At 41.5% G+C, this 57,671-nt stretch carries 48 protein-coding genes, 1 tRNA gene and 1 pseudogene (2 of these 50 cut by a window edge); 28 read left to right on the forward strand and 22 right to left on the reverse strand.

Translation table 11 applies throughout. The annotated features are described in order from the left end of the window. Positions 1–346 carry the end of a glycerate kinase gene (locus MED217_RS17305; protein WP_009781860.1) on the forward strand. 782 nt of this gene lie to the left of the window's left edge, so 346 of the gene's 1,128 nt are visible here — the last part of the coding sequence; its start codon lies beyond the left edge, outside the window; the stop codon is at positions 344–346. Positions 347–348: 2 nt separating this feature from the next. Further along, positions 349–1,686, forward strand: a complete 1,338-nt coding sequence (locus MED217_RS17310; protein ID WP_009781861.1) for a GntP family permease — start codon at positions 349–351, stop codon at positions 1,684–1,686. A gap of 77 nt (positions 1,687–1,763) precedes the next feature. Here MED217_RS17310 and MED217_RS17315 read toward each other — a convergent pair. Both MED217_RS17315 and rseP read right to left on the reverse strand, forming a co-directional pair. Next, positions 1,764–1,837, reverse strand: a tRNA-Asn gene (locus tag MED217_RS17315). Between the two features lie 178 nt (positions 1,838–2,015). Continuing rightward, complete coding sequence (gene rseP / locus MED217_RS17320; RefSeq protein ID WP_009781862.1) at positions 2,016–3,332, reverse strand: RIP metalloprotease RseP; 1,317 nt, start codon at positions 3,330–3,332, stop codon at positions 2,016–2,018. A 268-nt stretch (positions 3,333–3,600) separates the two neighbouring features. Between rseP and MED217_RS17325 the strand changes: the two genes are divergently transcribed. From MED217_RS17325 to MED217_RS19155, 4 genes are all read left to right on the forward strand, one after another. Continuing rightward, positions 3,601–4,281, forward strand: a complete 681-nt coding sequence (locus MED217_RS17325) for an SCO family protein (protein WP_009781863.1) — start codon at positions 3,601–3,603, stop codon at positions 4,279–4,281. Positions 4,282–4,373: 92 nt separating this feature from the next. After that, positions 4,374–4,610, forward strand: coding sequence for a FeoA family protein (locus MED217_RS17330; RefSeq protein ID WP_040533023.1), 237 nt, complete (start codon positions 4,374–4,376; stop codon positions 4,608–4,610). Next, on the forward strand, positions 4,603–6,705 hold the full coding sequence (gene feoB, locus MED217_RS17335; protein ID WP_009781865.1) for a ferrous iron transport protein B: 2,103 nt from the start codon (positions 4,603–4,605) through the stop codon (positions 6,703–6,705). Before MED217_RS17330 ends, feoB begins: the two co-directional genes overlap by 8 nt. 5 nt (positions 6,706–6,710) lie before the next feature. Further along, entirely contained in the window at positions 6,711–6,851 is a 141-nt protein-coding gene (locus tag MED217_RS19155; protein WP_195891569.1) for a FeoB-associated Cys-rich membrane protein, read from the forward strand. Position 6,852: 1 nt separating this feature from the next. Here the strand turns inward: MED217_RS19155 and MED217_RS17340 are convergent, their stop codons facing one another. Genes MED217_RS17340 through MED217_RS17350 form a run of 3 tightly spaced genes read right to left on the reverse strand, consistent with a single transcriptional unit; the run spans position 6,853 to position 8,840 of the window. Then, positions 6,853–7,284, reverse strand: coding sequence for a hypothetical protein (locus tag MED217_RS17340; RefSeq protein WP_009781866.1), 432 nt, complete (start codon positions 7,282–7,284; stop codon positions 6,853–6,855). 48 nt (positions 7,285–7,332) lie between these two features. Continuing rightward, positions 7,333–8,154, reverse strand: coding sequence for a ZIP family metal transporter (locus tag MED217_RS17345; RefSeq protein WP_009781867.1), 822 nt, complete (start codon positions 8,152–8,154; stop codon positions 7,333–7,335). A 35-nt stretch (positions 8,155–8,189) separates the two neighbouring features. Next, positions 8,190–8,840 (reverse strand): metal-dependent transcriptional regulator, encoded by a 651-nt coding sequence (locus tag MED217_RS17350; RefSeq protein ID WP_009781868.1) that lies wholly within the window; start codon positions 8,838–8,840, stop codon positions 8,190–8,192. An 89-nt stretch (positions 8,841–8,929) separates the two neighbouring features. Between MED217_RS17350 and MED217_RS17355 the strand changes: the two genes are divergently transcribed. From MED217_RS17355 to MED217_RS17365, 3 genes are read left to right on the forward strand one after another with little or no spacing between them, the layout of a single operon-like run. Next, positions 8,930–11,284: a TonB-dependent receptor gene (locus MED217_RS17355; RefSeq protein WP_009781869.1), complete on the forward strand. Its 2,355-nt coding sequence runs from the start codon at positions 8,930–8,932 to the stop codon at positions 11,282–11,284. 52 nt (positions 11,285–11,336) lie between these two features. Then, the gene (locus MED217_RS17360; RefSeq protein WP_009781870.1) at positions 11,337–11,807 is read left to right on the forward strand and encodes a thioredoxin family protein; all 471 of its coding nucleotides are present in this window, start codon (positions 11,337–11,339) and stop codon (positions 11,805–11,807) included. A gap of 42 nt (positions 11,808–11,849) precedes the next feature. After that, complete coding sequence (locus tag MED217_RS17365; RefSeq protein WP_009781871.1) at positions 11,850–13,004, forward strand: lycopene cyclase family protein; 1,155 nt, start codon at positions 11,850–11,852, stop codon at positions 13,002–13,004. Here the strand turns inward: MED217_RS17365 and MED217_RS17370 are convergent. The 6 genes from MED217_RS17370 to MED217_RS17395 all read right to left on the reverse strand — a co-directional run bounded on the left by MED217_RS17370 (position 13,001) and on the right by MED217_RS17395 (position 25,563). Continuing rightward, positions 13,001–14,356: a glycoside hydrolase family 43 protein gene (locus MED217_RS17370; RefSeq protein ID WP_009781872.1), complete on the reverse strand. Its 1,356-nt coding sequence runs from the start codon at positions 14,354–14,356 to the stop codon at positions 13,001–13,003. The genes MED217_RS17365 and MED217_RS17370 overlap by 4 nt on opposite strands. A gap of 101 nt (positions 14,357–14,457) precedes the next feature. Next, entirely contained in the window at positions 14,458–15,603 is a 1,146-nt protein-coding gene (locus tag MED217_RS17375) for an efflux RND transporter periplasmic adaptor subunit (protein WP_009781873.1), read from the reverse strand. Between the two features lie 10 nt (positions 15,604–15,613). Beyond that, positions 15,614–19,945, reverse strand: coding sequence for a CusA/CzcA family heavy metal efflux RND transporter (locus MED217_RS17380; RefSeq protein WP_040533027.1), 4,332 nt, complete (start codon positions 19,943–19,945; stop codon positions 15,614–15,616). 95 nt (positions 19,946–20,040) lie between these two features. Beyond that, the gene (locus MED217_RS17385; RefSeq protein ID WP_009781875.1) at positions 20,041–20,442 is read right to left on the reverse strand and encodes a hypothetical protein; all 402 of its coding nucleotides are present in this window, start codon (positions 20,440–20,442) and stop codon (positions 20,041–20,043) included. A gap of 100 nt (positions 20,443–20,542) precedes the next feature. Continuing rightward, the gene (locus tag MED217_RS17390) at positions 20,543–24,604 is read right to left on the reverse strand and encodes a T9SS type B sorting domain-containing protein (RefSeq protein WP_009781876.1); all 4,062 of its coding nucleotides are present in this window, start codon (positions 24,602–24,604) and stop codon (positions 20,543–20,545) included. Between the two features lie 209 nt (positions 24,605–24,813). Then, a complete protein-coding gene (locus MED217_RS17395) occupies positions 24,814–25,563 on the reverse strand; it encodes a TerB family tellurite resistance protein (protein WP_009781877.1) in 750 nt (249 codons plus the stop codon). 525 nt (positions 25,564–26,088) lie between these two features. Here MED217_RS17395 and MED217_RS17400 point away from each other — a divergent pair. The 5 genes from MED217_RS17400 to MED217_RS17420 all read left to right on the forward strand — a co-directional run bounded on the left by MED217_RS17400 (position 26,089) and on the right by MED217_RS17420 (position 29,844). Continuing rightward, on the forward strand, positions 26,089–26,499 hold the full coding sequence (locus MED217_RS17400; protein ID WP_009781878.1) for a BrxA/BrxB family bacilliredoxin: 411 nt from the start codon (positions 26,089–26,091) through the stop codon (positions 26,497–26,499). Positions 26,500–26,626: 127 nt separating this feature from the next. Then, positions 26,627–28,417, forward strand: a complete 1,791-nt coding sequence (locus MED217_RS17405) for a chloride channel protein (protein WP_009781879.1) — start codon at positions 26,627–26,629, stop codon at positions 28,415–28,417. Positions 28,418–28,421: 4 nt separating this feature from the next. Further along, positions 28,422–28,694 (forward strand): hypothetical protein, encoded by a 273-nt coding sequence (locus MED217_RS17410; RefSeq protein WP_009781880.1) that lies wholly within the window; start codon positions 28,422–28,424, stop codon positions 28,692–28,694. 90 nt (positions 28,695–28,784) lie between these two features. Continuing rightward, a complete protein-coding gene (locus MED217_RS17415) occupies positions 28,785–28,976 on the forward strand; it encodes a cold-shock protein (RefSeq protein ID WP_009781881.1) in 192 nt (63 codons plus the stop codon). 100 nt (positions 28,977–29,076) lie between these two features. Beyond that, positions 29,077–29,844 (forward strand): amidohydrolase, encoded by a 768-nt coding sequence (locus tag MED217_RS17420; RefSeq protein ID WP_009781882.1) that lies wholly within the window; start codon positions 29,077–29,079, stop codon positions 29,842–29,844. Between the two features lie 12 nt (positions 29,845–29,856). Here the strand turns inward: MED217_RS17420 and MED217_RS17425 are convergent, their stop codons facing one another. Further along, positions 29,857–31,476 (reverse strand): Ig-like domain-containing domain, encoded by a 1,620-nt coding sequence (locus tag MED217_RS17425; protein WP_009781883.1) that lies wholly within the window; start codon positions 31,474–31,476, stop codon positions 29,857–29,859. A gap of 105 nt (positions 31,477–31,581) precedes the next feature. Beyond that, a complete protein-coding gene (locus MED217_RS17430; protein ID WP_009781884.1) occupies positions 31,582–32,259 on the reverse strand; it encodes a ComF family protein in 678 nt (225 codons plus the stop codon). A gap of 53 nt (positions 32,260–32,312) precedes the next feature. On the opposite strand from MED217_RS17430, the gene MED217_RS17435 reads away from it, so the two are divergent. The 3 genes from MED217_RS17435 (at position 32,313) to MED217_RS17445 (ending at position 37,967) form a co-directional block, all read left to right on the forward strand. Then, positions 32,313–33,194 (forward strand): hypothetical protein, encoded by an 882-nt coding sequence (locus MED217_RS17435; RefSeq protein ID WP_009781885.1) that lies wholly within the window; start codon positions 32,313–32,315, stop codon positions 33,192–33,194. A 118-nt stretch (positions 33,195–33,312) separates the two neighbouring features. Next, on the forward strand, positions 33,313–34,848 hold the full coding sequence (locus MED217_RS17440; RefSeq protein WP_009781886.1) for a glycine--tRNA ligase: 1,536 nt from the start codon (positions 33,313–33,315) through the stop codon (positions 34,846–34,848). 101 nt (positions 34,849–34,949) lie between these two features. Further along, positions 34,950–37,967, forward strand: a complete 3,018-nt coding sequence (locus MED217_RS17445; RefSeq protein WP_009781887.1) for a GEVED domain-containing protein — start codon at positions 34,950–34,952, stop codon at positions 37,965–37,967. 17 nt (positions 37,968–37,984) lie between these two features. On the opposite strand, the gene MED217_RS17450 is transcribed toward MED217_RS17445, so the two are convergent. Further along, complete coding sequence (locus MED217_RS17450; protein WP_040533798.1) at positions 37,985–41,401, reverse strand: hypothetical protein; 3,417 nt, start codon at positions 41,399–41,401, stop codon at positions 37,985–37,987. A gap of 119 nt (positions 41,402–41,520) precedes the next feature. On the opposite strand from MED217_RS17450, the gene MED217_RS17455 reads away from it, so the two are divergent. The 7 genes and pseudogenes from MED217_RS17455 to MED217_RS17485 all read left to right on the forward strand — a co-directional run bounded on the left by MED217_RS17455 (position 41,521) and on the right by MED217_RS17485 (position 47,782). Beyond that, positions 41,521–42,288, forward strand: a complete 768-nt coding sequence (locus MED217_RS17455) for an exodeoxyribonuclease III (protein ID WP_009781889.1) — start codon at positions 41,521–41,523, stop codon at positions 42,286–42,288. 124 nt (positions 42,289–42,412) lie between these two features. Next, complete coding sequence (locus MED217_RS17460; RefSeq protein WP_009781890.1) at positions 42,413–43,219, forward strand: OmpA family protein; 807 nt, start codon at positions 42,413–42,415, stop codon at positions 43,217–43,219. 182 nt (positions 43,220–43,401) lie between these two features. After that, entirely contained in the window at positions 43,402–44,367 is a 966-nt protein-coding gene (locus MED217_RS17465) for an IS110 family RNA-guided transposase (RefSeq protein ID WP_009780787.1), read from the forward strand. Positions 44,368–44,395: 28 nt separating this feature from the next. Then, positions 44,396–44,575 (forward strand): annotated as a pseudogene (locus MED217_RS19290) (cell envelope biogenesis protein OmpA); the annotation flags it as partial. A 194-nt stretch (positions 44,576–44,769) separates the two neighbouring features. Then, positions 44,770–45,246 (forward strand): QcrA and Rieske domain-containing protein, encoded by a 477-nt coding sequence (locus MED217_RS17470; RefSeq protein ID WP_009781891.1) that lies wholly within the window; start codon positions 44,770–44,772, stop codon positions 45,244–45,246. A gap of 44 nt (positions 45,247–45,290) precedes the next feature. After that, complete coding sequence (locus tag MED217_RS17475) at positions 45,291–46,325, forward strand: NADP(H)-dependent aldo-keto reductase (RefSeq protein ID WP_040533030.1); 1,035 nt, start codon at positions 45,291–45,293, stop codon at positions 46,323–46,325. 219 nt (positions 46,326–46,544) lie between these two features. Next, positions 46,545–47,782 (forward strand): IS3 family transposase gene (locus MED217_RS17485; RefSeq protein WP_230199236.1). Its coding sequence is split into 2 segments (ribosomal slippage): positions 46,545–46,887 and positions 46,887–47,782, totalling 1,239 coding nucleotides; the frame shifts between segments, so codons are not numbered across the junction. A 42-nt stretch (positions 47,783–47,824) separates the two neighbouring features. Here MED217_RS17485 and MED217_RS17490 read toward each other — a convergent pair. The 6 genes from MED217_RS17490 to MED217_RS17515 form a co-directional block, all read right to left on the reverse strand. Further along, positions 47,825–48,526, reverse strand: a complete 702-nt coding sequence (locus MED217_RS17490; protein ID WP_230199286.1) for a BamJ family beta-barrel-assembly machinery protein — start codon at positions 48,524–48,526, stop codon at positions 47,825–47,827. Positions 48,527–48,561: 35 nt separating this feature from the next. After that, positions 48,562–48,852 carry a chaperone modulator CbpM gene (locus MED217_RS17495; RefSeq protein WP_009781894.1) on the reverse strand — a complete coding sequence of 97 codons (291 nt, stop codon included), beginning with the start codon at positions 48,850–48,852 and terminating at the stop codon, positions 48,562–48,564. Continuing rightward, positions 48,852–49,772, reverse strand: a complete 921-nt coding sequence (locus MED217_RS17500; RefSeq protein WP_009781895.1) for a DnaJ C-terminal domain-containing protein — start codon at positions 49,770–49,772, stop codon at positions 48,852–48,854. Before MED217_RS17500 ends, MED217_RS17495 begins: the two co-directional genes overlap by 1 nt. 130 nt (positions 49,773–49,902) lie before the next feature. After that, complete coding sequence (locus MED217_RS17505; RefSeq protein WP_009781896.1) at positions 49,903–50,595, reverse strand: ZIP family metal transporter; 693 nt, start codon at positions 50,593–50,595, stop codon at positions 49,903–49,905. 7 nt (positions 50,596–50,602) lie between these two features. Further along, on the reverse strand, positions 50,603–51,328 hold the full coding sequence (locus MED217_RS17510) for a BamJ family beta-barrel-assembly machinery protein (protein ID WP_009781897.1): 726 nt from the start codon (positions 51,326–51,328) through the stop codon (positions 50,603–50,605). A gap of 80 nt (positions 51,329–51,408) precedes the next feature. Continuing rightward, the gene (locus tag MED217_RS17515; RefSeq protein ID WP_009781898.1) at positions 51,409–52,773 is read right to left on the reverse strand and encodes an acyl-CoA dehydrogenase family protein; all 1,365 of its coding nucleotides are present in this window, start codon (positions 52,771–52,773) and stop codon (positions 51,409–51,411) included. Positions 52,774–52,942: 169 nt separating this feature from the next. On the opposite strand from MED217_RS17515, the gene MED217_RS17520 reads away from it, so the two are divergent. Genes MED217_RS17520 through arsB form a run of 4 tightly spaced genes read left to right on the forward strand, consistent with a single transcriptional unit; the run spans position 52,943 to position 55,484 of the window. Further along, positions 52,943–53,275, forward strand: a complete 333-nt coding sequence (locus MED217_RS17520; protein WP_040533804.1) for an ArsR/SmtB family transcription factor — start codon at positions 52,943–52,945, stop codon at positions 53,273–53,275. A gap of 49 nt (positions 53,276–53,324) precedes the next feature. Then, positions 53,325–53,792, forward strand: coding sequence for a DUF6428 family protein (locus tag MED217_RS17525; protein ID WP_009781900.1), 468 nt, complete (start codon positions 53,325–53,327; stop codon positions 53,790–53,792). Positions 53,793–53,812: 20 nt separating this feature from the next. After that, complete coding sequence (locus MED217_RS17530; RefSeq protein ID WP_009781901.1) at positions 53,813–54,436, forward strand: arsenate-mycothiol transferase ArsC; 624 nt, start codon at positions 53,813–53,815, stop codon at positions 54,434–54,436. Position 54,437: 1 nt separating this feature from the next. Next, positions 54,438–55,484, forward strand: coding sequence for an ACR3 family arsenite efflux transporter (gene arsB, locus MED217_RS17535; RefSeq protein WP_009781902.1), 1,047 nt, complete (start codon positions 54,438–54,440; stop codon positions 55,482–55,484). Between the two features lie 22 nt (positions 55,485–55,506). Here arsB and MED217_RS17540 read toward each other — a convergent pair whose 3' ends face one another. Beyond that, a complete protein-coding gene (locus MED217_RS17540; protein WP_009781903.1) occupies positions 55,507–56,637 on the reverse strand; it encodes a M23 family metallopeptidase in 1,131 nt (376 codons plus the stop codon). Between the two features lie 36 nt (positions 56,638–56,673). Further along, on the reverse strand, positions 56,674–57,671 hold the 3' portion of the coding sequence (locus MED217_RS17545) for a PA0069 family radical SAM protein (RefSeq protein WP_040533807.1). The gene runs 79 nt beyond the window's last position; only the last 998 of its 1,077 coding nucleotides appear in the window; its start codon lies off the right edge, out of view; it ends in the stop codon at positions 56,674–56,676.

Genomic DNA, 57,671 nt, shown 5'->3' on the forward strand with positions numbered 1-57,671 from the left:
CTTCAACAGCAAACTTGAACCCGGCTTTGAATTACTCAGCAAATTGGCAAACTTAGAAGAACGCGTAAAACAAGCCGATTTGATCATCACAGGAGAAGGAAAAACCGATAACCAAAGTCAGTACGGTAAAGTGCCCTTCAAACTCGCAGAATTGGCTCGTAAGCACAATAAACCGCTTTACCTCTTTGCCGGAAGCGTTCAGGCAGATCAAAATGTTTTAACTGCCGCCGGAATCACTAAAGCCATTGCCATTAAAACAGAAACGATGGCTTTGGAATACGCAAAGACCAATGCTTTTGAGTTGCTTAAAAATGCGGTTGCACACCATTTAAAAACACAACTATAACTATGGGCCTCGATCTACTCTATATTTTACTTGTTGTTATTTGGATCATCGTGGGCACAAGCTACCTGCGCTGGCATCCCTTTTTCGTATTGCTTATTAGCGCCTTAGGCCTGGCCTTTCTTCTTCAGATCCCATTAGAAGAAATCCCGGAAACGATAAGCACGGGTTTTGGCGCAATGTTTAAAAATATAGGACTGCTGATTCTTTTTGGCGCGTGGATTGGCGTGGCGCTAGAAACTACCAATGCCACAACTGCCATTGCTAAAGGCATCATTAAAAAACTCACCATTTTACCCTTACCTTTTGTCATAAGTGCTTTGGGCTATCTCGTTTCGATCCCGGTTTTTTGTGATGCCGCTTTTGTTATTTTAGCTCCGTTAACCAAAAAACTAGCGCTCAACAATACCGCCAGACGTAACGCCTTAACAGTTGCGCTTTCCACCGGATTGTTTTCGGCTCACGTATTGGTGCCACCAACTCCGGGACCTTTGGCAGCTGCGGGCAATCTTCAGCTCGAAAATTTATACCTGTTGCTTTTAGCAGGCGGAATTTTTGGTCTTGTACTGATGCTTATCGGTGCCTTTTTCTCGTATTATTTCTTCAGAAAAAGCAATCAGCACGATGCATTTGATCGCAACAATTTGGAAACCTATTTTGATCAAAACACCGATCTTCCTTCATTTTCAGCAGCCATTTGGCCTTTGGCACTTCCTATTGTACTAATGGCAGCAGCTTCAATCATCCCTCTGTTTTTTGAAGGTTCCAATCTATTCATCGATATACTTCTATTTCTGGGAGATCCTGCCATTGCCCTTCTAGCCGGTGTATTAGTTGCCTTCAGCATCTGTAAAAAACAACAACGAGATATTTCTGAAATTATTAAAAAAGGAATGGAGCAAGCTGCTCCTATTCTCTTGATTACAGCGATGGGTGGCGCTTTGGGAACCGTTATTCAAACCGCAAATCTTACCGAAGGGATCAATTTAGAATCTTTTAGTAATGGATTGGGCTTGGCGATTCCTTTTATATTGGCCGCTTTACTCAAATCGGCTCAAGGTTCTTCTACCGTCGCGATCATCACCATAAGCTCTATAATGCTGCCGTTGCTTCCTGCATTAGGTTTTGATTCTGAACTGGGCAAAGTATGGGTAATTCTAGCCATCGGAGCAGGATCTCTCACCGTATCGCACGCTAATGATTCGTATTTCTGGATCGTAAGTCAACTGGGAGAAATGCCGGTAAAAGAAGCCTACCGCAAACACACCTTAGGCACCTTGCTTCAAGGAGTCGTGGGGTTTGTTATTCTGTTTTGTACGTATAGCGTGTATTCGGCCTTTTAATGGATAAGATTGTGGTACTAAACAAACCATCTACAAACAAAAAAGCCTCAACTACAAGTAGTTAAGGCTTAATTTTGCTCCCCCTCTTGGGCTCGAACCAAGGACCCTTTGATTAACAGTCAAATGCTCTAACCAACTGAGCTAAGGAGGAATTTAATCTTTCAATTTTTAAAGTCACACAGGGTATCGCAATACTTCTGTTTTTGTTGTGCCTTAAAGAACGCTTCGCTTATTTGCTGAAAGCGGATGCAAATATACACAACTATTTAAACCCACAAAACTAATTTTAAAAAATATTTGATAGATTTTTTATCGTCGTATTTTTTGGCTTAGCTACCGGTAATCCAGCGGTAAATGTCATTTCCGTTAGCGTATAATACTAAGGCAATTAGCAAGAAGAACCCTATCATCTGTGCATACTCTAGAAATTTATCGCTCGGCTTTCTTCCGGTGATAATCTCATACAATAAGAACATCACGTGCCCACCATCTAAAGCAGGAATTGGTAGAATATTCATAAACGCGAGTATGATCGAAATAAAAGCCGTGGTTTCCCAAAATGATAACCAGTTCCAGGTATCTGGAAACAATCCCGCGATCGCACCAAAACCACCTACTTGAGACGCACCCTTTTTAGTAAACACATATTTAAACTGTGCCACGTAGTCGTGCAACTTCCAATACCCGTGATTGATTCCCTTAGCAATACTTTCTCCAAAAGAATATTTAACCACTTTTGATTTGTAATTGGCTTTAGGATACACCCCAAAATTTCCGTCATCATCTAAGGTTACGGTAGTGTTTGCCAGTTGCCCATCACGAGAATAGGTCACGGCATACTCGGTAACGCCCTCTTCTTTACGCGCTTTAAAATCGGTCCAGGAAACGATCGATTTATCATTGATTTGCGTAAGTACGTCTCCTTTTTTTAGTCCGGCTTTTGCGGCAGCAGATTCTGCAACCACACTATCCAACACCGGTTTAATAAGTGGCGCCAGGGCATCGGTCTCTCCAGACTGAAACATTTTGGTCCCGATATCTTCCGGAATAGTGATCGTTTCTTCGCTTCCGTCAGTGTGCGCTACAGTAATTGTATTCACATCGCGCAACATCATATCGCGATTGATCGCCAGATTATTTTCGTAAGGCGCTCCATTAACCGCCAGAATCTGATCTCCGTCTCTAAAACCGTATTCTTTAAATCCTTCAGAAACCTCAATTCCGTCAGGCATTTGCTCAGGCCCTACCACCGGATTACCGTAATAGGCAATGATCATTATGTAGATAAAAAAACCAAGAATGATATTTACGGTTACCCCACCAATCATCACAATAAGACGCTGCCAGGCCGGTTTTGAGCGGAATTCCCACTCCTTAGGCTCTTGTGCCATCGCTTCCTTATCCATACTCTCATCGATCATCCCGGCGATCTTCACATAACCTCCAAGCGGAAGCCAACCTATCCCATAAACGGTCTCGCCTATTTTCTTTTTGAAAAGCGAAAACTTAACATCAAAAAAGAGGAAGAATTTTTCTACGCGTATTTTAAAAAGACGGGCAGGAATAAAATGCCCAAACTCGTGAAGTACTATTAATAGTGAAAGGCTCAAAAACAACTGAGCTCCTTTTACAAAAAATGGATCCATAAAAAATTTATCTAACTAGTGGCAACTAACCACCGCCTTATTAGTAGCAAAAACAACTTTCAACAGGAGCTTATCATCAGTAATTCTACCTAAGGGTAGTTTAACTTATGATGATCGCACCACGATTAAAAAGTGCACAAAAGTAACCTTTTACTTCCGCATTCAAAACTTTGCGTCACACCGCTTTGGTTAAATCGCAAAGATTAAAGGCTTCCGGCTTTGTTACCGAGGTTTCAGACCGTAATTTTGCAGTCATAAAACACGCGTTATGCTTCAGTTTTTTGCTAAATACAAAAAGTTTGCCATCGTGATGGCGATTCTTTCCGCAGTTATACTTTACACCTTTTACACCTTAATGCAACCGGCGCCCAGTCTTCCGATCTATCAACCAACTATGGTAGATAATACGCTTGTAGACAGCACGGTTCAGTTTGTAAAAAAATACCATAAAATAGCCGATTTTGAATTGGTAAATCAAAATGGAGAAACCATCACTCAGGATGATTATCCCGGGATTTATGTAGCCGATTTTTTCTTTACCACCTGCCAGACCATTTGCCCGATTATGACCGAGCATATGGTTCAAATTCAGGAAAAGTTGAAAGATGATCCTTCGGTTAAATTGCTCTCGCATACGGTGATCCCTGCAACCGACACTGTTGCTCAGCTTAAACGTTATGCTTTAGAAAAGGGCGTGAATGACTCCAAATGGAATCTTGTAACCGGTCCTAAAAAAGAGATTTATGACCTTGCCAGAAAGAGCTACCTCGCTGTAAAAACTCAGGGCGATGGCGGTAAATATGATATGATTCATACCGAAAATTTTATGCTCATCGATTCTAAAAAACGCATTCGCGGCTATTATGACGGTACCAATCCTGAAGCTATTGAAGATCTTTTAGAAGATATTGCTATTCTAAAAGCGATTGAAGGTGACGAAAACTCTTAAACCTTCGGTTTTAAGGCAGTTTGTAGCTAAAATCTTTTCGCATCTGTTGGTTTTCGTTTACTTTTGCCTTGTTTAAATTCAATCTAAATAAATTGACTACTTCCTTAGATCTTTTGAAGCGCGGCGAGAAAGCCATTATTGTAGAGTTTACCTTAAACATGGTTCCTCTAAAGCTTTTAGAAATGGGTTGCCTTCCCGGCAACGAAGTAGAACTGGTACAAATCGCGCCTTTTAAAGACCCGATGTACCTCAATATTAACGGCAGCCATCTTGCCATACGTAAAGAGACTGCGAGTCATATCACTGTAGAAAAGCTCACTCATGAGTAAACAGCTCAATGTAGCCCTTATAGGAAATCCTAACACCGGTAAAACTTCGGTTTTTAACCAGTTGACCGGTCTTAAACAACAGGTAGGAAACTACCCGGGAATTACTGTTGAAAAGAAAGAAGGTATTTGCAAACTGCCACGCGGAGTTAAAGCGCACATTCTTGACCTTCCGGGAACCTACAGCCTTAATGCAAGTTCGCTTGACGAGAATGTGGTCATTGAACTGCTTCTCAATAAAAACGACAAAGACTATCCTGATGTTGCTGTTGTAGTTTCTGATGTAGAAAATCTTAAACGGAATCTACTCCTCTTTACCCAGATCAAAGATTTACACATCCCCACGATTCTGGTTATCAATATGGCCGATCGTATGGAGCGTAAAGCCATAAGTCTTGATATTGAAAAACTTGAGGAGCGCCTAGAAACCAAAATTGCGCTGGTAAGTTCGCGTAAGAATACCGGTTTTGATAAGCTGAAAGAACTCATTGGCAATTACAAAAATCTTTCTGTAGAACCTTGTGTAAACGCTTCGGTGATCGCTCCGGAATATTTTGACCGTTTGCGCAAAGCTTTCCCAAAGCAAGATTTGTATAAACTGTGGTTGGTGATCACCCAAGATGTGAATTTTGGTAAACTCGACAGAAATGAGATGCAAAGCATCAGCACATTTCAAACCGAAAGTAAATCAAATCTTAAGCGGCTTCAGCAAAAAGAAACCATCGTACGCTATCAATTTATCAACGGTGTTTTAAAAGAAACCTTAAGCATAGATCATCTGGCGGCCAAAGATTTACGCAGCCGCTTAGATCGTGTGCTTACGCATAAGGTGTGGGGTTACCTCATTTTCTTTGCCATCTTACTCCTTATTTTTCAGGCGATTTACGACTGGTCTTCTTATCCTATGGATTTGATCGATGAAGGTTTTGCCGCGATGGGTGAATGGGTGCGCAACACGATGCCTCCAGGTGCTTTTACCAATTTGATCTCTGAAGGAATCATCCCGGGTCTTGGCGGTATTGTGATCTTTATTCCGCAGATTGCCTTTTTATTTTTATTCATTTCGTTACTCGAAGAAAGCGGTTATATGAGTCGTGTGGTCTTTTTGATGGACCGTATTATGCGTCGTTTTGGTCTTAGCGGAAAAAGCGTTGTGCCTCTCGTTTCGGGAACTGCCTGCGCCATTCCTGCGATTATGGCCACCCGAAATATTGAGAACTGGAAAGAACGTCTTATCACGATTTTGGTTACGCCATTTACGACCTGTAGCGCGCGTTTACCGGTATATCTTATTATCATTTCGCTTGTGATCCCTGACGAGCGTGTGTTGTACATCTTCAATCTGCAAAGTTTAGTGTTGATGCTCTTGTACCTCATCGGTTTTGGAACTGCCATTCTTTCGGCTTGGATTTTAGACCGAATTTTAAAAATAAAGAGCCGTACTTTTTTTGTTATTGAAATGCCCAATTATAAGTTGCCGTTATTCAAAAACGTAGCCTATAATGTCATCGAAAAAACAAAATCATTTGTCGTTGGTGCCGGAAAAATAATTCTAGCGATCTCTATCGTACTGTGGGTTTTAGCCTCTAACGGGCCGGGCGACGCTTTTTCTAATGCTGAAGAAAACAGCATCGCGCGAATGGAAGCCGGCGAGTTTCCTGAAAGCGAACTAGACAAACATATTGCTTCAGAAAAGCTCGAGTATAGTTACATAGGTTATATGGGTAAAGCCATCGAGCCGGTTGTGCAACCTTTAGGTTACGACTGGAAGATTGGTATAGCTATTGTGAGTTCTTTTGCGGCACGTGAGGTATTTGTGGGAACGCTCGCAACCATTTACAGTGTGGGAAGCGATGAAGAGGAAACCATTAAAAACCGAATGGCAGGTGAGGTCAATCCTATTCTTGGCGGACCTTTATTCAATCTTGCCAGCGGGATTTCCCTGCTGCTGTTTTATGCCTTTGCCATGCAGTGTATGAGTACACTCGCGATTGTTAAACGCGAAACCAACACCTGGAAGTGGCCGATACTACAACTTGTAGTTATGAGTGGTTTTGCTTACGTTGTAGCACTAGTTGCTTATCAACTTATAATTTAAAAGTTATGATACAGAATATTTTAGTCGTATTGATCTTTCTTTTTGCCGTAGGATATCTGGTAACCAAATACATCTGGAAGCCGGCCTTTCTAGGCGGAAAATCTAATGATAAATCCTGCGGAAGCGATAACTGCGGTTGTCATTAAGTTAAAAAAGACTCCAAACCACATTAAGCACATAATCTTCCTGCTTGATTTTTGGCTGAGATACGTCGGGATAAGGTGAAACAGAATGCCCCATCAATTCTTGAGCTGAAGAATTAAAAAGCGTTTTTGCCGGACTGTTCAAATTCACTTTTCGGGTTTCAATAGGTTTTCCATCTTTAAAGATCGAAGCTTCTACCACTACTTCGCCTGCCCAAACACAGGTTGTATTTTTTGGGCACCGTGAGTCGATCACTTTTGTAAGTTCGATTTCAACATCACCAAAAGTAACCCGTTCCCCAAACGGAACTTTCACTACTATTTGCGGTACTTTAACCGGTTCTTCAGCAAAAATGCTGTCTTGTTTTTTGATGCTAATTTGGGCAGAGACGGTAAAGCTTATGAGGCTGATTAAAATAAATACGACGGTTTTCATAAATAATGCGTTTACTATAAAGACGTATTTATTTCAATCTGTTGCAAATTATCCTAACCCTACATCAAGCGTCATCATCAAGATAAAGCCACCTATGAAGCCCATCGTTGCAATATCGGTATGATTTCCTTGTTGGGTTTCGGGAACTACTTCTTCGACCACTACAAAGATCATCGCCCCTGCTGCAAAAGCAAGCGCATAAGGTAAAATAGGCTGAAACGTCATCACCGCATAGGCGCCTACGACCGCTGCAATAGGCTCTACAATTGCCGAAAGCTGCCCATAATTAAAACTTTTCCACCTGCTGAATCCTTGTCGGCGTAAGGGCATCGCCACCGCAAAACCTTCGGGAAAATTTTGTAAACCTATACCTATTGCCAGAGCCACGGCACCTCCAATAGTTGCGCCGTCAAATCCTGCCGCCACACCTCCAAACAAAACACCCACAGCTAAACCTTCTGGGATGTTATGCAGCGTGATCGCCAGCGTAAGCAGTACCGATTTGTGCCAAGGACTCCTAATTCCTTCCTTATCTTCCTCTTTAAAATTGACATGTAAATGCGGCAAAACCTTGTCAAGACCAAATAAAAATGCAGCTCCTAAAGCAAAGCCCACCGCTGCAGGAATCACTTTAACAAACCCATCACCCGGACTCATTTCAATACCGGGCGCAAGCAAACTCCAGAAACTTGCCGCGACCATCACACCGCCGGCAAATCCCAACATAGCATCAAATAATGCCCTGTTCATTCCTTTAAAAAAGAACACGAGCGCAGCTCCTAAAGCAGTCACACCCCAGGTAAAGAGTGTCGCGTAAAACGCTCCTAAAACCGGGTCCAAAGTTTCAAAATAGTTGATTATATCATTCATAGGATTTACAATTCTAAATAGTGAAGTTGGTTAATTTAAATGCGCACATAAATATGTTCTGTAGCGATTTGGGAAAGTAAGAGTTCGCGATCATCTATGCGCACGGTCATACTTTTATCAAACTCTTGAATGTTAACGATCTCAAGAACACTGCCCAGACGTATATTTTGCTGATCTAAAAACTGAAGAAACGAGGAGGAAGTATCGTTTACGCCAATACACGTACCTGTATCCCCCGGTTGCAATTGCGACACGCGTTTCTTCTCTAGCTTTGCAATGTTACCTGCTTCATCAGGAATGGGATCTCCGTGCGGGTCGTGCTTGGGATAACCTAAAAATTTATCCAATTCCCGAATCAGTTTATCCGATTTGATATGCTCCAACTGCTCGGCGACATCGTGAATCTCGTCCCAACTGAAATCGAGTTTATTAGCCAAAAAAGTTTCCCACAAACGATGTTTACGAATCACTTTTAATGCGGAAACCGCTCCGGAATCTTTTAAAATAACACCTTGATACGGCTGATAATGTACTAACCCCTTCTCATCCAGCTTTTTGATCATTTCAGTTGCTGAAGCCGGTTTTGTGTCAAGATACTTCGACAACACATTAGTACTCACTCCTTTAGGATGCTCTTTTTGTAACGTATATATCGATTTTAAATAGTTTTCTTCAGAAAAAGTCATACTGCTTTTTAATTATACCACAATAATACACCAAATTTATCAAATATATTTTTTAGGTTTGCCTAAACTTTAATTTTTAAAAACCTTAAATGTCTGTTAAGTACGTATTTATTTTGCTTCTTTGTCCTTTCTTCTTAAAAGCACAAGAACACGTGATGCTTTCAGGAAGCGTTTCAGACGGAACCAATCCCATTCCGTTTGCAACTATTCTCGTAAGCGGAACTACAACGGGTGCTTCTGCAAATGAAGACGGAAACTTTCAGCTGCAACTACAGCAGGAACCAGTGACTTTGATCGTTCAGGCAGTAGGTTTTAAAACCCAACGCCAAACGGTCACGCCTTCGGCTTATAAAAATTCAGTTTTAAAGATCACGCTTCAGGAAGATCTTTTAGGTCTGGAAGAAGTTGTGGTGAGCGCTACGCGTAATCGCATCAGTAAAAAAGAAGCTCCGGTTATTGTTAAAGTGCTTAGCCCTAAACTTTTTAAAGCCACACAGTCGATCTCGCTTGCCGATGGCTTGAATTACCAACCCGGCGTTCGGGTAGAAACCAACTGCCAAAATTGTGGCTTTACACAAGTGCGCCTTAACGGTCTTGAAGGGCAATACACGCAGATTTTGGTCAACAGCAGACCGGTGTTTAGCGCACTCAACGGCGTTTACGGTCTCGAGCAAATTCCCGTAAGTATCATAGATCGTGTAGAAGTAGTGCGCAGTGGCGGCTCGGCGCTTTTTGGCTCCAATGCAATAGCAGGAACCGTAAATATCATTACTAAAGAACCGGTCAACAACAGCTGGGAAGTGAACAGCAATCTGGCACTCATCGATGGAAAAACGGCAGACCGTAGCCTTAATCTCAACACCTCGATCGTAAGTGAAGATCTTACCACCGGTGTTACCCTTTTTGGAATGTACCGCGATCGTAACACCTATGACGCGAATGGTGATGGTTTTAGCGAAATCACCAAACTCACCAATCATTCTTTTGGTACAAAAGCCTTTTACCGCCCTAACGATAACAGCAAAATAGGTTTAGACCTTACTGCTATCAAAGAATACCGTCGCGGTGGTGACCGCGTAGATCTCGCACCTCAATTCACAGACATTACCGAAGAACTCGATCATAACACCTTCTTTGCCGGGGCAGATTATGAATTATACAATGACGAGCGTACCATTAATTTTACAGCCTATGCTTCTATACAACATACTGATCGCGCCAGCTATTACGGCGGTTTGGGAGGCGGAAGAACAGCAGCAGATTCTGTCGCCGCCAACAATGCCTTCGGAAACACCAAAGATCTCGCGTTGGTTTCAGGAGCAAAATTCAGTTATACATTTGCTAACGATGATGTTTTAACCAGCGGACTGGAATACCAATTGAATGATACCGAAGATGCCATTCCCGGTTATAATCGCATTGTTGATCAGCGTGTGAACAGTGTCGGACTTTACAGTCAGTACGAGTGGAAACCTATTGAAGCGTTCACGACCTTACTTGGGGCAAGGCTCGATCATATTTCGGTAGATGGCTTTTATAGCATTCAAGATATCGAGCGCCGTTCTCAAGTTTCAGAGACCGTTTTGAGTCCGCGCATTACGCTGCTTTTTGACATTACAGAGGATTTACAATTTAGAGGAGGCTATGCACGCGGATTTCGAGCGCCGCAAGCATTTAACGAAGACTTACACATCAGTTCTGTGGGTGGCGAGCAGCGCTTTGCGATTCTGAGCGATGACCTGGAAAGTGAGTTTTCTAATGCGTACACCGCCTCGTTAAATTTCACTAAAGACTTCAATAAAACACAAACCGCACTATTACTCGAAGGCTTTTATACCACCTTGCAAAACCCGTTCACTTTGGTAAGCACCGGGGCTTCACTACCCAACGGTGCCATTCTTGATGAATCCCGTAACGGAAGCGGTGCCTATGTCGCCGGCACTAATATTGAACTTACCGTCTCCCCCAGTCAAGACTTGTATTTTCAAGCCGGAATGACCTTCCAAAAATCAATTTATAAAGAAGGTCAGGTGCTTTTTGAAAGCGACGGAACTGTTCCCGGAGAAAGCGATGTTATCATTTCAGAATTTACCCGCTCCCCCAATCTTTACGGCTTTTTAAATGCCAACTGGGTAATGAGTGAAGCCTTTAAACTGGATCTCACTGCGAGTTATACCGGCAGTATGATCGCACCGCACATCATAAGTGATAGCGGTTTTATGCTCCTTGAAAAAACACCCGATTTTATTGATGTCACTCCCAAACTCACCTATCATCTTGACGTGAAAGATACGTTTCACGTAGAGTTGAGCACGGGCGTTCAAAATGTGTTTAACAGCTATCAAAACGATTTTGATCAAGGACCGCTTAGAGATTCAGATTACATCTATGGTCCTAATCGTCCGCGTACCTTTTTCTTCGGAATACGCTTCGGCGACTTCTAAGTGCGGGCCGCACTGGCAAAAAGTGCGGGCCGCACCGGCAAAATGGATTATTATGAAACAATTAATCTTTTTTCTATTCCTTTCTTGCGGAAGCCTTATTGCTCAAAAGAGCGATCAACAAATCAATTGGTTAAGCTGGGAGCAATTAGAGTCTGCTTTAGCTAAAAAACCCAAGAAAACCTTGATATTTTTCTACGCCGATTGGTGCGCGTATTGCAAAAAAATTGACCGTGTCGTTTTCACAAAGCCCGAAGTAATAAAAAAAATCAATCAGGATTTCTACGCGGTCAGAATGAATGCAGAAACTACAGACACCATCTCTTTTGATGGAACGTTGTTTACTAATCCGCTTGCAAAAACGCAGCGCAATGCAGTGCATCAACTGGCGGCGCTATTAGGCTCAAGAGAAAACTACGCATTCTCCTTACCGGTTACTTTATTTTTTGATGAGCAATTCAAAGTGAAGAGTCGTGTATTTGAATATTACACTTCAGAAGAATTATTGAAGTATTTAAACCAATAGACCGTTGCCGGGACGCTTTTTTAATCCTAGTTTTAAACACAGATGGAATTTGCTTCAAATCACTTTGACTATATCATGCTCGGCGCCGGACTTTCGGGCTTGATGCTGGCGTATCGCATGAGTCAGGATGCTTTTTTCAAGGATAAATCAGTTTTAATTCTTGATAAGTCAGACAAAACAAAGAACGATCGCACCTGGTGTTTTTGGAGTGAAAACACGAGGGAGTGGGATTCTATTATTTCAAAAAAATGGAGCAACATTTGTTTTAAAAGCACAGGATTTGATGCTGAAATTCCCCTTACCAACTACACCTACAACAAAATTGAAGGACTCGACTTTTACCAATTTCTTTTTGAAAAGCTTCAGTCTTCAAAAAACATTGTTTTTAAAACGGAAACCTATATTTCACATATAGAAACTCCAACCTCGGTTGTGGTGCAAACACAAGCGGCCCGATACACAGCGGCAAAAATGTTTACCAGTATTCTTCCTGTGGAAAGACTTACCGATCAAAATCGATATCCCGTTTTACAACAGCATTTTATAGGTTGGGAAGTATGTACTCAAGAGTCCATTTTTGAACCGGAAGTGGCTACGTTTATGGATTTCTCAATACCTCAAAAAGGTAACACGCGCTTTATATATGTTTTGCCTACGGCGAAAAATAAAGCCTTGGTAGAATACACGCTTTTTTCTGAAAACTTACTTCCTAAAACCGAATATGAAGCAGCTATTGAAGATTATATGGATGCCTTGGGGGCTTCAGAATATCAAATAACGGCAACAGAGCAAGGCAGCATCCCGATGACCGCGTATCCTTTTGAACAACACAACACTCAAAATGTGTTACACATAGGTACAGCCGGCGGCTGGACCCGCGGAAGCACTGGTTACACCTTTACATACACCTTAAAACGTACCGAACAACTAATTGATTTTTTAAAAACAGAAACCGACTTTTCCCAGTTTAAAATAGCCGATCGCTACCGCTGGTATGACTCAATTTTTCTCGATGTTCTATATCGCAGAAACGAAATGGGCGCTGATCTTTTCACACGTATGTTTCAAAAAAATGATGTTGCTTCAATTTTTAGATTTCTAGATGGGGAAAGCAGTCTCAAAGACGATTTGAACATAATCTTAAGTATGCCCAAAAAAGAGTTTATCAAATCATTTTTGGGTTTTACAAAACATTAAGGTTTATACGGCGCGACAACCTTAAGTTTATCTCCCGAAAGGTCTACCTCAAATAAATGCGGAACTCTGTGATACTTCCCATTAACTACCGCGTGGCTGTGTGCTGCCATAAGTGTTTTGCCGTCAAAAGTTTTGAACAACATACCATGGCCATAATTGCGGGGCGTGATGGGATCCTTTTCCTGAATCCACGGCCCGTCTAAAGTGCCACTTTCAGAATAAGCAACACCTTGCACGTACTCATTATAGATCCAGCTTGTCCACAACATTCCTAGTTTTCCGGTTTCGGTTTTAAACAGGAATGGACCGTCAGTAACTTTATTAGGTTTATCATTTCCGTCTTTGTCTTTTTCGCGTGACCAGGGAGAAGCGCTGGCTTTAAATAACAATTCGCCATTCCCTACCGAACCGCTTAGATCAGGTTTCAGTTCAATTTTTTCTATGGTTCCGTTTCCATTTTGCAACCATTCATAACAATACACCATATAAGGTTTCCCGTCTTCGTCTACCCAAAAAGTTCCGTCTAAGGTTGGCATATCTGCAGGCAAATACGTCTCGTCTTCCATAGGTTTGTATGGTCCAAAAGCCGAATCACTAACTAAAATGTGACTCGCGCGCCGTTCGATCACATTGCCGTCGACCGTGTCTATTTTCACCGCCCTGTTGGTGAAAGTGGCAAAATCGTAATACTTGTCTTTGTATTGATGTAATTCTGCCGCCCAAATCATAGGTTTGGGTCCCATCCAGGAGTCGGGATCGGTCTCTACAACATCAAACGGACCTTCCCAATAGGCCAGGTCTTTGCTTTTCCACATCTTGCCACCGGTACCCGTCATATAATACATTTGGGTCACTTCATCTGCCAAAATATAAGGATCGCTCAGCCGTATGGAATCTATTGCTGTTAAGTGGGTTCTGTCTTTTTTTACGTGAATAGACTGCCCGGTAAGCTTCCAGCTGCCCTTTATTTTCTCGAGCATTCGTATTTCTACGGTTTTACTTATACTTCCGTCAGGTGCGGTTGATTGCTCATCGTGACTTACCCAGGCCTCATTGTCGTTGATGTAAAATTTATAATTTGAATTTACCGAAGTTCCTCCCGAGCCCATCATCCCTTCCGGCGGGTTGATCATCAATTGAGGATCCAGATCGATCACTTGTCCGTCGCCGGTAGATATCAAAATACGGCTGTAAGGTTTAATTGCCCAGCAGCTCGCGTGTCCCTCAACATCACCAGAACGCCACGTAGCCGATTCTTTTTCTAAAACCTTGATGATCGCTGCTTCTTCTTTGCTTTGCGCAAAAACGCTAGCAAAAACGAATAAAAACAGCACAAAAAATATATTCTTCATAAGTAAAAGGCTCAAATTTTGTATTTCTCTGAATCCTCTAACTTACAGCTTATTTATGAAAAACAAGAACAGACTATTCAAACTGCTTAATCTCTAGATTTTTACTCCTGTATCAAATCAAAAGCTCCTTTAGTAAGAAACTGAGCATCATTTTTAAAATCTTCTGCATTTAAAATTTGGGTCATTCCGTCCTGGGTGTTTCCCGGTTTTACATCTACCCTATCAAACAAATAACTTCCGTTTTGCTGCTCTTTCAATTGAAGAACATAATGCGTGTTCCCAAGCTTTACTACCGCATCTTTTGGCAAGGCAAATCCTTCAGCAGAACCGGTTTCAATTTGCGCTTCAATAAACATTCCTACTGCAAAATTTGGAGTCGCTTTTTCGTGCTCAATATGCCCATGAACGGTTACCGTTCGCCCTTCCTGATTGAGCGAATTCCCTATTAAATGTACTTCGCCTTCGTAACTTTTATCAGAAGATTCAGGAATGCTAAACTGAATTTTTTGTCCCTTTTTAACCTTAAGCATATCTTTCTCAAAAACCTCAAGCTCTAAGTGAATGTGGTCTATATCTACGATTTCCATAATGGGATCAGCCGATGAAACATAACTCCCTTTACTCACAAAAGTCTCTGCGATCGTCCCGGTAATAGGCGCAAAAATGCTGGCTTGCGTGGTGTAAGCGCCTTGTAAAACACGCTCCGGACTTATATGCAGCATTTCTAATTTTTTACGCAAACCGGTATAAGTTGCCAAGCTTCTTTTGTACTCGCTTTCTGCTTTTAAAAAGTTTTTCTTAGAAGTAATGTTTTCTTCCATAAGCGCTTGCTGGCGCTCATACTCTGACTTTAAATAATCAAGCTGTTCTGCCAATTCTTGAAACTGCTGTTGAATTTCTACAAACTCAGGGTTCTCTAAAGTGATCAAAACCTGACCTTTTTTTACCGCGTCTCCTATAAGCAAGGGATTGTTTTTAATATAACCACCCATAAAAGCAGTGATCACCGCTCTATTTTCGGGAGGAACATCGATCATTCCGCTGGCTGCTACCCAGTTAGGAAAGCTTGCTTCTTTAAGCCTCCCTAATTGCATGGAAGCACCGGAGAATTGCGCTTTGGTCACGGTTACATCTGCGCTTGCTTCAGTCGTTTCTGCTGAAGTTAAAGTTTCTGTTTCTTTAGTTCCGCAGCCTATTAAGATTAATAAAAGGCTGAACTGTATTACTATGAGGATTGATTTTTTCATCGTTATGCTTTTAAAGTAGGATATAATTGAGTTGAATCACGGTCTGGTTGTAGTTGTTCAGACTTTCTAAATAGGCCAGTTTAATGTCGTACGCCTGTTGCAAAATCTGTATGTATTCAAAGAAGTTGACCTCGCCATTTTTATAACTGGTAATTGCTGTTTTTTCCAGTTCGCTCGCCAGAGCGTTTCCTTCAGAATCATAATAATTGAGTTGTTCTGCGTAGGTATTAAGCGCACTTCTAAGTTGAGTTACGCGCGATTGTAACTGAATTTTATAATTCGCCGCTTCTTGACTTGCCGCTTCTGCAGCGATTTTTGCTGTTTTAATTCGGCTGGAAGCCCCGGAAAAAAACAACGGAATCTTAACGCCAAACTGATACCCGATCAAATTCTGATCAAGACCGTCGTTTGAACCTTGAAAGTAATTCACCGTAAGATCTGGCAATAACTCCTGTGCACTGAATTTACGTTGGGCTTCAGCCAGATCAATTTGATAATCGTAATACGTATTTGCGACCTCTAAATTTTCCTGACTTACAGATGGCACTAAGCGTTCTATTGGATCAGGCGTGATCTGCAGCGTATCTACCTGAACCAACTGCGTAAGCAGTTTTTGTGCCGCCAGTAATTCTTCTTGAACTTGTTTGCGCAGCGTTTCAATTTCTTTTTGTTTGGCTTGCGCCGAAATTTTCTCGAGATAATTGCTTTCTCCAAGCTCAAACCTGCGCTTTGCCGCGTAGGCAAAATTTTGATAGATGCTGTCCAGATTTTGGTACAGCTGAAGCTTTTCATTCACATATTGCAAACTATAATAGGCATTGGCCAAACTTTGCTCCAGTTGCATTTTGCTCAGTTCTGCCCGACTTGAAGCCACAGCATAAGTAGCCTTATTCACTTTTGCCTGTGCAAAATATACTGTGGGAAAAGAAAAGGTCTGACTCACCCCAAAAACATCAATCGGTCTGTTGTTTGTTGCGAGGTTGTTCTCGTCATAATGATAGTACACTTCGGTCTTATCAAAGCTAAATGCACTACCTATAGCCGCATTGGCTTCATCACTACGCAAGTTGGCCGCTTTGATCCCGGCGTTATTCTCATAAGCCAATTCACGCACTTGCTCAAAACCAGAAACCTCCTGCGCCTGTGCCACTCCGCCTGCTAAGAGCAGCAGTAGCAAGACAGAAACCCCTTTATTAAAGCCTTTAGCAGGTTTGCTCGTATCTTTTAAATCTTTATCAAACCAAGACACCAGGACCGGTAAAACCACCAAAGTCAATAAGGTCGCAGAAATTAAACCGCCAATGACTACGGTAGCCAGTGGGCGCTGTACTTCTGCCCCGGCATTTGTAGATACTGCCATAGGTAAAAAGCCTAAAGCTGCAGCAGTAGCAGTAAGTAACACGGCACGCAAACGATCTGTAGCACCTTTGGTTATGAGTTCGTTCCTGTCAATCATCCCCTGTTTCTTTAATTCTTTAAAATGTTCAAGCATCACAATACCGTTGAGTACGGCGATACCAAAAAGCGCTATAAAACCTACACCGGCAGAAATACTAAACGGCATCCCGCGTAACCACAATAAGAAGATTCCGCCCACAGCAGAAAGCGGAATAGCAGTAAAGATCAACAAGGCTTCTTTTACCGATTTAAAAGCGAAGTACAACATCATAAAAATCAAGAGCAATGCTACCGGCACTGCGATCTTTAAACGTGCAGTGGCACTTTGCAGGTTTTCAAATTGACCACCATAATCAATCGTATAGCCTGTTGGTAGTTTTACATTTTTACTTACGATTGCCTGAATCTCATCAACCACAGACTGCAGATCCCGATTACGCACATTCACTCCCACAACAATGCGTCGCTGGGTCTGATCTCTTGATATCTTTGCGGCTCCTTGCGTATACTCGATTGCTGCCAGTTCGCTTAGACGTACCTTGGCACCCGTAGGCGTGTCTACATACAGGTTTTTAAGGTTGTCAATATCCTTACGCTGATCCTGATCTAAGCGCACCACCAGATCAAAACGCTTTTCTCCTTCAAAAATATTTCCCACACTTTGTCCTGAGAAGCCCATTTTGATCAGGTCATTAAGGTCTGAAATATTAAGGCCATAACGGGCGATTTTCTTTCGGTTAAAACGCACACTCATTTGTGGGAGTCCGGTAACTTTTTCTACTGAAATATCAGCCGCACCTTCTACATTCTGAATTAGATCACGTATTTCATTTCCTTTTTTATTGAGAATCTCGAGATCTTCGCCAAAGATTTTAATAGCGATATCTGCCCGTACTCCCGTAATGAGCTCGTTAAAACGCATTTCTATAGGCTGGGTAAATTCGATTTCCATTCCCGGAATCACACTCAAAGCTTCTTTAAATTGAGCTGCGAGTTCATCTTTAGTTTCAGCAGAAACCCACTCGCTTTTATCTTTTAAAGTAATGATAACGTCACTATCTTCCATAGACATCGGATCGGTAGGAACCTCAGCAGCGCCAATTCGGCTTACCACTTGTTTTACTTCAGGAAAATTGTCTAACAGGATTTTTTCAATCTGTGTAGTGCGTTCAATCGTTCCGCTTAGCGAAGTACCGGTCTTCAAAATAGGCTGAATCACAAAATCTCCTTCATCAAGCTGTGGGACAAATTCGCCTCCCATCGTCGTAAAAAGATAAACTGCAGCTACTAAAAGCGCCACCGAAACACCAATAATCAACCTACGCGCACCAAGCGCCCAATGAATGACACGCTCATACTTTCCCTTTAAATAATTGACCAATCGCACGGAAATATTTCGATCTGAAGGGGTTTCTGCCTTTAAGAATACCGAAGCTGCCACAGGAACGTAGGTAAAACAGAGCAGCATTGCACCAATAACCGCAAAGCTGAAAACCAATGCCATCGGGATAAACATTTTTCCCTCAACACCGCTTAACGAGAGAATAGGAATAAAAACAATGAGAATGATCAACTGTCCAAATACAGCAGAATTCATCATCGTTGATGCCGCATCTTGGGTGATCTCATCTTTTAACGCACGTGTTTCTGACTTGCTTAGAGCTCCAATGGCATCCTGCCGCTGAGACATTTTATACGCCACAAACTCAACAATGATCACTGCACCGTCAATGATGATCCCAAAATCAATAGCTCCCAAGCTCAATAGGTTGGCATCTACATCAAAAATATTCATCATTCCCAAGGCAAAAAGCAAACACAAGGGTATCACCGAAGCGACAACCAAACCGCTGCGCCAATTACCTAAAAGAAGCACCACCACAAAAATCACAATAAGAAAGCCTAGAATTAGGTTTTCACTAATGGTAAAGGTGGTTTTTACGATGAGTTCGCTGCGGTCCAAAAAAGCATTGATATACACACCTTCTGGCAGCGTACTGCTTATTTCTTCAACACGCTCTTTTACCGCTTCAATAACCTTATTGGTGTTGGCATCCTTAAGCATCATCACCTGCCCCAGCACTTTTTCTCCCTGACCGTTTCCTGTAATTGCACCAAAACGCGTTGCGTGACCAAAACCTACATTTGCTACATCTTTAATGTAAACGGGGATCCCGTTGTGATTGGCTACTACCATCTGCTCGATATCTTCGAGAGAGGTCGCGAGTCCTTCACCACGAATGAAATAAGACTGGTTGCTTTTTTCAATATATCCACCACCGGCTACACTGTTGTTCTTTTCTAGCGCTGCAAAAACTTCTGAAGCAGCAATATTCATCGCATGAAGCTTTTGTGTATTAAGTGCGACTTCATATTGCTTTAAATAACCACCCCAAGAATTGATCTCGACCACTCCGGGAATCCCTGAAAGTTGCCGTTTTACGATCCAATCCTGAATCGTTCTCAGCTCTGTGGCCGAATACCTCTCTTCATAGCCCGGTTTTACATCAAGAACATATTGATAGATCTCACCAAGTCCCGTGGTAATAGGTCCCATTTGCGGCGTACCGAAACTCGCCGGGATTTGTTCTGAGGCCGATTTGATTTTTTCGGCTAATAATTGTCGGGGAAGATAAGTTCCCATAGCATCTTCAAAAACCACAGTAACTACCGAAAGACCAAATTTTGATACCGAACGTATTTCTTTAACTCCCGGTAAATTGGCCATTTCGAGTTCTACAGGATAGGTGATAAACTGTTCCATATCAACTGTAGAAAGATTTTCTGAAGTAGTAATTACTTGCACTTGATTGTTAGTAATATCAGGTACAGCTCCTACTGAAATTTGGGTTAGCGAAAACAGTCCAAAAACAATGATCGCAATAGTAAACAACAGGATGATTAACTTATTCCTGATGCTAAAGTTTATGATAGCATTAAGCATGATAAAAAGGTAAAACGTGAAAACTAAGAATAGCTTCCTCAGAATAGAGGAACTAGGCTAATGTGAAACCTGATAATACCAGGTTCTAGAAATGTTTACGCGTTTTTAGGCGGCTGAAAAATAGAAGAGGCTACCGCAAATGAATAAAAATCGCGATAGTCAAAAGAAGCAGTAGTTTGATCTACAGGAACACTCTTAGGTTCTGGAATCAATTCTACCGAATTAAAATAAGCAATAGCTGTGTGCACGCAAGAGTGCTGATGCTCAAAAGGTAGTTTCTCGTGATCTTCACGCTCCTCTTGATGCTCGATATTATGCTGTTGTTTGAGTTCGCCGTAATGCTTGTTTAAAAAACTGTAAACATCATCGCCAAACTTTACCTGATGATACTCATAATGATCGAGTAAATCTTCTATATGCAAAAAGTCACCAAAACTTATCTTGAAGCTTTGGCCAAGAAGCATAATAGAGAGAATACAGATTAACAACTTTGACATCGCCACAAAGTTAATCAAGAAGTGTAAAAAAGTTTCGGGTCAAGCGATTTTTAGAATCAAATTAAATAGATGACAATCTCTATGCGACTATAAGCGTATTCTATCTTTTAAGGGTAAAATGTGATTTGAACGTTGCCGGCACCTCTTCAAAGGTATATTCCACACGAAACCAATAGTCATCAGAAGGCATTTTTTCTCCTCTGTAAGTGCCATCCCAACCCGGACCTTGTGGAGACAAGCTTTTTAACAACTTACCAAAACGGTTAAATATGAATATTTGCGCTTCAGGATAATCTTCTAGGGAAGTGATGTTCCATGTATCGTGATAACCGTCATTGTTGGGAGTGAAATATTTTGGGAAGTTTATTACCTGCACTTCTACGGTAGTTGCACCACAGGTTCCATTGATCCCTCGTACGGTGATAAGATGCGTTCCCGGAGTTACATCTACAAACCGAGGCGTATTTTGAAAAGCTTGATCATCTAACCGATATTCATACTCACCAAAACCAGCAGCAACCGTCACGTCTATAGCCGAAACATTTTCAAAAGGCTGCGATACCTGAACATCAAGAAGCGGCTGTGCCGACTCTAATACTTCAACCGTCGTGGGATTGTAATTACACGCTGCGCCAACTTCAGGGTTTAGTTTTTCGGTAGAAACTGTGTAGATGCCTGCTTCTTCTGCCGTAAATGTTGCTCCTTGCCCTACCAATTGTTCATTTAAAAACCAACTCACTAAAAATTCTGAAGGATCAAGACCTGAATTTAAAATCACGGGATTTTCTACAGCTCCGGTTTCCGCATTGCGACAAATGGTTCCACCTTCTACGGTAAAATTTAATAGCGGGTATACGGTTACCTCAAAAACATCTTCGTCAAAACAATTAGGATTATCTGTAGCTTCAGCATATTTATAAATCGTGTAGGTGCCGGGTAATAATTCGTAATCAGCCGGATCAATTGGCGATTGTTTATCAGGTCCAAAATAATAGCCTTGATTAAAATTGGTTTGTGATAAATTGGGAAGAATGTAACTGCCACACTGCTCAACATCAGGCTCTGGAACCAAAACAGGAGTTTCTGAAATGGTGACGGTAAAACTACTTTCGTCTTCACAGAAAAAACGAGTTCCGTTGCGCGCATAAATAAAAACCTCCTGCGTCGTGGTTAAAACATCTCCGGCATTAAGCTGCGTTCCCTGACCACCAGATTGCGTAAAATAATTACCCTCAGCGAGGGCTGGAAGCGTATAACTATCGCATTGTGCTATATCATCAAAGGTTTCAACCTCAACTCCAAGAATATTTACCGTGAAGGTGTTTTCACTATAACACGCAGTAAAATCATCGTAAGCATTATATACATAAAGCGTTTGTGTAGCTGAAATAACATCCCCGGCAAAAAGCTGCACCCCTTGTCCCATAGGCTCTGAAAAATAGTTACCATTCTCCAGTTCAGGAAGCGTATACGGCTCACAACTATATACAAACGTGAGGTTATCTACCGGAAGTAAAGGTCTGATCTCAACCTCAAATTGAGTCTCATTCTGACAACCACTTACTTGATTGTTTATAAATATGATTTGAGATTCATCAATTACATCACCGGCAAAAAGCTGGGTCCCGCCACGTCCGGTTTCGGTGAAATATTCACCATCGGTTAAGGTTGGTAATGTATACGTCTCACCCTCACACAAGAGTTGATCAGGCAAGGTATCTACCGGCGGGATCGCTATGACGTTGATGTCAAAAAATGCATTGGTCGTACAATTAGATCCCGATGTTGTGTTTACATAATAATAAATACGCTGTGAAGTGGTGAGCACCGTACCTTCGGGAATGAGGCTTCCTCCGCCTGCAGCTTCGGTATAAAAAGCGCCCTCTTCTACAGCAGGAATGGTATAGGATCCACACGCATCAAGGTTTTGAAATTCGGGAACGATAAAAATGCGCCATTCATAGAAGTTGGTACACGTACCATCATCATTAAAAATATAGAGCGTTCTTGTGGTATTGATGACATCTCCTGCATTCAAGGTGCTACCTGAACCATTTGCCCGGGTATTGTAGCTTCCATTAGTTAAAGCAGGTAATGTAAACGAATTACACGCCACTACATCTGCGGGCTGGTCTACCGGAGGAAGCGGATGTATAATAATGTTTACAGGTTCCTCCCGACATACCGAACCACCTTCTTCATAATAAAAATAGATGATTTGACTTGTCGTTAACTCATCTCCGGCATCAAGTCGGGTTCCACCTCCACCGGGACCGCCTGCAGCGGTATAAAATGCTCCAGCCAAAGTCGTCGGAATGATATAGCCTCCGCAAGCCTCTCTATCGCTCAAATCATAATTATCAACAAAAGTTATGCTGAAGGAAGACTGATTGCTACACCCATTAGCATCAGGACCGTTGAATATAAAGAGCACCATATCTTCTGTAATGATATCACCGGGATTATAGCGCGTTCCGGTACCGTTAGCGCCAGAAAAATAGGCTCCGTTTGTTAGTGGCTCCAATTCGTAAGCATTACAGGTGATGACATCAGCAATTTGATCTACAGGAGGTAGATTATTAACCTCTATTACAATGTTTACCGTCTCATAGCACAAATCTTCGTCAGCAAAAGAAACACGAGCAACTAGTGTTTGAGAAGAAGTTTCTGCCGGTACGACATATGGAGAGAACACTTCATTACTCATCGCATCTGCATCTGCTTGACTTTCATAATAGGTAATGTTATACAATGCCGGACTCTGACCGCTTAGAATTTCATTAGTTACTTGGGTTAAATCTACGGCCACATCATTACCAGGTCGCGTACAGGATTGTATCGGGTCTGGAGTTGTTACTTGAATTTCTGGACGCACTTCTAACTGAAAAGAGTAAACCGCGTCACAGGTATTACCAGTATTTAAATTGCGAAGTCTTATAAAAATACGTTGGCCGGTGCTTTGAAAAGCATTCAGTTCACTGGTAGGTATAGGTTGGTCATTTGACAAGTCGGTTGAGCTGGCATAATACACCACTTCAAACTGACTCGCATCCAGGCCTAGCGCTTCAGCATCATTTTCTGTGAGATTAAAGGCTGAAGGATTTCCTTCGTTATAACAGGCAACCAGATCTTGTGGTGCAGTTACTGAAAGTGCATTTACATTAACCTCATCAGTAATTACACAACCATTATTCGAAATCTCCACACGATAAACACCGTTGTTGCTTATAGCTAACGAGTTTGTGGTCTCTCCAACAATTTCACTTCCATTAAAAAACCAGCGATGCGCATATATCGAAGCATCTAAACCGGTAGAAAGTGTGGCAGCGTCACCACTACAAAGAACCAGATCAGGTCCCAGATCTACACTCGTATTAAAGCTACCACCAGCGAGAAAAATAGCAGAATCGTAATTGGTATCGTTAGAATCTCCTATGACGATTCTAATATTGTAAGAAGTTCCCGGAGTCAATGTTGAAGAGGCCGTTAACACCTGCGTATAACCACGCATGTTTATCGTAGACTGTCCATTGGTCACTTCATAAGAATCAAAAAGACCCGGATTTACAGAATTACAACTCGAATTATACTGTGTATCTCTAATATTACGCACAGAGATTTCTTCTCCACTGGGAGTCAGCGCTAAGTTTTGTGAAGTTCCGGTGCTTAAATCGGTGAGAATAAATGCAACGACATCTTGAGAAGCACACTGCCACTCCCCATACTCATTAGAAGCAAAAATAAAGTCAAAACTAAAATTGCTCGAAAGCGGCACAAAGTCGAATTCTAAAAAAGAAGTTTCTTCAATGGTTGCGCTATTTCCTGTTGCGTCATTTATAGCTTGCAAATAAGGATCACCGTTGGTATTGAGTTCGCTGCTCAATTCATCTGTATTTCCCGAGTAAGCGCCTCCGGTCAATTGCGCATTTCCGGTGCGTAATAGCACACCATTTGCTAAGGGGAATGCGCCACCGTTGTTAGAAAATAATCCAGCAGCTTGGGTTGAAGATATTGAAACATTACTGATTTCTGCACACGCATCACCCACTAGGGTACTTACTAATTCTTCAGCAGGTCGCGGACTATCAACACTTACTTGCTGGGCGTTTATGTGCAAATAGGAGAAAATCAAAGCTAAGACAAGTAGGTATTGCTTGCTCATTAGAAAGGGGCATTTAATCGTTTAAAGACAAAAACCTAACGATGAGTTTCTACTAAAATTATGGGGCGAAGCAAAAACTAACGTTAAAATAAATTGCCCTCAAAACTACCTTTTAAAAAACTGAATTTCAAAATATTAACAACAAATAAAGAACCCTTTGCGTTTTTACGGGCAAAGGGTTCTTTATTTGTAAGTTATTTCGGTCAAATTTACAAGCCACGTTCTTTTTGAATGGTTTCATAAGCATCCTGCACATTTCTGAATTTTTCTTCAGCACCGGCGCGATAGGCTTCATCCATATGTTGCAATTTATCTGGATGGTATTTTTTTACCATATCACGATAGGCTTTTTTCACTTCTGCATCAGAAGCTGTTTTTTCGATCTCTAAGATCTTATAAGCACTGTCTGAATTTTTAAAGAACATCGCTTTGAGGCCTTCAAACTCATTACGACTTAATCCTAAATATCCCGCGATTGAAGAAATCTGATTGACCTCGGCCGTAGAAACGTTTCCATCTGCTTGAGCAATGCCAAATAAAAAATGTACAATTTGCAGGCGAACTTCTCTGCGTGTGCGTTGCACCAGATAGGCACAAATACGCTGCGCATTGATCTCCCGTTTCTTCACCACATCGTTAAACGTTCTAAAAGTGGCATTGGCACGTTCTTTACCATAAGCCTGCACAAAATATTGACGTACATAGTCCATCTCCCGCTGACTTACTTGCCCATCGGCTTTAATGACAATAGAGCAAAGCGAAAGTAAATTCAGTTCAAAATCTCCGGGGGTTACCGTCTGTTGACCACCGCCAAAAGGCGAGCGGCTTCTGCCTGAAGCTTGACCGTCACTTTTGTTGAAAAATAAATTATCTATAAGCATGCCTATCACATAGCCTGCCACCGCGCCTAGAAAACCACGGTATGCAAAGCCTATGATGGCTCCTATCCATCGTACCATTTAATTTTTTTTATTCAGTTTTGGTTTATCTACCTGAAGCATATAAACCATCTCGCAGCAAAGCCCGCGAGACCTTTGTTAGAAACAAATTTTAATATATAGTCATCCCGTTAGCTATCGGAACAGGGTAACAGCATCTTTGACAATGCCAAAAAACCCGTGCAAAAATAAAGCCTTTGCTACAGGTAGGTCGCAAATATGACAAATTGTTACTTGATGTAGTGTTGGCTTGCTTAGCTTTTACGACTGTCTTTTAGTATAAAATAAAGGCTGCGCAAGGGATTGGGGCCTTGTGGTGCTCGTTTGCAATGTTGCCCATTGAAAACAGCGACAGCCATAAGCTTACCCATCGGTAAAGGCAGGCTCATGAGATTGCTTGGAAACGAATTTTCGATTTCGAGGCAAGCCTCGGAGTATTCAACCCTTTGGCGGTACCAATAAAAAACGAGATTCAAACGTAGGGTTTACAAAATATGCCCGACTATTATTTTATATCTTTGTAAACCAAAAATTAAAATAGAACTTATGTATCCAGCAGAATTAGTAAAACCTATGCGTGAAGACCTTACTTCTGTAGGTTTCACAGAATTACATACAACAGATGATGTGCAGGCAGCTATGAAAAAAGAAGGTACTACGCTTGTAGTAGTAAATTCGGTTTGTGGTTGTGCAGCTGCAAATGCTAGACCGGGAGCCCGTATGGCTTTACAAAATGCAAAAACTCCAGATAATTTATATACTGTTTTTGCAGGTGTAGACCGCGAAGCAACAGAATTGGCTCGTAATTTTATGGTGCCATTTCCTCCTTCTTCACCATCTATGGCATTGTTTAAAGATGGCGAATTGGTTCACATGTTAGAACGTCACCATATTGAAGGGCGTCCTGCAGAACTTATCGCAGATAATCTTGTAGATGCTTTTAATGAATATTGCTAATAAAAGACCTTTAGCTTTAAAATCCCCGGTTTTAAAAACACGGGGATTTTTTTTTAAATAAGTATCCTAAGTTACCTTGCGTAAGAATTTGAGCTATTACTTTTGTAGGCCTTAAAATCTAAAAACAATGCCTGGTAAAAAACCTCTTTTACATCGCTTTCACGCCTGGCGTTATAAGCATATTTCAAAGACCACATTTATCTATTTTTTAAGTGTGATCACGGGACTTCTTGCCGGTTTGGGAGCTGTTTTGATCAAGAACTTTACTCACGTAATTCAAAACTTGCTTGAGGGTAAACTTGTTGAAAATTACAGGTACGGTTTTTACTTTTTATTCCCTATTGTAGGTCTTGCTCTTACTGTGCTCATTGTAAAATTTGTGATCAGAAATCCGCTAAGTCATGGTGTACCTATGACGCTTAGGGCTATCGCAAAGCGCAAAGGCTTACTACGCAATTATCAAGTTTATGCCTCGTTGATCACCGCACCTATAACCGTAGGTTTTGGAGGTTCGGTGGGATTAGAGAGCCCTACTGTGGTTACCGGTGCAGGAATTAGTTCGTACCTGTCTCGTATATTTCACATGGATCAGGCACATCGTAATTTACTTTTAGGTTGTGCCGCCGCAGGTGCGATGTCGTGTATTTTTAAAGCGCCCATCGCAGCGATCATTTTTGCGGTAGAGGTTTTTAGTCTTGACCTTACCTTACTATCGCTTATGCCGTTACTTTTGGCTTCCCTTTCAGCGATTTTGACTTCTTATTTCTTTTTTGGTTCAGACACCATTTTGCCGTTTGAATTGAAAGATGCTTTTACCATTGCAGATTTCCCGTACTATATGGTACTTGGAGTAGTTGCAGGATTGACTTCGGTATATTTTAGCAAAGCCTATTTTGCAACACAAAAATTTTACAGTAGATGGACTTCAGCAACCACCAGGTTAATCATTGCAGGAGCCTCGCTAGGTGTACTTTTGTTTTTTATTCCGCCGCTTTATGGTGAAGGTTTTGACATTATCAACCAGCTGCTCGAAGGGCATACCATAAGCGCTCTAGGCGAAACTTTTTTCAACGATTATCTCGAGAATATTTGGGTGGTGATCGCACTTTTGGCAGGTTTAGTTTTCTTTAAAGTAATCGCTTCTGCTATCACTTTTGCCGGTGGAGGAATCGGTGGGATTTTTGCTCCTGTTCTATTTATGGGTAGCGTGATGGGAAATTGCATCGCAAAAGTCATCAACAATCTTGGCATCAACGGCGTTCATATTTCAGAAAGTAATTTTACACTTGTAGGTATGACCGGTTTACTCGCCGGAGTACTTCACGCCCCACTAACCGCGATTTTCCTTATTGCTGAAATTACCGGTGGTTACGGACTTTTTATTCCGCTTATGGTTACGGCCGCTATCTCTTACGGAATCAATAAGTACTTCTTATCCTACTCGGTTTACGGGATGGAACTGGCTGTAAAAGGCGAACTCATCACACACGATAAAGATCAGGCTGTGCTTACCTTGCTGAATGTAGATCAGATCATTGAGTCTAATTTTATTCGGGTACGTCCTAATATGACTTTGGGCGAAATGGTAAAATGCGCAGTAGCCAAGTCAACCCGAAACTTGTTCCCTGTGGTGAATGAAGATGATGAGCTCGTAGGCGTAATCACCCTTGATGATATCAGAGAAATTATGTTTGATGCGTCGCTGTACGACACAACAAAAGTGGGGAGTTTAATGCACGCCGCTCCAGAATATATTTACTTAGAATCTGATCCCGCAAAAGAGGTGATGCGCAAGTTTCAAGACAGCGGCGCCTGGAATTTACCGGTGATCAAAGACGGAAAATACCACGGTTTCATTTCAAAATCAAAACTCCTTACCGCGTATAGACGTATGTTAGTGAGTTTTTCTAGAAAATAAAATTATGCGTAACGCAATTATCATACTCTTTTGCCTTCTTTGTCTAAGTCTTGGCTACGGACTGTACCTGAGATATTTCACAGCAGACACGTTAACCGGCGATCGGTTTTTAGGCATCACCATTTTGGCGGTTGCTTTTATCCTGATGCCTATGTTTTTATATCATCGTTGGAAAGACCGAAACGTAAAAGACTATATGCTTGATGAAGATAACATAAGGAGGATGAGAGACTTCAATGAAAGTAAAGATTCACGCAAAAATTCTGAAAATCAATAACTTTTGCTAAAATAAATTTACCTTAAGTTAACTTTCGTGTTGTTTAAACACGTAGCTTTGTATCAATATTAATTTTTTTACAACTTTATAATGAAAGGTACAGTTAAATTTTTCAATGAATCAAAAGGTTACGGATTCATTACTAACGATGACACAGGCAAGGACATCTTTGTACACGCAACCGGTCTTAACGGTGAAGTGTTAGAAGAAGGTGACCAAGTTGAGTACATCGAAGAAGAAGGAAGAAAAGGTATGGTAGCTGCGCAAGTACGCGTACTATAAGACTAAGATATATATAAGTATATTTAAGATTCCAATACCCGCTGCGTTGCAGCGGGTATTTTTTTGTCCTAACCTCAACAGCTTTTTGTACTTTTAAGTTATGCAAAACACCTTAAAAATAGCCGCTATTCAAGCAGATCTGGCTTGGGAAAACCCGGAAGCGAATCGTGCATATTTTGATCAGAAAATCAGTGTAATAAAAAATGTAGATCTTATCGTTCTACCAGAAATGTTTGCTACAGGCTTTAGTATGCATCCAGAAGGAATAGCAGATACCGGTGTGATGGTCGAGTGGATGAAAGCTACAGCGAAAACCACTCAAGCAGCAATCGCCGGAAGTTTGATGATTAAAGAGCAGGATAACTATTACAACCGGTTTTATTTTATCACTCCGGAAGGAACTTGCACTACATACGATAAACGCCACACCTTTACTCTAGCGGGCGAACATAAGGTTTACAAACGCGGTGAGCAGCCCGTGATTGCAACATATAAAGGGTGGAAATTTCTATTACAAGTATGTTACGACTTACGCTTTCCTGTTTTTGCACGAAATACCTCAAATTATGATGTGATGCTCTATGTAGCCAACTGGCCCAAAAAGCGTGTTTTTGCCTGGGATACTTTGCTCAAAGCGCGTGCAATCGAAAATATGAGTTACTGCATTGGCGTAAATCGGGTAGGCATAGATGGCAGCAATTATGAATACAACGGCTACAGTGGTATTTATGACAGTCTCGGGGCCACTTTAGCTTTCGCAGAAGCGGAAGAAAAAACAATTTATGCAACCTTGAGCAAAACTCATCTTGAAGAAACCCGCAACCAACTGAATTTTCTCGCAGATCAAGACAAATTTGAACTGAAGTAAGCACCAACTACACTATTCCTGCGTAAGAATAAAGGTGTGCTTAGGATACCAGCCTGAGCGTAAATCCAATAAATCGGGATAGTATAATACTTCTTCCGGCTGCTTTTGTTCCAGAAAATTCCCGGTGTCGTATTTACCGTTCTCGTTGAGGTCTACAATAACCCGCGCGTAGTATTTTCCGGGCTCGATACGGTTAAACTGAAACAAGGTTTTTCCCGGTTCTCCAATGATCTCACGTTTTACATCGCCTTTTTCGGTTACCAACTGCACAATGTGTTGTACCTCTGCGGCTCCTTGTAACGTAAGGTCGTATTCCCCATAATCGCCATAGGCTTTGGTGGATGCGCTAAAGTTGAGCGTATCATTCTTCGAGTCGTAGAAATCGGTTAGCGCTTCAGGAAGCATTTGTATTTTGTAAGACTCGTTTTCTTCGGTTTCAAAAGTCAGCGATATCTGCAGTTTTTTCGGAAATAAATTCACCTGAAAGGCTTCAACCAGCGTAGAATCTTTACGACTAATCACAATTTTGGAAGTGTCTACCGCCATTACCGGAATCGTAGTATTCAGCATATACGGTTCTTCTAAGATCAAGCTGCTGGACACCGATTGCACTTGTAGTGAGTCGGCCTTTAATGGGCGTCTGCGTACATACATCGTGTCTAGCAATTCCGTGTTTCCGTAAGTTTTAAAAATAAGGGAGTCGGTTTCAACTTGAGGCTTATACCAATACTGTAATGAATCCTGATCTTTTTTTAGCGTTACTAAGCGTTCAAAACCTTCAGGCTTTGCGCTTATCAATTCGATATCTATACTATCTGGATTCCCCGTAAACGGAAACGCTACACGTTGCGCAGCGCCTTGTTTAGGACGACCGGTTTCGGTTTCTAATTGCTCATTAAACAAGCGCAACACAAAAACCGAATCTGTAGGGACATCTATAAAGCCATCGTAAAATGCGATTTTATCTTTATCAGGCTGAAAGGTATAATTATTAGCGTCGTCTTTCAGCGCCACCAACTTATAACGCCCTTCCTTCACGTTAGTCAGTTCAAAAACCACGGTGCTATCTAAGGTATTGGTAATATATCGCGGCACATCTTTATACACGATAGAATCAGAATACGTTGAGTCGGCCTCATACAACATTACCGTCACGTACTCATCTGGTTTTTGCAAAAGCGCATCTCTAATGACTCCGGTTACATTAAGAGAATCTATATAATCACCCGTTGAAAAAACGTATTTAAAAAACTGAAAAGGATTTCCTTCATTATTGTCGGTAACGCTTTCTCCAAAATTGAATTGATAGGTTGTATTGGGGGCAAGTGTATCAGTAATCTGAATATCTATATACCTTGAAGCACTTCCTTGCGGACTCACTTGGGCCTTGGGATCCATTGGTGGAGAAACGATAAGGTTTTTACTCAGATCTTTGAGTTTGATGTATTCATCAAAATAAATCCTGATTTCCTTTCGGTCAAAATTAGTTGTGTAATTGGGTGGATCGGCGCGCACCAAAACCGGTGGCGTTTCATCTTTGGGTCCGCCTGTAGGAGTACCGCGTTTGGCACATTGCACTACAAAAAGCAGTAATATAAAAACAGATACGAGCTGTAAAACCTTTTTTGACATAACAGCGCAAAGTAACGATTATTTTTAAAGATGAGACAGCAGTGTTTTTTGGATAATTCCTAGAAACATTAGCTGGTTTTTCATCCAGGTTTTAAAACGTAAAAATTATTGGGCTATTGCCATTACGGCTACACTCAATTTTATTTCCGGTATTTTCTCTAAAGCCAGCGCACAACCTTCTACAGTTCCGCCTGTGGTAATTAAATCATCTACGAGTAAAATATGCTTTCCTTGAAGGCTTGTGGTTTCGGTAACGGCAAAAGAGTCTAAAACTTCGGTACCTCTAAAAACCCGATTTAAAAATACTTGCGTGCGTGTTGCTTTAGTTCGGTATAAAATGTGATCATAATACGGCTTATTTAAACATTGGGCAATCGCCTTGCCAAATCCCGCCACCTGATTATAGCCGCGTTCGCGCAACCTCGATTTATGCAAAGGTACCGGCATCACACAGTCAATTTGATTAAATGCAGCCGCTTCTGCAAGTTGCGCTCCAAGCCATTGTCCTAAAAAATCACTTAACCCTTCCTGACCACGATATTTTAAATTATGAATAAGCTGTTGAACGCGGGTTTTCTTGTCAAAATAAAATAAAGCAGCCTCTAAATTAAGGCTTGTTCGCCCGTACAATAATTTTTTGATGGGTTTTTGCGTTGTAGTGTGCAAATGAGTTACCGGCAATGCGTGGCGGCAAGAAGTACAAATGAGTTGTTCCCCTTCGCTCAGGATGGTTTCACAAGCACTACATTGCTCAGGAAAGAAGAGTTTCAGCAAAGACTTCATCTCATTTTGATTAATTATTTTAACTTTCGCACTAAGATATCAAAATAGGCTGCATGAGCGCGACTCGCAATAACAATGCTTTAAAGATTCTTATCGGTATACTTTTTCTATTGCTCTTGGGATTGGGTGGTTACACCTATAAATTCTATCACGAGCTGAGTGCCAGTAAAGTAGCACTTTCTGAAGAAAAAGAACTTCTTAAAGAAGAACTGAGTGACCTTTTGACCAACTATAATGCTGAAATTGAAACCAACAAGCTGCTTTCTACTGAATTAAAAGAAGCACGGGCTCGTATTCAAAACTTGCTAAATCGTCTTGAGCAAGCAAATTCTACACAGACGACACTTCAAAATTACAGGCGTGAGCTGGCTATTTTAAGGGATGAGCGCGATGCCTTACGTAAAAAAGCAGACAGTTTACTCCTTGAAAATGCATTGCTGGTAACTCAAAAAACAAATGCCGAAGCTGCTTTTGATGAAAGTGTTGTTGAACGCGACTCACTAAAACAACAAAACGAAGCGCTGCAAGAAAACCTGAGTAAAGGTGCTCAACTTACCGTGAGTAAATTTAGAACCAGTGGTGTCATCCTGCGCCGTAGTGGTAAAACCGTGCCTAATGATCGCGCAAGACGTATTGATAAAATTGAAATTTGCTATACGATCAATGAAAATATTTTGGCCAAGCCGGGCATTCACGATTTCTACATTCAGGTGATCAATCCCAGAAATAACGTGATGGGCGAACACGTTTCACTCGCTTTTGGAGAAAATATTCTGATTTACAGCGCTTACCAACAGATCAATTATCAAAATGAGGAGCTTCAATCCTGTGTTTGGATCAATCCGATGGCCGAAGAATTTGATCCGGGAATTTACCGCATCAATCTGTTTGAAAACGATCGCTTGCTTAGCAATAGCGTGGTTGAGCTCGAATAATTCAGCTTCAAAAATCATCTTATAAAAAAACCGCTGCATTGCTGCGGTTTTTTTATTTTTACCTCCTTGTTTCGCAACAGCAAAACAACCAAAATCAAATACAAAAGCAACATACCAAATGGCACAACAGGAAGATCATTTTAAGAAGGTAATATCACACGCAAAAGAATATGGCTACATTTTTGGGAGTAGCGAGATTTATGACGGTTTAAGTGCCGTGTATGACTACGGTCAAAACGGAGCCGAACTCAAGAAAAACATACGTGATTACTGGTGGAAGAGTATGGTGCAAATGCACGAGAATATCGTGGGTATTGATGCTTCGATCTTTATGCATCCTACCACGTGGAAAGCTTCTGGACACGTTGATGCTTTTAATGACCCGCTTATTGACAATAAAGATTCAAAAAAACGCTATCGCGCCGATGTATTGATCGAAGATTATGCTGAAAAACTGAATCAAAAAGCGCTTAAAGAAATAGCAAAAGCAAAAAAACGCTTTGGTGATAAGTTTGACGAGCAAGAGTTTGTAACTACAAATCCACGTGTTTTACGCTATCGCAAGGAACAGGAAACCGTTTTACAACGCATGGCGCGTTCTCTGGAAGCCGAAGATCTTGCCGATGTAAAAGCTTTGATCGAAGAACTAGGCATTGCAGACCCCGATACCGGTTCAAAAAACTGGACAGACGTGCGTCAATTCAATTTGATGTTTGGGACTAAATTAGGAGCTTCTGCAGAAACTGCTACCGATCTCTATTTAAGACCAGAAACTGCACAGGGAATTTTTGTAAACTTTCTGAACGTGCAAAAAACCGGAAGAATGAAAATTCCATTTGGGATCGCTCAAACCGGTAAAGCTTTTAGAAATGAGATCGTAGCGCGTCAGTTTATTTTTAGAATGCGTGAATTTGAACAGATGGAAATGCAGTTTTTTGTGCGTCCCGGTGACGAACTAAAATGGTACGAGCATTGGAAAGAAACGCGTCTAAAATGGCATTTATCACTTGGTCTTGGTGAAGAAAATTACCGTTTTCATGATCACGAGAAGCTAGCCCACTATGCGAATGCAGCAGCAGATATTGAGTTTGATTTCCCATTTGGTTTTAAAGAATTAGAAGGAATTCACAGCCGTACCGATTTTGACCTTAAAGCACACGAAGAATTCTCAGGTAAAAAGCTTCAATTCTTTGATCCTGAATTGAATGAAAATTATGTGCCTTATGTGGTTGAAACTTCAATAGGTCTTGACCGTATGTTCCTAGCGGTATTCTCAAAATCTTTAGAAGAAGAAGAACTAGAGAACGGTTCTACCCGTACCGTTTTAAAACTTCCGGCGATTTTAGCACCTGTAAAAGCTGCCATACTTCCACTAGTTAAAAAAGATGGATTACCTGAAGTTGCACAAAAGATCATCGATGATTTGAAATTCGACTTTAATGTGGCTTATGATGAGAAAGATGCTGTGGGACGCAGATACCGCCGCCAAGATGCTGCGGGAACTCCGTTTTGCATCACTGTAGATCACGACACCTTAGAAGATGAAAGTGTAACCATTCGCGATCGCGACACAATGGAGCAAAAACGTGTAAAAATCAGCGAGCTTGCTACCATTTTGCACGAAAAAATAGATTTTAAACATTGGGCAAAATAAGTCCGCTATTTTATCAAAAATTCAAAAAGCCCCAAGTCGGGGCTTTTTTTGAACCTTATAGTTGATTCTTTCGTACATTTAATGACCGCAACACGCTAACTATGAAACATTTTTACCCGCACGATCTCAAGAAAGCACAACTGTTAACATGCTTTCTGGTTTTACTTAGTTTTTCCTGTTCGTTTCAGGTTATTGGCCAAGAGAAAAAAAAGCCTACGGTAATTAGAAAAATGCGTTTGGTGCGTGAAGTTCCCAGTCTCGCCTCTCAACTAAAAAAAGGAACTTTTAAAGCGGTAGAGAAATCAAATAATCCGCAAGAAATTAACCCAAAAAGACGCCGGGCTAATCAAGTGGTGCCGGGCAAAGGTTTGCCTAAAGACGGTGATCCTCTGCTTAAAAAGCAAACCGAAAAAGAAAAAACCGACGCAAAGTCCTACAGCTTAGAACCGCTTCAGGTTTTTGAAGCAAACACTTCAAACTTTACGCCATCTGATCCCACTGGGGCTGCAGGACCCAATCACTATGTAGCTGCCTGGAATGTTGGTTTTAAAATTTATGATAAACAAGGAAACGAACTTGTACCTCAGGCGAGTCTGGGAACGCTTTTTGAAGGAAACACTGCCGGAGATCCTATTGTACTTTACGACGCTCCTGCAGACCGGTTTATCATAACGCAATTTGAAAATGAAGATGAAAGCGATGCAGACAATGACTTTGAAAACGGATTAAATATCGCGATTTGTCAAGGCTCAGATCCTGTAAACGATGGTTGGTATATTTATACCGCCGGTTTTGAAACCGGTGCTTTTCCTGATTATCCCAAATATTCTGTTTGGCATGATGGGTATTATGTAACTTCAAATATTGCGATTAGCGGCGGTGACGCGACAGGAGATGCTGTTTTTGTTATGGAGCGTGATCAAATGCTTCAAGGGCTTGCTGAAGTAGGCTTTTTGGGATTCCCCTTGCCTACGTTGCAAAGAGCAGGATTTTACAGTCCGCAGTTTTTTAATGTCAGCACTTCTGAAGCACCAACGACAGGTGGTGCTACCGTAGTTTATTATCAAGATGATGCGTGGTCTGGCGTTGATGATGATCACCTTAAATTATGGACGGTAGACGTGGACTGGGACACACCTGAAAATTCAAGTATTTCACAACCGGAGCTTATCAGCGTAAGCGATTTTAATGGTGTTTTTGACGGCGGAAGTTTTTCAAATTTACCGCAGCCTGCAGGTGCCGAAATTGACGCCATGCAAGGTACCGTAATGAATCAAGCCCAGTTTAGAAAGTTTGACGATCATAACTCGGCTATTTTTAATTTTGTGGTCAATGTCGCTCCTTTGGGAGAAGAGCAAGCCGGTATACGCTGGTATGAGTTACGACAAACAGGAGATGGCCAACCGTGGACGATTTATCAAGAAGGAACTTACGTGTCTCCTACCGGAAATAATGCCTTTGGTGCAAGTATGGCGATGGACGGTGCCGGAAGCATTGCCATGGGATACACGACCGTAAGCGCCGATTTACCTGTAACCTTAAATTTTACCGGAAGATATACCAACGATCCTTTGGGCGAAATGTCTGTGCCCGAAGCATTTCTCGCAACCAGTACCGGAGCCAGTACTTCTGAGCGCTATGCCGATTATACACACCTTACTATTGACCCGGCAGACGATGAAACCTTTTGGTTTATTTCAGAATATTTCAATCCGCAACGCACGGATATAATTAGCGTTTTCAAATTGGCGTCAGATAATGCCAATGATGTTCAGACCATTTCTATTGATAGTCCAGAAGACGGCGCTTTAACCAGCACCGAAAGTATTACGATCACGATACGAAATGCCGGTAATACCACGCAAACCAGTATTCCCGTAAGCTACACTGTAGACGGAACAACGGTGAATGAAACTTTTACAGGAAGTCTTGCTTTTAATGAAAGTGTCAGTTATACCTTTACGCAAACCGCTGATCTTTCTAACATAGGAGAAGAATACACTATTACTGCCACCACCAATCTTGAAAACGATGAAGACACCACCAATGACAGTATGTCAACCACGGTACAAAACCTCTGGCAAAACAATGTGGGCGTTTCTTCGATAGATAATCCACAGTCTGATTCCGGACTGGGAGCTGCGATTCCTATTACTGTTACGGTCACCAATTTTGGACAAGCAGATCAGGCTAATTTTCCGGTGTACTACAGCATCAATGACGGGGAGCAAATCACAGAAACCTTTGACCGAACCATAGCCGCTCAGACTTCAGAATCCTTTACTTTTAATGCTACCGAGGACTTTTCAGCTATTGGCTCTTATGAGATTACCGCCGGGACGGCTTTAGAAACCGATAGCGACACCAGCAATGATGAAATTTCGGCAACCGTAACCAATGACTACTGTCAACCGGTTTCTAACTGTAGTGGTTTTGGTGATGGTGTAACAGAAATAAGCCTCGAAGGAACTACGATCACGACAGCCTGTTCAGCTACAGGTTATGATGCCGATCTGGATACTGTTTTTGATCTTGATATTCAAGAAAATGCATACACAGGAATGCTTGAAGTAGGCTATCAAAATTCTAACTACGCAATCTTTATAGATTTTAATAACAATGGTGGGTTTGAAGCATCAGAAATGGTTTCAAACGGCAATGTGCTGTTTGCTGATACTGCCGAAGAATTTGAACTCGAATTACCAGAAGGCGTTGCCTTAGGAACCTACAGAATGCGCGTGCGTGGTCAAGACAGCAATGAAGAAGGTGATGTGACAGATCCTTGTGGCGATCTTGCCTATGGCCGTACCAATGACTACAGCGTACGTATCTTTAACAGTCTTTCGGTGGAAGAGAATATTTTTCCGGATAGTGAATTAGTAATTCTTGAGCCTGAACAAAATCATTTTCAAATTTCTTTAAGCACTCAAGAAACCACCGAAAAAATGGCGGTAACTGTGTACTCTATTTTAGGGCAAAAATTAGCCGAAAACTGGATCGAAAATGAATACGGAAGCTATGTATATGACTTGGATATGTCTTACGCTTCAAGCGGTGTTTACATCGTGCGTATCGGGAATCGTAACGGTGGGCAATCTAAAAAGATTATTGTCAATTAAGCTTTTTTATTTGAAGGTTAAAAAAGTGCTCGTAGCTGAACCGTTCCTGTATGAATGGTTCTAGAATCTTCACTTTTACGACCAAAATACGACAGGTTTAAATCTAGAAATTTAGTCAGGCGTTTTTGCGCGATTACATTCCAGGTGAAGTTTGAACCCGGCTGCAAGCCTTCTAGCATTTGATAAGCAACCGGTGAAAATGCAGCACCTTCAAATTCATTTTTGATGTATTGCGCCTCGATATTGAATGAAATCTTTTCAGCATTGCTGTAGGAAAATGCCACCCCAAAATCCTGTTTATTTAAATATTCCAAAGCCCCCAAACTATTTTCTTTGGTTCCCAAACTGTAAAAAGCTTCAAGCCGCGTGTTATCGTCAAATAAGTACGAAATTTTAGGATTTAGTTCAAAAGTCTCGAGACTGTAATTGCGTTGTGCAAAATTTTCTGACGCACTACTATTGGTTCCTAAAGCTGTATTTAAGTTAAACAAATAACTTGCTTTTATTTTATGCAGAAAAGACACTTGATGGCTGCGTAATTCATTAGTTTGTAATCCTAACGAAACTAAATTACGTGCTGTATTTGCTAGATAGGTGTAGCTTGTCGTATACTGCTGTTTTCCTCTGTTGAAAAAAAGCGTGTTTCTAAAATTGAGATTCAATCCCAGTGCATTGTCATCATCTTCAAACGGATTTAAATCAAAAGAATTCCCATCCCGAAGGACTTTACGATCGATTAAATAACTGGTTTGATTGTAAAAATGCGAAGCAAATTTTTGAAAGCCTTTTTTACCACTCCATTGCTGAAAATTTACCGTAAGAATCTGACTTAACTTATTCTGATGTGTTTTTACAAAAAGCTGGTTAGGTAACAATACTCTTATGAAATCGGCTTCATCCTGAAACTGCGCCAGTTCAAACTCTTCTAATTGCTGAACCCCGTCGTTATTGTAATCCTTCCACGTGTAAACTCCAAGACCTTCATCAACCTTAACATAAGTGAATTCCTGTTGTGGCAAAGTCCCGCTGCTCGTTTCAAAAACCGTATTCAATCGTACAAGATTTTTAAAAAGCTTTTGATTGTACAGCAACCGGGAGTTCAAAGATTGCTCAGATGCTGTCCCTTCGGTATAGCGCAATTTCCTATAATTAGCATACAATCCTAAAGAAGTATTTTCATTTTGAATCAGTTGTGATTTCAGATAATAAGTGTCACTGTGGTTTACCTGTTGTACGTTATTGCCTCGCAAACTATCATTCACGCGATAGCGATAGCCCAATTCCACAAAAACCGCCGTACTGTCTCCCCGCCCTACAAAAGCTTCATAGGATTGAAACCGCTGACTCAAAGGATCAAAAACTTCTGAAACAGGATTACGGCTTACATTATCTTCAGCACGCAACTTGGCACCGATCCAAGATTTTTGCATTCCGTATATAGCTGCAGCATTCATTCTAAAAAAACGCGTAGTTGCAGTATCTGCTTCAGATTTTAAATAGCTGGCATTAAACTGTGTTCGCAGTTTGTTAAACCGAAGATTGCCATAAATAGAATTGCGGGAGCCGGAATAATTCTGACTGTAATTCAAATGTTCAAAACTATAATTCACCACTCCAATTGCGGTATCCTGAAAATGTAATCCTGAAGTAAGCAAGGTTTGATCACCCTGGGGAAATAAGGGTAAATTCCAGTCGCGGCTAAACTCGATCGCATAGGTGCGCTCAATATTTCGAAAAGTGTTTTGGATATAGTCTACCGTTCCATACGCCCGCAACTGCCTGACTTCATTTTTTTCGTAAAGCGTTTGATCAACATTGAAACGACCTGCAAAACCATCATTATCTCCATCGTCTAAATCTGAAAAGAGGTTCAAATCCTCTTTGCTTCCTGCACCTTCAAATGAAATACGCGTCTTTGCTGAAGGATTATAAGCTCCTTGTAACACGGCCATTTGCAACTGGGTCGGGGCAAACAAACGCGCCACCGGTTCAAAATTCCCTTGTGGAATTCCGTTTATTGGTGCTACATATTCATAAATACGATTGATCGCCGATGCGTTGGTGAGTACGTAATTTCCTTGATTTGTACCTACATCTGTAAAACGCACATTGAACAATTCGTCCTCAGGATCGTTAGAAAACTCAAATACTTCCTGACCGTTTCTAAACACTTTTCGGTATAAAATTTTATTCTCATTATAAGTGTCAGGATTTGCACTTGGTGCGATCATTTGTTCGCTATCATCTCCTGCACTCTGCAAAACTGCTACTTGTTCTTGATTTAAATTTTGCAATAAGGGTTGATTTTTAGCATCATTTTCAGAATACACATGCGCCCGAAGCTTAAGTTTGCCGTCATCGGTCTGATGGCCACCTCCTGCATAGGCAATTATGCGAGTAAAATTTTGTTCACTGTATTGATACTCAACCGAAATACGCATCTCGCTGGTAATGGGAAACGTAGGATTAAAACGGATTTCCCCGGCATTATAATCAATTACATAATCTGCGGTTTCCCCGCGCTCTAGCAAGATACCGTTAACAAAAACGCGTTCACTTCCGCTAACGATAAGCACGTACAACTCGCCATTAGGTCCGGTCAATTTATACGGCCCTTGATTCCCTTCTTGTCCTGTAAATCTACTTTGTGTAAAAACACCGCGTACCAAAGCTCCGGTGGCAAAAGCTTCGGTTTGCGAATTCTCTTGATCCAGTCGCCCGCTCAAGGATAAGCCCTGTACTTTTTTTGTAAATCGACCAAAAAAGGAGATGTTATTTTCCAGATTAATATCTCCGGCGCGTATGTTCCACATATCGCTGTAGAGCTCTATAAAGATCTGATCAAACTCATCTAAACGCTGTGAGTATCCCCCATTTTGCTGCGGAATATTCGCATCTTGCAACGAAGTGCGCAAAGAGACCTTTTTGCTTAGTTTCCCGGTGATTTGCAGGTCTAGCTCGCTGGTAAGCGTACTGTTTTGATTATTTCCGCTGGTGATCCCACGCACCAAACTCCCTGAAGTTGTAAGTCCGTCAAAAGGTTTAAAATCGGGCTTTGTTGTTTTTTTCTTCAGTGCATAGACTCGGCTCAAATTGCCACTGCTGTTCACCACCTTGCTAGGATCATATTCAAAATACGATTTAGTTAAAAAATCGGGATACACGCTGTACTTGAAATCTAAGGTATCTAGTGATGCATCTGGTTGTTTTAACCAAAAAAGCGACCGCCCATAATCTACTTCATAAGCTGTTGTATCCAGGATGCTTCCATCTTTTTGAAGCACTTGGAATAAAACAGGATTAATACTTGTCGTATCGATCACCACAGTATCCTTTATGGCCAATCGTTTTGTTCGGCGCAGTTTAGACTGAAAATCCTGTGCAAAACCGGTTGCAGCAATCAGGAAACACGATATCAAGATCAGGTGGCGCATGGCCATAAAACTACGGGAAAAAGCCTTAACGTTTAGCGATGCAAGACTATTTGTATTGAGAACATCAACAGAAGATTTCTAGCGAAATAACTACCTTCGCCAAAACCCAAAATTAAAGCATGAAAATAATCACATATAACGTAAACGGAATTCGTGCAGCTATTCGTAAAGGTCTTCTTGACTGGCTAAAAGCTGCTAACCCAGATGTACTTTTACTGCAAGAAACCAAGGCCCATAAAGAGCAACTAGACATAGATTTGTTTGAAGAAACCGGCTACCATGATTATTGGTTTAGCGCACAAAAAAAAGGATACAGCGGCGTAGCGATTTTAAGTAAAAAAGAACCCGATAATATCGTGCACGGCACCGGTATTGATTATATGGATCACGAAGGACGTAACATCAGAGCAGACTTTGGCGACCTGAGTGTTATGAGTATGTATTTACCAAGTGGGACAAATGTAGACCGTCTAGAACATAAGCTAAAATATATGGCAGACTTTCAGGCCTATTCTGAAGAGCTGCGCAAAACACGCCCTAATCTTATCGTGAGTGGCGATTATAATATTTGCCACGAACCTATAGACATTCACGATCCCGTACGTCTTAAAAATGTAAGTGGTTTTTTACCGGTAGAGCGTGAGTGGCTTAGCGGCTTTATCAACAGTGGTTTTACAGACAGCTTTAGACATCTTAATCCCAATGTTGAACAATACAGCTGGTGGAGTTATCGCGCAGATGCACGTGCCAATAACAAAGGCTGGCGACTGGATTATAATATGGTAAGCGAACCCTTAAAAGACAAGATCAAGCGCGCTGTTATTCTTCCGGAAGCAAAGCATAGTGATCATTGTCCGGCATTGGTAGAGCTCGATCTCAACACGTAAACAACCTCAGCACGAGCCTCGGGCTATTTGATTTGGATCATCAGGAAAATGTATTGCTTTTGTCTTAACCGAAGCCAATAATTTTAACCCCAAAACGTTGATTATAAAAAACAACCATAACCCTATGTTTAGAAAAGTCTGCCTTATCGTGGGCGCTGCCGCCACACTATCTTCGTGTGTTTCAGCAAAAGTGTATAAAGATCTTGAAGCTCGGTTTGCCAATCTCAAAGCCGAAAATCAAGAATTACAACAAGACCTCTCTCAGGAAGAACGCTTGAGAAAGCAATTTGAAGATCAAGCAGCTCAGCTAGAAAAAGAGCTCGCTCAAGCGACAAGTGAGCGTGATGATTTACAGCGTAAGTACGCCACAGCGCAAGCCAATCTTAAGAACTTGCAGGATTCTTATGACGCGCTTGAAGCCAATAGCTCTAAAGCTTTAGCCGAAAACTCAAAGCAAAATCGAGAGCTTTTAGCACAATTAGATGAAAAGCAGGCCGATCTCGCCGCTGAACAAAACCGACTGGAAAAAATGCAACGCGATCTCACCGAGCGTTCGCGCCGTGTTGAAGAGTTAGAGTCAATGATCGCTGCAAAAGATGCCAAAATGCGTGCATTGAAAGATGCAATTTCTAAAGCCCTCGTAGATTTTGAAGGAAACGGTCTTACCGTAGAACAACGTGACGGAAAAGTTTATGTTTCGCTAGAGAACAAACTACTTTTTGAAAGCGGAAGCTGGAATGTAGGTGCCAAAGGACGACAAGCAGTAAACCAACTGGGTAGCGTATTGGCTCAAAATCCTGAAATCGCTGTTCTGATCGAAGGGCATACCGATGATGTACCGTATGGCGGCAACGGACCTTTAAAAGACAACTGGGATCTTTCTACTAAACGCGCTACAGCCATCTTAAGTTTGATTCTGTTTAAATTATAGCATTAATCAGAAAGAACAAAAGAGCAGGTTAAGGTTACTATAGCCGTTGGAACTTCAGATTCCGTCAACATTGATAATCACTGCTCTTTTCTACTTAGATTTCGATCAGTTCTGTGAGGCGCTAACCTCGATTTAAAGTTGTTGAACACCAAGTAGATCGTCCTTTCCAAAATCTAATTGTTATGAGTAAATATAGTGAAACTTATGGAGTAGATATTAGCAAAGATGTCTTTGATGTAGCAAATACAACAGGCTTTTACCGTCAATACCCTAATACTGTTGCCGGGTTCAAAAAGTTCATTAAAGAGCTTGAAAAATCAGCAATTGTCGTTATGGAAGCAACCGGTTATTATCATTATTGTTTAGCACAATTCCTGTTTGAATCTGGCCAACCGGTTTCTGTAGTAAATCCATTATCTGTAAAGAGGTTTATACAGATGCGTTTATCTAAAGTAAAGACCGATAAGAGTGATGCTAAAGCCATATGTGACTATGCTTTGATCAACCCAGTGCCTTTATATACGGGAAAGGATCAGAATCAAGCAGAATCTCTACAACTTCTACGTTTATTAGAGCTGTACTTAAAACAGCGCACTCAGCTAAAGAATAAAATTCACGGAGAGCAAGCTTTAGGTATACCTTCAAAAGCGGTTTTTAGATCATTGAACAGATCAAAAAAGATATTGGATAAAGAGATAAAATCCCTAGAAACGCGCTTATTATCTCTAGTTAAAGCAGAGCACCAGCAACAGTTGACTAATTTAAAGAGTATCCCAGGTTTAGGAGATAAAACAGCAGCTTTATTGATCGTGTTAACTGATGGTTTTACCAAATTTGAAACTGCATCGCAGCTTTGTAGCTTTGCAGGCACAACGCCCACCATACGGCAATCAGGGAGCAGTGTCAGGGGTAAAAGCAGAATCAGTAAAATGGGTAACCAAAAACTCAGAAATCTTTTGTTTTTATGTGCCTTCTCTGCAAGTAAATACAATACTGCCTGTAGGAAAATTTATGAACGTATTATAGCAAAAGGCAAAAGTAAAAAGCTAGCACTAATAGCAGTTATAAATAAACTAATAAAACAAGCTTTTGCAATCGCAAAGAGCGGCTTGCCCTATGACCCAAATTATGCGACAAAATTGAACTAAATACTCTTGGATTTTAACTCAGTTCTTTGTTGAGATTTTACGTCAAAATGCACAGATTGATCCTAAAAATCTTACCGCTGCCGGTCGTGGTGAGTTTGCTCCGGTTGCTACAAACAGTACCGCAGAAGGTAAAGCAAAAAACAGAAGAATTGAAGTCATTCTTACGCCTAAGCTAGATGAAGTAACTAAGTTGCTCAACGATATCTAGCATCTAAACACCAACAAACGTGGCAAACCCCGGCTTTTAAAGTCGGGGTTTTCTTTTGTCTATTACGTCCTAAAAGAGACCGGTCAAAAACCTTTTCCGTAGAAACACCGTACATATAAGTAAGTGATTCACAACTCTCAGTTCAGTTCCGCTTCAAACGATATAGATATGTAACAACTTTAAATACGATCATTATGAATAGAAAAGAATTTATTTTTTCGGTAGGAAAAGGAGTATTAATTGCGTGTTCGGGCGCTTGTATGATGTCTTCGTGTAGTTCTGGCGACGATGCCGGTATGGAAACTATGGGAGGGTCACAAAGCGGTTCTGGAGGAAATTCTGGGAGCAGCGGCACTATGGTGAACCTTGAGATCTCAGAGCTTCCCAATGTAGGTGATCAAAAACGCGTGAGCAACGTACTGTTCATTCGCATAGCTACAGGCAATGACGTATCTTCTTTTGTCGCAACAGAGGCGGTTTGCCCGCATCAGGGTGGACAATTGGTTTTTCAAAGCGAGGAGAATGTGATTGAATGTCAGCTGCATTTTGCACAATATGAAGTGGATGGCGACACGGTGCAAGGCCCACAAAATTCTGCAGGAAGCACGCGTGACCTAAGAATTTATGCGACCTCTTTAGATGGAAACACTTTAACGGCAACTGTAAGCTAAAACCAGTAGACATTGTAATACCTTCGCAAGAAATTCAGATTTAAATGCGATACACAAAACTACCCGGTACTTCAATTGACGTAAGTAAAATTTGCTTAGGTACCATGACGTGGGGCGAGCAAAACACCGAGGCAGAAGGTCACGCTCAGCTTGATTATGCTATAGAACAAGGTGTAAATTTTATAGATACTGCAGAATTATATAGCGTTCCCGCTCGTGCAGAAACCTACGGAAGCACAGAACGCATTATTGGTTCTTGGTTGAAGAATAGAGGAAAACGTGATGATCTCATTATTGCCTCAAAAATTGCAGGCCCTGCTGAAATGTCTAAACATATTCGTACCGGCGGCTATACCAAAGCAGAGTTTAAAGATGCGATTCACAAAAGTTTAAAACGCCTACAAACCGATTATATCGACCTGTATCAACTGCATTGGCCGGAGCGAAATACCAACTATTTTGGGAAATTGGGCTACACCCACGACCCTGAAGAACAATGGCAAGATAATTTTAAGAAGATTCTTGAAGACCTTAAGGAATTTGTAAAAGAAGGACTTATAAGACACGTAGGTGTAAGTAATGAAACGGCGTATGGTTTATCGCGCTATATGGAAGAAAGTCGCAAAGGACTTCCTAAAATGATCACCGTGCAAAACCCGTATAATTTGCTCAACCGTAAAGACGAAATTGGTCTCACCGAAATTATGCAGCGCGAAGAAGTGGGATATCTCGCATATTCTCCTTTAGGTTTTGGAACCCTCAGCGGAAAATACATTGAACAAACAGATACTGAAGCTTCCCGCATCAATAAGTTTCCACAGTATAGCAGGTATTCTAATGAGCAAGCTGTAGCGGCAACCAAGCGCTATCTCGATCTTGCTAAAAAACACAATTTATCACTCACGCAACTGGCTTTAGCCTTTGTAACCGGCAGGCCTTTTATGACTTCAAATATTATAGGAGCCACAAACCTTGAACAATTGAAAGAAAATATAGGCAGTGTAAACATTGAGCTTTCTTCAGAAATTCTAGAGGAAATAGAAGCTATACATAAAGCGATCCCAAATCCTGCTCCTTAAGCAAAACAGTAAACAAGGCATCAAACCCTTTGGCGGTGCCAATAAACTACCTCAGGGCAAGCCTATGAGGCATTGCTTAGAAACAAATTTTTAATTTCGAGGCAAACCTCGGGGTGTAAAACCCTTTGGCGGTGCCAATAAAAAAGCCGCTTTAAAGCGGCTTTTTTATTTATAGCTTTGTCCCGTCCTGAAATAAGTTGACACAAATTCGACTTATTTATGAAAGACTCAGAAGGAGCTGAGAAGAAACGCACTCAGCGTGATTACAATTTAGGCTTTAAATTGGCGGTTGTATCTCAGGTAGAAAAGGGCGAAATGACTTATAAGCAAGCCCAAAAAGCATATGGTATTCAAGGAAGGAGTACTGTTTTGGTTTGGTTACGCAAACACGGTAACTTAGACTGGAGTAAACCAAAGACAAGACTTACCTGTAACACAATGAAAGAAACACCTGCTCAAAAGATCAAGAGGCTTGAAAAAGAGCTATCAGATGAGAAGCTTAAAAATAAGATTCTCAACACGATGATCGACATCTCAGATCAGCAATACGGAACTTCTATTCGAAAAAAGCATTTGCCCAATCAATCCAACGAATCCGGCAAGAACACCGACTAAGCCTGTCACGTTGTTGCAGATTGTTTGGGATAAGCAGACAGGCTGTCTATCAATCAGAAAAGCGAGAACAGATAAGAGCTGATGAACTTGCTTTAATCAAACCGCTGATTTTAAGGGTCCGCCGGCAAATGCCAAGGCTAGGCACTCGTAAACTGTATTATTTACTCAAGGTTGAGTTTCAAAAGATGGGAGTTAAAATAGGCAGAGATGCCCTATTTGACTATCTCAGGTCAGAATCAATGCTTATAAAACAAAAAAAGAATTACACAAGAACAACAGATTCTAGGCATTGGCTAAAAAAACACCCCAACCTGATGAAAGATGTTACCCCCGTAAGACCAGAGCAATACTTTGTAAGCGATATTACTTACATCAAGAGTAGAGAAAGAACTCACTATCTTTCCTTGGTGACAGACGCTTTTAGCAGAAAAATAATGGGCTACCACCTAAGTGATGATATGAGTGCAGAAAATGTAGTTAAAGCAATGAAAATGGCTAATAAAAGTAGAACCACATCAAGCGAGGTAATACACCATTCTGACAGAGGCTTGCAATATTGCTCCTCGTTATATCAAACTCAATTGAAGCGATCAAATGCATTACCATCAATGACAGATGGGTATGACTGCTATCAAAATGCGTTAGCAGAACGAATTAACGGGATATTGAAGGAAGAGTTCTTCATAAACAAATGCAATACAGGTAAAGAACTCAGACTGTTGATTCAGCAGTCAATAAAAACATATAACAATGAAAGACCACATCTAAGCCTTAACTACAAAACACCTAATTTTATACACAACAAAAAATCCGGTGAAGCTAGCTTCACCGGATTGATTTAAACTTTTAAAAACTGTCAACCTATTTTAGGACGACTCACTTTGTTACTTCACTTTGAGCAATTCAATATCAAAGATCAATGTGGAACCCGGCGGAATTTCACCCATATCTCGGTCACCATATGCCAGATCTGCCGGAATATACGCTCGATATTTTGCACCTTCTTTCATCAATTGCAAGACTTCGGTCCAACCTTTTATCACTTGACCAACGCCAAAGGTGATCGATTCACCACGCTCATACGAACTGTCAAAAACCGTCCCATCGATCAACGTTCCTTCATAATGCACTTCTACACGGTCTGATGCTTCAGGCGATGCTCCTGTTCCAGCTGTAATGATCTCATATTGCAAACCACTTTCTGTAGTGATTATACCCGCTTTGGCTGCATTCTCTTCTAAAAACGCTTTTTGCGCAGCGATACGCTCAGCCTTCAGTTTTTCTTTAAGCTCCATCAATTCACGAGAATATCTTCCCATCACTTGACGTCCTTCCTTTTCTGAAATTTGTGCGCTATCCTTCAAGGCTTCTTGAAAACCGGTCATGAACACTTTTTTATCAAAGTAATTCTCATAGGTAGCTTTGTCTTTCTTGATATTTTCGGCAATAGAAACGCCCATATAATACGCCACCGAATCTTGAAACGATTGAAATAACGGCGGTTCCGGAGTTTCTGCAATTTTCTTACTCCCTCCGCAACTGGCCAATATGACTGCTGCAGCTGCTGCAAGCACTAATTTTTTCATAGAACTTAAATTCATCATTTAATTAAGCTACTAAACTACTCATAAATGCGCAGTCTGTTTTGTGTTTTTATCAATTGCTTATTTAAATCTTCAATTTTGTCAAGCAGATTAAGAATCACATCGATGCCTTCAATATTAATATCCAACTCTGCGTGAATACGCATAATTTTCTCAAAGGTAGCAATGCTCTCGTGCGGTAAGCACAACGACTGCTCTACGCGAATGACTTCAAGCACGCCTTTCTCGTGCAATTCTGTTATAAAGGTTTGTTCAATGCGATATTGCGCGCACAACTCGTGTACCGGAATATAGTTTGTCGTACTCATCAGGATCTTAGTTTTGCAAGTTCTTGAAACAGTTCTTTTTCTTTTGCTGAAAGATTTTGCGGCATTTTGAGGTCATAGGTAATGAATAAATCACCAAACTGCCCTTCCTTTTTATACACAGGAAAACCTTTACCTTTGAGTTTTACCTGCTTGCCATTTGAAGTTTCTGGAGCCACTTTCAGCTTTACACTACCGTCAAAAGTTTCAACGATAAGTTCGCCTCCCAAAACAGCAGTATACAAGTCTAGATCGACAGTTTTATAAAGATTTGCTCCATCCCTGCGGAAGCCTGACGTATTGTTGATTTCAAACTGAAGGTATAAATCTCCGTTAGGACCACCGTTTAAACCTTCTCCTCCGTAGCCTTTGATCTTTATTGTCTGCCCATTTTCTACACCGGCAGGAATCGTCAAACGAATGTTTTTACCATTCACGGTAAGTGTACGTTTATGCTTCTCATACACCTCACGTAAATCAAGACTTAGCGTAGCATTAAAATCCTGGCCTCTAAACTGTGCCTGACGCCCGCCACCGCGGAAACCTCCACCAGAGCCACCAAACATCGAACTGAAAAAATCTGAGTAATCTTCCTCATTAAAACCGCCACCACTGTACTGGGCTCTACCGCTATTACCCGATGTTCTGCCACTAGCATATTGCGCACGTTGCTGTTCTGCTTGCTCATAAGCTTCAGCGTGTTGCCAGTCTTTACCGTATTTATCATATTTCTTACGGTTTTCGGGATTGCTTAAAACCTCATTGGCTTCATTAACCTGTTTGAACTTTTCTTCGGCTTCAGTATCGCCGGGATTTACATCAGGATGATATTTACGGGCGAGTTTGCGATAGGCTTTTTTTATTTCGGCTTCACTTGCCGATTTGTCGAGCCCTAAAACCTTATAATAATCTATATATGCCATTACCTAAAGATTAAAATGAGTCTCCAATAGACACACTTAAAGTTAGCGCGTTTAGCGCTAAAGGCATACTAAAGTGATGTGAAATTTAGACAGAATCGCCTCGGTTTGTAAAGATGATTTTATTCAAAAACTATCCCAAACTATTGAGATAAAACGCCAGCACCAGACCTAGTGCAGTTGCAATTCCCGCCCAATACGAATCTTGCTTATAGGCTTTAGGAAACACTTCGATCGCAAGTGAGGCGACTACGGCGCCGCCGGCAAAACAGCGTATGTATGCGAGAATTTCTTCTGAAACATCTGCGAGTGCCCAATTGCCAATTAAAGCCGCTAATGAGAGTATAAATGCTGTTGCAGACCAAAGCCAAAGGATTTTCTTTTTTGACGCGCCATTTTCAGTCATTTCTTTGGCGCCACCAGCTGCTTCGGGAAGATTGGATAAAAATATAGAGCCAGAAAGTGCGGCTACCGTCAAAGCATCGGCACCTATGAGTGCCACGCCCAATGCGAGATTTTCAGGGATTCCATCCAGGGTGATTGCAGCCAGTAAACCACCGCCACTATCTGATCCCCATTGTTGTTTTACCAGATAATCGAGCGCTGTAAAAACACCTGCTCCAAGTAAAACAATGCCTAATGCGATTAACACATTAGCCTTTTCTACAGCCGGATTGATCAATTCGAGAACTGTAGAAACAATGAGGGCTCCTCCTGCCAAAGCAACGAGAAAGCCCTCTGTTTTCTTTTGTAAATTTCCGTAAATGCCCCAAACTGCGCCTAAAATGAGCGCTCCGGAAACTACGGCAATTACAAGATATGTCAAACCGTGTTTATTTATCGATCACGTCAAGAAGCTCAACGGTAAAGATCAAGGTCTCACCAGGACCAATTTTTGGACCAGAACCACGCTGACCGTAAGCAAGATCTGCAGGAATGTAGAACTCATACTTTGCCCCTTCTTTCATCAACTGAAGTCCTTCTGTCCAACCTGAGATCACTTGATTTACACCAAATGTTGCAGGTTGCTGACGCTCATACGAACTGTCAAAAACAGTACCGTCAAGTAATTTTCCTTCGTAATTCACCTGAACCTGATCGGTTTCTACTGGAGAAACACCATCGCCTTCTTCGATCACTTTGTATTGAAGTCCGCTCTCTGTCGTTTGTACACCTTCTTTTTCAGCATTCTCTGCTAAGAACGCTTCTTCTTTTTCCTTATTTGCAGCAGCTTTAGCAGCTTGCTCCTCTTGTTGCTTCGCGCGTAGTTTCGTTTGAAACTCATTCATAATGCGACGCATATCTGCTTGAGGCATTTCTACACTATCAGTAAGTGCAGTTTCAACCCCTTGCATATAAATTTCCATATCAAAAAACTCATCAGGATTATCTCCCAAAGCTTGCTTAAACTGAGCACCGGTATTTGCACCAATGATATAGGAAACAGAATCTTTAAATGTTTTAAGTTCAGCATCTCCTCCTGAACTCATTTTAGAATCATTACAATTCACTAAAGTAAGCGCAACAGGTAACGCTAGAAATAATCTATTGAATTTCATGTTATAGTTTTTAAAATTTCAGTTGCAAATAACGGCATATTAAAACACCTATAAAAATCTTATTGATATTGATTGCAACTCTAGCTTACAAAAGCACTATAACCGGTAATCGCTCGACCTACAATAAGTGAATTGATCTCTTTTGTTCCTTCATAGCTATAGATCGCTTCGGCATCAGCTACAAAACGCGCCACATCGTACTCCAGCAAAATACCGTTACCACCCATAACTTCTCGGGCTCTGCTCACCACATCCCGGGTGCGCATCGAACAAAATACTTTGGCTAGAGAAGCGTGCTCATCGGTCAATTGGCCGCCGTCTTGCATTTCGCTCAAGCGGAAACATAAAGTTTGCATGGCTGTAAGATTAGAAATCATCTCTACCAAGTGATTTTGGATCAACTGAAAGCTCGCAATAGGTCTACCAAACTGCTCCCGCTTTTTAGTGTACTTCAAGGCTGCTTCATACGCACCACGCGCGCAACCCACAGCCTGCCAAGCTACACTAGCACGGGTCATTTGTAAAACTTTGGCTGTGTCTTTAAAGGAATTTGCATTTTGTAAACGATCACTTTCAGGCACGCGGCAATCGGTCAAGGTGATCAAGGCGTTTTGTACGGTACGAAGGGCCATTTTATCTTTCATCTTCTCTGCGTGAAAACCGGGATTTTCTTTACGCACAATAAAGCCTTTTACGCTACCGCTGTCTTCGTCACGCGCCCAAATAATGGTAATATCAGAAAAGGTAGCATTCCCAATCCATTTTTTCTCTCCGTTTAAGATCCACTCGTCGCCCACTTTCTTACAGCTGGTTCCCAGACCACCGGCAGCACCAGAGCCCACTTCGGGTTCGGTAAGACCAAAAGCTCCAATTTTTTCAAACTTTTGCATTTTGGGTAACCATTCTTGTTTTTGTTCTTCGCTTCCGCAGAGGTAAATAGATCCCATTGCAAGACCGCTATGCACTCCAAAAAAGGTCGAGATAGAAACATCAACGCGTGCCAACTCCATTGCTAAAATTCCTTCAAGCAAAAAGGATTGCCCGGGACAACCGTAACCTTTATAGGCAATTCCTGCCAGATTCAATTCGGCAAACTTCGGGATGATCTCGTGTGGAAATTCGGCACGATTCCAAAAATCATTGGCGATAGGTTTTACTTCATCTTCCATAAAATTGCGCATCTTCATTTGAATTTCGCGCTCTTCGGGAGTGAGTTTTTGAGCCAGGTTGTAAAAATCGCCATCAATTGGCGGCAATTTATGCTGCCCTTTTTTGGCCTGCGAATTCAACATTTTCATCAAGCCTTGCAACTGGCGATCGTCGAGATTGCCTACGGCACTCATCACTTTTGAAAGGTCAACTTTTTGAGATAATTTATTAAGCGCCTCTAAGTCTACCGACTTTAAAAGGCCTATGGTATTCTTTACTTTTCCAAATAACGACATCGTTTGATATTTTGTTTAATACTTTTAAAAATACCAAGGTTTTAAGCGCTAAGCAGCCAAAAAACTGTTAATTGAAATGAGTGTAAATCCATTCACATTATAAAAAAATATCAGAAAAAAGTTCTTCGATCTTTATTTAATCGTAATATTGCAATACAACAATAAAGAAATGGGCTTAGCCAAAACTGAAATCTTTACCGACGAGCAAAATGCCATTGCTGCTTTTGCCAAAGCTTTTGCGCATCCTGCTCGTGTGTCTATTCTTCAGCATTTATACAAGATCAATTCTTGTGTTTGTGGCGATCTAGTAGAAGAGATCGGTCTTGCACAACCTACCATTTCGCAACATCTGAAAGAGCTTAAAAATTTAGGCTTGATCAAAGGCAGCGTTGAAGGAACGAGCGTGTGCTATTGCATCGATACCGAGAATTGGACTGCAATGAAGAATTTGATGTCTCAATTTCTCGATCAAGATCTTACAAACAAGCAAGATTGCTGCTAAAAAAATTTAGGTTTAATCATCGTAATATTACGATATAACAAAAAGGATTATGAAACTATCAGAAGTAAAATCAGCTTTAAAAAGTCTCGAGACTATAGGTTTTCAATTGCCTGACGGAAGTTTGGTTCCCAGTCATTTTCACGTGACCGAAGTTGGCAAAGTATCTAAGCATTTTATTGATTGCGGTGGCACCGTGCGTCAAGAAGATGTAGTGAATTTTCAATTGTGGAATGCCGATGATTATGACCATCGCTTGCATCCTGAAAAACTCATCAGCATCATTGAATTATCTGAAAAAGTATTGCAGATCGAAGATCACGAGGTTGAAGTAGAATATCAGGGCGAAACCATTGGAAAATTTGGGATCGATTTTGACGGAACACATTTCCTCTTGACTACCAAACAAACCGATTGTCTTGCTAAAGATGCCTGCGGAATTCCCGCTGAAAAACCCAAAGTAAAACTCGCTGACCTCAACAACGCATCGGCCTGCACTCCGGGTGGTGGTTGCTGCTAACCCCAAAGATCCCTACGCTTATGGAAAATGTATTATTTCCGGAAATTGACCAGTTTATCAACACCTTAAAGCCGGAAACGATTTCCGAAGAACGCAAAGCGACGCTTCAACCCTTGATCGCTTTTATTCAAGAGAAAGTGAGTGCAAATTCAGCTATACGCATCAATTTTATTTGCACCCACAACTCGCGCAGAAGCCACCTTTCTCAAGTTTGGGCACAAACGATGGCGGCACATTTTGGTATTAAAAATGTGTTTTGTTATTCCGGTGGAACCGAAGCAACAGCTTTGTTCCCGATGGTGGCAAAAACTTTAGCAAATACCGGTTTTCAGATCGCAAAGCTTTCACAAGAAAAGAATCCGGTTTACAGTATTAAGTATGCCGAAAACGCACATCCGGTAATTGGATTTTCTAAACGTCTCGATGACGCATTTAATCCTGCTTCAGCATTTGCGGCGATTATGACGTGCTCACAAGCCGACGCCGGTTGCCCGTTTGTTCCTGGAGCTGAAAAGCGTATTCCTATCACATTTGACGACCCCAAAGCATTTGATGATACGCCACAGCAAGCTGAAAAATATCACGAGCGCAGCGTGCAGATCGCTACGGAATTGTTTTATGTATTCTCAAAAATAAGCCATTAGTATGAGCACCAAAAAACTAAGCTTCCTTGACCGAAACTTAACCTTATGGATCTTTGTGGCGATGGCCGTTGGCGTGGCGATAGGCTACTTTTTCCCATCCTTTCCAGAAGTGGTGAATACGATGAGTAGCGGCACTACCAATATTCCGCTGGCGATCGGATTGATCTTGATGATGTATCCGCCGTTAGCAAAAGTCAATTATGCCTTATTGCCTAAAGTCTTTAAGAACGTCAAGATCCTTTCGGTTTCCTTGCTGCTCAATTGGATCATTGGCCCCGTATTGATGTTTATCTTAGCCATTACCTTTCTTCAGGATTATCCTGAATATATGGTGGGATTGATCTTGATTGGTCTTGCGCGTTGCATCGCGATGGTTTTGGTATGGAATGACCTCGCAGACGGAAGCAGTGAATACGGCGCAGGTCTCGTTGCCTTAAACAGCATTTTTCAAGTGTTTGCTTACAGTTTTTATGCGTGGATCTTTATTACGGTACTCCCGCCCTATTTTGGTTTTGAAGGTGCGATCGTAGACATTTCCATTGCTACCATTGCAGAAAGTGTTGCCATCTATCTGGGAATTCCGTTTGTGTTGGGAATTTTGAGTCGGTCTATTCTGGTACGCCTGAAAAGCGAAACCTGGTATAACCAAAAGTTCATCCCTACCATTTCGCCAATTACCTTGATCGCCCTGCTTTTTACCATCGTGGTGATGTTCTCGCTTAAAGGCGAACTTATTGTCGAAATTCCGCAAGATGTATTGATCGTAGCGATCCCCTTGCTGGTATATTTTGCTTTGATGTTTATCATTGGCTTTTTTGTCACCAAAGCTATGGGCGCTACGTATGACAAGACGGCTTCTGTAGCATTTACCGCTGCCGGGAATAATTTTGAACTGGCAATTGCGGTGGCTATCGCTGTTTTCGGACTCAACTCCGGGCAAGCTTTTGCGGGTGTTATTGGTCCGTTGGTTGAAGTTCCCGCGCTGATCTTTTTGGTACGTGTTTCGTTTTGGTTTAGAAAGAAATACTTTCCAAAAGCTACCGCATAAATTATCTAGCAGCATCAGGAAACTACAAAGCTTTTACCAAACTCTGATGCACAAAAGCACGCTGCGCTGCGGACGTTTCAATATGCAGCCAATCGGCACTTTTGCCTAATAATCGTACGGTATCTTTTCGCGCAAGCGCACCGATTTTTTGAGATTTCGCAGAAGCGCTACTTCTCAAATTGGCTTGTGCAGTTGTAATCGTATAGGTTTTATAAAATTCTGTTGAAGTATCAAGGGCCGGTAACTCCGGCTCTTCTTTTACAAACGGCAACGGATTGATCGCTCCGCGGCTATACACCCCAAAATGCAGATGTGGCGGCGTGGTACGGGCATTACCTGTGTTGCCCACGAGTCCCAAAGTGTCGCCCACTTTTACACGCTGGCCGCTGGTCGCGATAATGCTATCCAAATGCGCATAATACAGGCTGTTGCCAAATAATCCCTCACGCAACCAAACCTGCTTACCGCCCAAACCGCGATTTCCCGTTCTGCTTACATAGCCGTCAACACTCGCGACGACCGGCGTACCGCGCTTGGCAAAAATATCTACACCCTCGTGACTGCGTTTGCCACCATCACGTGCTGCTCCCCAAAAGCTCTGAATGGATTTTGCTGAAGCGCCACTTACCGGAAAATAATATGAAGGCTTGCTCTGAATGCGAATTGCAAAACTAGAGACGGAATTCAATTCCGGCTGAAAAAGCACTTTATAAGTTCCTGAATTTTTAGGTGAAAAGTCTAAAGTGGTAGCCTTATCGTCGGCTTGCTGTACCAATTTATACGGTCGGATACTGTCTGAAGTCTTTTCGTAGAGGTCAATAAAAACCTTCGGTTGAAGCGTGTCTGTTTGAATACTGAAGGTATAGCTGCGGCCGCGCTCCAGATCAAGATCATAACCGTACACCGGATGAATTTCCGAATTGAATATTCCGGTTTCTTGATAAGGAGAAGTAATTTGTAAACTATCATTCAACGCATTTTGAAAAGCGTTCGTCCATAGGCGATACGGCAACGAATCTGCATCAAAATTACGCGCATAGACTTCTCGTGCAGTAGGCTGCGTGATCACATCGGTCACTTGGGTAAGCTTTCCGCAGGAAAAACAGAGGAATACTAAAATGACTCCAATAAATTTTAATAAATGATTTTTCATAGCTTCTGATAATAATCAGAAACTGTGCCAATTGCACTAAAATAGCGAGAGCTGTCCCGGGCGGTATTGCTCAAAAAGTTCGCAATTGAGCGGGGCGATACTTCGGCCTTTGAGATATTTCTTTCTGCCGAGTTCCATTTGTGCTGCGATTTGCTTCGCAAACTCACCGCTACCACGCATACGGCGACCAAATTGCGAATCGTTTAAATTGCCTTCGTGACACGCGGCGATCTGGTTAAGCACTTTATCAGCCCGGTCTGGCATCGCGGTTTTAAGCCACTGCTCAAAGATCTTACCTATCGCACCATTCAAGCGCACCACGGTATATCCTACCGATTTTGCTCCGTGATCTGCTGCGGCTTTGATCAAAGGCAACACCTCATGGCTGTTGATTCCCGGGATGATAGGCGCGGTCATCACATTTACCGGAACTCCAACCTCAGCAAGTTTCTTTACCGTTTCCAAACGTTTTTTAATGCTCGCAGTACGCGGTTCCAGCAAGCGACGCGTTTTTTCTTCTAAAGTGGTGATCGACATATTGACCTGAATCAAGTTATAAGAAGCCAACTCTTTAATGATGTCCAAATCCCGCTGAATCAACGCATTTTTTGTAATGATCGCCACCGGGTGTCGGTAATTGAGAAAGGTCTCGAGCAATTTTCTAGTGATCTTAAATTGCTTTTCTGCCGGTTGGTAACAATCGGTATTTCCTGAAAGGACAATGGGTGACGCTTGCCAGGATTTTTTAGCCAAGTGTTTTTCGAGGAGGCGAACTGCATTGCGTTTTACGAGAATGCGACTTTCAAAATCCAAGCCTGCATCGTAGCCCCAATATTCGTGCGAATTGCGCGCATAACAATACACACAGCCGTGTTCACAGCCCTGATACGGATTTAAGGAATATTCCATTCCTACATCGGGGCTTTCTACTTTATTGACAATGGTTTTTGGGAAGGTGTCTATAAAAAGGGTTTTCAGATCTTGAGGCTCGTCCCCTTCCTGCGCGCAGTAATTGAGAAAATCGTCCCGCAGCT

The sequence above is a fragment of the Leeuwenhoekiella blandensis MED217 genome, assembly GCF_000152985.1.
Classification (GTDB): domain Bacteria; phylum Bacteroidota; class Bacteroidia; order Flavobacteriales; family Flavobacteriaceae; genus Leeuwenhoekiella; species Leeuwenhoekiella blandensis.

Coding starts and splice junctions, on each gene's coding strand:
- MED217_RS17515 (WP_009781898.1), bottom strand. CDS start 52,773: ATGTCGTTATTTGGAAAAGTAAAGAATACCATAGGCCTTTTAAAGTCG.
- MED217_RS17400 (WP_009781878.1), top strand. CDS start 26,089: ATGTATCCAGCAGAATTAGTAAAACCTATGCGTGAAGACCTTACTTCT.
- MED217_RS17405 (WP_009781879.1), top strand. CDS start 26,627: ATGCCTGGTAAAAAACCTCTTTTACATCGCTTTCACGCCTGGCGTTAT.
- MED217_RS17495 (WP_009781894.1), bottom strand. CDS start 48,852: ATGAGTACGACAAACTATATTCCGGTACACGAGTTGTGCGCGCAATAT.
- MED217_RS17360 (WP_009781870.1), top strand. CDS start 11,337: ATGAAACAATTAATCTTTTTTCTATTCCTTTCTTGCGGAAGCCTTATT.
- MED217_RS17445 (WP_009781887.1), top strand. CDS start 34,950: ATGAAACATTTTTACCCGCACGATCTCAAGAAAGCACAACTGTTAACA.
- MED217_RS17375 (WP_009781873.1), bottom strand. CDS start 15,603: ATGAAAAAATCAATCCTCATAGTAATACAGTTCAGCCTTTTATTAATC.
- MED217_RS17500 (WP_009781895.1), bottom strand. CDS start 49,772: ATGGCATATATAGATTATTATAAGGTTTTAGGGCTCGACAAATCGGCA.
- MED217_RS17325 (WP_009781863.1), top strand. CDS start 3,601: ATGCTTCAGTTTTTTGCTAAATACAAAAAGTTTGCCATCGTGATGGCG.
- MED217_RS17440 (WP_009781886.1), top strand. CDS start 33,313: ATGGCACAACAGGAAGATCATTTTAAGAAGGTAATATCACACGCAAAA.
- MED217_RS17470 (WP_009781891.1), top strand. CDS start 44,770: ATGAATAGAAAAGAATTTATTTTTTCGGTAGGAAAAGGAGTATTAATT.
- MED217_RS17345 (WP_009781867.1), bottom strand. CDS start 8,154: ATGAATGATATAATCAACTATTTTGAAACTTTGGACCCGGTTTTAGGA.
- MED217_RS17420 (WP_009781882.1), top strand. CDS start 29,077: ATGCAAAACACCTTAAAAATAGCCGCTATTCAAGCAGATCTGGCTTGG.
- arsB (WP_009781902.1), top strand. CDS start 54,438: ATGAGCACCAAAAAACTAAGCTTCCTTGACCGAAACTTAACCTTATGG.
- MED217_RS17510 (WP_009781897.1), bottom strand. CDS start 51,328: ATGAAATTCAATAGATTATTTCTAGCGTTACCTGTTGCGCTTACTTTA.
- rseP (WP_009781862.1), bottom strand. CDS start 3,332: ATGGATCCATTTTTTGTAAAAGGAGCTCAGTTGTTTTTGAGCCTTTCA.
- feoB (WP_009781865.1), top strand. CDS start 4,603: ATGAGTAAACAGCTCAATGTAGCCCTTATAGGAAATCCTAACACCGGT.
- MED217_RS17450 (WP_040533798.1), bottom strand. CDS start 41,401: ATGCGCCACCTGATCTTGATATCGTGTTTCCTGATTGCTGCAACCGGT.
- MED217_RS17540 (WP_009781903.1), bottom strand. CDS start 56,637: ATGAAAAATCATTTATTAAAATTTATTGGAGTCATTTTAGTATTCCTC.
- MED217_RS17380 (WP_040533027.1), bottom strand. CDS start 19,945: ATGCTTAATGCTATCATAAACTTTAGCATCAGGAATAAGTTAATCATC.
- MED217_RS17435 (WP_009781885.1), top strand. CDS start 32,313: ATGAGCGCGACTCGCAATAACAATGCTTTAAAGATTCTTATCGGTATA.
- MED217_RS17430 (WP_009781884.1), bottom strand. CDS start 32,259: ATGAAGTCTTTGCTGAAACTCTTCTTTCCTGAGCAATGTAGTGCTTGT.
- MED217_RS17395 (WP_009781877.1), bottom strand. CDS start 25,563: ATGGTACGATGGATAGGAGCCATCATAGGCTTTGCATACCGTGGTTTT.
- MED217_RS17415 (WP_009781881.1), top strand. CDS start 28,785: ATGAAAGGTACAGTTAAATTTTTCAATGAATCAAAAGGTTACGGATTC.
- MED217_RS17530 (WP_009781901.1), top strand. CDS start 53,813: ATGGAAAATGTATTATTTCCGGAAATTGACCAGTTTATCAACACCTTA.
- MED217_RS17425 (WP_009781883.1), bottom strand. CDS start 31,476: ATGTCAAAAAAGGTTTTACAGCTCGTATCTGTTTTTATATTACTGCTT.
- MED217_RS17455 (WP_009781889.1), top strand. CDS start 41,521: ATGAAAATAATCACATATAACGTAAACGGAATTCGTGCAGCTATTCGT.
- MED217_RS17310 (WP_009781861.1), top strand. CDS start 349: ATGGGCCTCGATCTACTCTATATTTTACTTGTTGTTATTTGGATCATC.
- MED217_RS17460 (WP_009781890.1), top strand. CDS start 42,413: ATGTTTAGAAAAGTCTGCCTTATCGTGGGCGCTGCCGCCACACTATCT.
- MED217_RS17410 (WP_009781880.1), top strand. CDS start 28,422: ATGCGTAACGCAATTATCATACTCTTTTGCCTTCTTTGTCTAAGTCTT.
- MED217_RS17525 (WP_009781900.1), top strand. CDS start 53,325: ATGAAACTATCAGAAGTAAAATCAGCTTTAAAAAGTCTCGAGACTATA.
- MED217_RS17520 (WP_040533804.1), top strand. CDS start 52,943: ATGGGCTTAGCCAAAACTGAAATCTTTACCGACGAGCAAAATGCCATT.
- MED217_RS19155 (WP_195891569.1), top strand. CDS start 6,711: ATGATACAGAATATTTTAGTCGTATTGATCTTTCTTTTTGCCGTAGGA.
- MED217_RS17355 (WP_009781869.1), top strand. CDS start 8,930: ATGTCTGTTAAGTACGTATTTATTTTGCTTCTTTGTCCTTTCTTCTTA.
- MED217_RS17390 (WP_009781876.1), bottom strand. CDS start 24,604: ATGAGCAAGCAATACCTACTTGTCTTAGCTTTGATTTTCTCCTATTTG.
- MED217_RS17350 (WP_009781868.1), bottom strand. CDS start 8,840: ATGACTTTTTCTGAAGAAAACTATTTAAAATCGATATATACGTTACAA.
- MED217_RS17370 (WP_009781872.1), bottom strand. CDS start 14,356: ATGAAGAATATATTTTTTGTGCTGTTTTTATTCGTTTTTGCTAGCGTT.
- MED217_RS17340 (WP_009781866.1), bottom strand. CDS start 7,284: ATGAAAACCGTCGTATTTATTTTAATCAGCCTCATAAGCTTTACCGTC.
- MED217_RS17490 (WP_230199286.1), bottom strand. CDS start 48,526: ATGAAAAAATTAGTGCTTGCAGCAGCTGCAGCAGTCATATTGGCCAGT.
- MED217_RS17385 (WP_009781875.1), bottom strand. CDS start 20,442: ATGTCAAAGTTGTTAATCTGTATTCTCTCTATTATGCTTCTTGGCCAA.
- MED217_RS17475 (WP_040533030.1), top strand. CDS start 45,291: ATGCGATACACAAAACTACCCGGTACTTCAATTGACGTAAGTAAAATT.
- MED217_RS17365 (WP_009781871.1), top strand. CDS start 11,850: ATGGAATTTGCTTCAAATCACTTTGACTATATCATGCTCGGCGCCGGA.
- MED217_RS17465 (WP_009780787.1), top strand. CDS start 43,402: ATGAGTAAATATAGTGAAACTTATGGAGTAGATATTAGCAAAGATGTC.